This is a genomic window from Streptomyces sp. NPDC014727, assembly GCF_043083485.1.
GTDB lineage: Bacteria > Actinomycetota > Actinomycetes > Streptomycetales > Streptomycetaceae > Streptomyces.
In genome coordinates, this window is the sequence record NZ_JBIBYR010000035.1 from 1 (window position 1) to 56,675 (window position 56,675).

The 56,675-nt window shown below is 70.8% G+C and carries 46 protein-coding genes, 4 pseudogenes and 1 riboswitch; of the genes and pseudogenes, 22 read left to right on the forward strand and 28 right to left on the reverse strand.

Annotation, left to right across the window (positions count from 1 at the left end):
- Positions 1 to 188: 188 nt before the first annotated feature.
- The 8 genes from ACF1B9_RS33450 to ACF1B9_RS33485 all read left to right on the forward strand — a co-directional run bounded on the left by ACF1B9_RS33450 (position 189) and on the right by ACF1B9_RS33485 (position 17,556).
- Positions 189 to 3,056 carry a glycoside hydrolase family 2 TIM barrel-domain containing protein gene (locus tag ACF1B9_RS33450; RefSeq protein ID WP_391745264.1) on the forward strand — a complete coding sequence of 956 codons (2,868 nt, stop codon included), beginning with the start codon at positions 189 to 191 and terminating at the stop codon, positions 3,054 to 3,056.
- Positions 3,057 to 3,444: 388 nt separating this feature from the next.
- Positions 3,445 to 4,296: a fumarylacetoacetate hydrolase family protein gene (locus tag ACF1B9_RS33455; RefSeq protein WP_391745266.1), complete on the forward strand. Its 852-nt coding sequence runs from the start codon at positions 3,445 to 3,447 to the stop codon at positions 4,294 to 4,296.
- An 11-nt stretch (positions 4,297 to 4,307) separates the two neighbouring features.
- Positions 4,308 to 5,651 carry an L-fuconate dehydratase gene (locus ACF1B9_RS33460; protein WP_391745329.1) on the forward strand — a complete coding sequence of 448 codons (1,344 nt, stop codon included), beginning with the start codon at positions 4,308 to 4,310 and terminating at the stop codon, positions 5,649 to 5,651.
- The gene (locus tag ACF1B9_RS33465; protein ID WP_391745268.1) at positions 5,648 to 6,409 is read left to right on the forward strand and encodes an SDR family NAD(P)-dependent oxidoreductase; all 762 of its coding nucleotides are present in this window, start codon (positions 5,648 to 5,650) and stop codon (positions 6,407 to 6,409) included. Before ACF1B9_RS33460 ends, ACF1B9_RS33465 begins: the two co-directional genes overlap by 4 nt.
- Complete coding sequence (locus tag ACF1B9_RS33470; protein ID WP_391745269.1) at positions 6,406 to 7,404, forward strand: aldo/keto reductase; 999 nt, start codon at positions 6,406 to 6,408, stop codon at positions 7,402 to 7,404. The genes ACF1B9_RS33465 and ACF1B9_RS33470 overlap by 4 nt, the downstream gene beginning before the upstream one ends.
- Positions 7,404 to 7,727: a heterodisulfide reductase-related iron-sulfur binding cluster gene (locus ACF1B9_RS33475; protein ID WP_391745271.1), complete on the forward strand. Its 324-nt coding sequence runs from the start codon at positions 7,404 to 7,406 to the stop codon at positions 7,725 to 7,727. Before ACF1B9_RS33470 ends, ACF1B9_RS33475 begins: the two co-directional genes overlap by 1 nt.
- Positions 7,728 to 8,043: 316 nt before the next feature.
- Positions 8,044 to 8,840 (forward strand): IS5 family transposase gene (locus ACF1B9_RS33480; RefSeq protein ID WP_391745330.1). Its coding sequence is split into 2 segments (ribosomal slippage): positions 8,044 to 8,382 and positions 8,385 to 8,840, totalling 795 coding nucleotides; the frame shifts between segments, so codons are not numbered across the junction.
- 301 nt (positions 8,841 to 9,141) lie between these two features.
- On the forward strand, positions 9,142 to 17,556 hold the full coding sequence (locus ACF1B9_RS33485; RefSeq protein WP_391745272.1) for a type I polyketide synthase: 8,415 nt from the start codon (positions 9,142 to 9,144) through the stop codon (positions 17,554 to 17,556).
- A 240-nt stretch (positions 17,557 to 17,796) separates the two neighbouring features.
- Here the strand turns inward: ACF1B9_RS33485 and ACF1B9_RS33490 are convergent, their stop codons facing one another.
- Positions 17,797 to 19,200, reverse strand: coding sequence for a hypothetical protein (locus ACF1B9_RS33490; protein ID WP_391745274.1), 1,404 nt, complete (start codon positions 19,198 to 19,200; stop codon positions 17,797 to 17,799).
- A 162-nt stretch (positions 19,201 to 19,362) separates the two neighbouring features.
- On the opposite strand from ACF1B9_RS33490, the gene ACF1B9_RS33495 reads away from it, so the two are divergent.
- On the forward strand, positions 19,363 to 20,730 hold the full coding sequence (locus ACF1B9_RS33495) for a molybdopterin-dependent oxidoreductase (RefSeq protein WP_391745276.1): 1,368 nt from the start codon (positions 19,363 to 19,365) through the stop codon (positions 20,728 to 20,730).
- Positions 20,731 to 21,103: 373 nt separating this feature from the next.
- Here the strand turns inward: ACF1B9_RS33495 and ACF1B9_RS33500 are convergent, their stop codons facing one another.
- Genes ACF1B9_RS33500 through ACF1B9_RS33510 form a run of 3 tightly spaced genes read right to left on the reverse strand, consistent with a single transcriptional unit; the run spans position 21,104 to position 23,339 of the window.
- Positions 21,104 to 21,934, reverse strand: coding sequence for a class I SAM-dependent methyltransferase (locus ACF1B9_RS33500; protein WP_391745277.1), 831 nt, complete (start codon positions 21,932 to 21,934; stop codon positions 21,104 to 21,106).
- Complete coding sequence (locus ACF1B9_RS33505; protein ID WP_391745278.1) at positions 21,931 to 22,617, reverse strand: DUF2064 domain-containing protein; 687 nt, start codon at positions 22,615 to 22,617, stop codon at positions 21,931 to 21,933. Before ACF1B9_RS33505 ends, ACF1B9_RS33500 begins: the two co-directional genes overlap by 4 nt.
- On the reverse strand, positions 22,614 to 23,339 hold the full coding sequence (locus ACF1B9_RS33510; protein WP_391745280.1) for a glycosyltransferase family 2 protein: 726 nt from the start codon (positions 23,337 to 23,339) through the stop codon (positions 22,614 to 22,616). The genes ACF1B9_RS33505 and ACF1B9_RS33510 overlap by 4 nt, the downstream gene beginning before the upstream one ends.
- 342 nt (positions 23,340 to 23,681) lie before the next feature.
- On the opposite strand from ACF1B9_RS33510, the pseudogene ACF1B9_RS33515 reads away from it, so the two are divergent.
- Positions 23,682 to 23,885, forward strand: a pseudogene (locus tag ACF1B9_RS33515) (ATP-binding protein); the annotation flags it as partial.
- On the opposite strand, the gene ACF1B9_RS33520 reads toward ACF1B9_RS33515, so the two are convergent.
- From ACF1B9_RS33520 to ACF1B9_RS33545, 6 genes and pseudogenes are all read right to left on the reverse strand, one after another.
- On the reverse strand, positions 23,863 to 24,990 hold the full coding sequence (locus tag ACF1B9_RS33520) for an NAD-dependent epimerase/dehydratase family protein (protein WP_391745281.1): 1,128 nt from the start codon (positions 24,988 to 24,990) through the stop codon (positions 23,863 to 23,865). The pseudogene ACF1B9_RS33515 and the gene ACF1B9_RS33520 sit on opposite strands and share 23 nt — an antisense overlap.
- 121 nt (positions 24,991 to 25,111) lie before the next feature.
- Positions 25,112 to 25,690 carry a GNAT family N-acetyltransferase gene (locus ACF1B9_RS33525; RefSeq protein WP_391745282.1) on the reverse strand — a complete coding sequence of 193 codons (579 nt, stop codon included), beginning with the start codon at positions 25,688 to 25,690 and terminating at the stop codon, positions 25,112 to 25,114.
- A gap of 201 nt (positions 25,691 to 25,891) precedes the next feature.
- Positions 25,892 to 26,740 (reverse strand): SGNH/GDSL hydrolase family protein, encoded by an 849-nt coding sequence (locus tag ACF1B9_RS33530; RefSeq protein WP_391745283.1) that lies wholly within the window; start codon positions 26,738 to 26,740, stop codon positions 25,892 to 25,894.
- A 172-nt stretch (positions 26,741 to 26,912) separates the two neighbouring features.
- Complete coding sequence (locus ACF1B9_RS33535) at positions 26,913 to 27,533, reverse strand: LysE family translocator (RefSeq protein WP_391745331.1); 621 nt, start codon at positions 27,531 to 27,533, stop codon at positions 26,913 to 26,915.
- A 79-nt stretch (positions 27,534 to 27,612) separates the two neighbouring features.
- Positions 27,613 to 27,722 (reverse strand): annotated as a pseudogene (locus ACF1B9_RS33540) (IS5/IS1182 family transposase); the annotation flags it as partial.
- Positions 27,723 to 27,728: 6 nt separating this feature from the next.
- On the reverse strand, positions 27,729 to 28,172 hold the full coding sequence (locus ACF1B9_RS33545) for a winged helix-turn-helix transcriptional regulator (protein ID WP_391745284.1): 444 nt from the start codon (positions 28,170 to 28,172) through the stop codon (positions 27,729 to 27,731).
- 130 nt (positions 28,173 to 28,302) lie between these two features.
- On the opposite strand from ACF1B9_RS33545, the gene ACF1B9_RS33550 reads away from it, so the two are divergent.
- Positions 28,303 to 29,175, forward strand: a complete 873-nt coding sequence (locus tag ACF1B9_RS33550) for an aldo/keto reductase family oxidoreductase (RefSeq protein ID WP_391745286.1) — start codon at positions 28,303 to 28,305, stop codon at positions 29,173 to 29,175.
- Between the two features lie 141 nt (positions 29,176 to 29,316).
- Here the strand turns inward: ACF1B9_RS33550 and ACF1B9_RS33555 are convergent, their stop codons facing one another.
- The 4 genes from ACF1B9_RS33555 to ACF1B9_RS33570 all read right to left on the reverse strand — a co-directional run bounded on the left by ACF1B9_RS33555 (position 29,317) and on the right by ACF1B9_RS33570 (position 35,225).
- Entirely contained in the window at positions 29,317 to 30,336 is a 1,020-nt protein-coding gene (locus ACF1B9_RS33555) for a hemolysin family protein (RefSeq protein ID WP_391745287.1), read from the reverse strand.
- Positions 30,333 to 31,667: a hemolysin family protein gene (locus ACF1B9_RS33560; protein ID WP_391745288.1), complete on the reverse strand. Its 1,335-nt coding sequence runs from the start codon at positions 31,665 to 31,667 to the stop codon at positions 30,333 to 30,335. Before ACF1B9_RS33560 ends, ACF1B9_RS33555 begins: the two co-directional genes overlap by 4 nt.
- Positions 31,668 to 31,842: 175 nt before the next feature.
- Positions 31,843 to 32,268 (reverse strand): GNAT family N-acetyltransferase, encoded by a 426-nt coding sequence (locus ACF1B9_RS33565; RefSeq protein ID WP_391745290.1) that lies wholly within the window; start codon positions 32,266 to 32,268, stop codon positions 31,843 to 31,845.
- A gap of 272 nt (positions 32,269 to 32,540) precedes the next feature.
- Complete coding sequence (locus ACF1B9_RS33570; protein ID WP_391745292.1) at positions 32,541 to 35,225, reverse strand: SpoIIE family protein phosphatase; 2,685 nt, start codon at positions 35,223 to 35,225, stop codon at positions 32,541 to 32,543.
- 225 nt (positions 35,226 to 35,450) lie between these two features.
- Between ACF1B9_RS33570 and ACF1B9_RS33575 the strand changes: the two genes are divergently transcribed.
- Positions 35,451 to 35,678 (forward strand): hypothetical protein, encoded by a 228-nt coding sequence (locus ACF1B9_RS33575; RefSeq protein WP_030921856.1) that lies wholly within the window; start codon positions 35,451 to 35,453, stop codon positions 35,676 to 35,678.
- Entirely contained in the window at positions 35,675 to 36,046 is a 372-nt protein-coding gene (locus tag ACF1B9_RS33580; RefSeq protein ID WP_093551070.1) for a fic family toxin-antitoxin system, toxin component, read from the forward strand. Before ACF1B9_RS33575 ends, ACF1B9_RS33580 begins: the two co-directional genes overlap by 4 nt.
- Positions 36,047 to 36,168: 122 nt before the next feature.
- Here the strand turns inward: ACF1B9_RS33580 and ACF1B9_RS33585 are convergent, their stop codons facing one another.
- From ACF1B9_RS33585 to bioB, 4 genes are all read right to left on the reverse strand, one after another.
- Positions 36,169 to 36,846 carry a class I SAM-dependent methyltransferase gene (locus ACF1B9_RS33585; RefSeq protein ID WP_391745293.1) on the reverse strand — a complete coding sequence of 226 codons (678 nt, stop codon included), beginning with the start codon at positions 36,844 to 36,846 and terminating at the stop codon, positions 36,169 to 36,171.
- 94 nt (positions 36,847 to 36,940) lie between these two features.
- Positions 36,941 to 37,630, reverse strand: coding sequence for a dethiobiotin synthase (bioD, locus tag ACF1B9_RS33590; protein WP_391745294.1), 690 nt, complete (start codon positions 37,628 to 37,630; stop codon positions 36,941 to 36,943).
- Position 37,631: 1 nt separating this feature from the next.
- A complete protein-coding gene (locus tag ACF1B9_RS33595) occupies positions 37,632 to 38,936 on the reverse strand; it encodes an adenosylmethionine--8-amino-7-oxononanoate transaminase (RefSeq protein WP_391745295.1) in 1,305 nt (434 codons plus the stop codon).
- Positions 38,929 to 40,095 (reverse strand): biotin synthase BioB, encoded by a 1,167-nt coding sequence (gene bioB / locus ACF1B9_RS33600; protein ID WP_391745296.1) that lies wholly within the window; start codon positions 40,093 to 40,095, stop codon positions 38,929 to 38,931. Before bioB ends, ACF1B9_RS33595 begins: the two co-directional genes overlap by 8 nt.
- Positions 40,096 to 40,237: 142 nt before the next feature.
- Between bioB and ACF1B9_RS33605 the strand changes: the two genes are divergently transcribed.
- Entirely contained in the window at positions 40,238 to 41,386 is a 1,149-nt protein-coding gene (locus ACF1B9_RS33605; RefSeq protein ID WP_391745297.1) for an 8-amino-7-oxononanoate synthase, read from the forward strand.
- 166 nt (positions 41,387 to 41,552) lie between these two features.
- On the opposite strand, the gene ACF1B9_RS33610 is transcribed toward ACF1B9_RS33605, so the two are convergent.
- Positions 41,553 to 41,759, reverse strand: coding sequence for a DUF397 domain-containing protein (locus tag ACF1B9_RS33610; protein ID WP_391745298.1), 207 nt, complete (start codon positions 41,757 to 41,759; stop codon positions 41,553 to 41,555).
- A 25-nt stretch (positions 41,760 to 41,784) separates the two neighbouring features.
- Entirely contained in the window at positions 41,785 to 42,645 is an 861-nt protein-coding gene (locus tag ACF1B9_RS33615) for a helix-turn-helix domain-containing protein (protein ID WP_391745300.1), read from the reverse strand.
- A gap of 204 nt (positions 42,646 to 42,849) precedes the next feature.
- Between ACF1B9_RS33615 and ACF1B9_RS33620 the strand changes: the two genes are divergently transcribed.
- Positions 42,850 to 43,281: an ATP-binding protein gene (locus ACF1B9_RS33620; RefSeq protein WP_391745301.1), complete on the forward strand. Its 432-nt coding sequence runs from the start codon at positions 42,850 to 42,852 to the stop codon at positions 43,279 to 43,281.
- 139 nt (positions 43,282 to 43,420) lie between these two features.
- Here the strand turns inward: ACF1B9_RS33620 and ACF1B9_RS33625 are convergent, their stop codons facing one another.
- The 4 genes from ACF1B9_RS33625 to ACF1B9_RS33640 form a co-directional block, all read right to left on the reverse strand.
- On the reverse strand, positions 43,421 to 43,894 hold the full coding sequence (locus ACF1B9_RS33625) for a C40 family peptidase (protein WP_391745302.1): 474 nt from the start codon (positions 43,892 to 43,894) through the stop codon (positions 43,421 to 43,423).
- Positions 43,895 to 43,897: 3 nt separating this feature from the next.
- Positions 43,898 to 44,070: riboswitch (cyclic di-AMP (ydaO/yuaA leader) on the reverse strand.
- Positions 44,071 to 44,469: 399 nt separating this feature from the next.
- On the reverse strand, positions 44,470 to 44,778 hold the full coding sequence (locus tag ACF1B9_RS33630; RefSeq protein WP_391745303.1) for a hypothetical protein: 309 nt from the start codon (positions 44,776 to 44,778) through the stop codon (positions 44,470 to 44,472).
- 7 nt (positions 44,779 to 44,785) lie between these two features.
- Entirely contained in the window at positions 44,786 to 45,424 is a 639-nt protein-coding gene (locus ACF1B9_RS33635) for an ATP-dependent Clp protease proteolytic subunit (protein WP_391745305.1), read from the reverse strand.
- 182 nt (positions 45,425 to 45,606) lie between these two features.
- The gene (locus ACF1B9_RS33640; RefSeq protein WP_391745306.1) at positions 45,607 to 45,951 is read right to left on the reverse strand and encodes a hypothetical protein; all 345 of its coding nucleotides are present in this window, start codon (positions 45,949 to 45,951) and stop codon (positions 45,607 to 45,609) included.
- A 615-nt stretch (positions 45,952 to 46,566) separates the two neighbouring features.
- Between ACF1B9_RS33640 and ACF1B9_RS33645 the strand changes: the two are divergent.
- Positions 46,567 to 47,076 (forward strand): annotated as a pseudogene (locus tag ACF1B9_RS33645) (transposase family protein); the annotation flags it as partial.
- A 513-nt stretch (positions 47,077 to 47,589) separates the two neighbouring features.
- On the opposite strand, the gene ACF1B9_RS33650 reads toward ACF1B9_RS33645, so the two are convergent.
- Complete coding sequence (locus tag ACF1B9_RS33650; protein WP_391745307.1) at positions 47,590 to 48,090, reverse strand: Dps family protein; 501 nt, start codon at positions 48,088 to 48,090, stop codon at positions 47,590 to 47,592.
- 624 nt (positions 48,091 to 48,714) lie between these two features.
- Between ACF1B9_RS33650 and ACF1B9_RS33655 the strand changes: the two genes are divergently transcribed.
- The 5 genes from ACF1B9_RS33655 (at position 48,715) to ACF1B9_RS33675 (ending at position 52,455) form a co-directional block, all read left to right on the forward strand.
- A complete protein-coding gene (locus ACF1B9_RS33655; protein WP_391745308.1) occupies positions 48,715 to 50,172 on the forward strand; it encodes a dihydrolipoyl dehydrogenase family protein in 1,458 nt (485 codons plus the stop codon).
- A gap of 349 nt (positions 50,173 to 50,521) precedes the next feature.
- Positions 50,522 to 51,007: a hypothetical protein gene (locus tag ACF1B9_RS33660; RefSeq protein WP_391745309.1), complete on the forward strand. Its 486-nt coding sequence runs from the start codon at positions 50,522 to 50,524 to the stop codon at positions 51,005 to 51,007.
- Positions 51,008 to 51,119: 112 nt separating this feature from the next.
- Positions 51,120 to 51,320, forward strand: coding sequence for a hypothetical protein (locus ACF1B9_RS33665; protein WP_391745311.1), 201 nt, complete (start codon positions 51,120 to 51,122; stop codon positions 51,318 to 51,320).
- Between the two features lie 32 nt (positions 51,321 to 51,352).
- The gene (locus ACF1B9_RS33670; protein ID WP_391745312.1) at positions 51,353 to 51,862 is read left to right on the forward strand and encodes a GNAT family N-acetyltransferase; all 510 of its coding nucleotides are present in this window, start codon (positions 51,353 to 51,355) and stop codon (positions 51,860 to 51,862) included.
- 227 nt (positions 51,863 to 52,089) lie between these two features.
- Entirely contained in the window at positions 52,090 to 52,455 is a 366-nt protein-coding gene (locus ACF1B9_RS33675; protein WP_391745313.1) for a hypothetical protein, read from the forward strand.
- A gap of 346 nt (positions 52,456 to 52,801) precedes the next feature.
- Here ACF1B9_RS33675 and ACF1B9_RS33680 read toward each other — a convergent pair whose 3' ends face one another.
- The 3 genes and pseudogenes from ACF1B9_RS33680 to ACF1B9_RS33690 form a co-directional block, all read right to left on the reverse strand.
- Positions 52,802 to 53,749, reverse strand: a complete 948-nt coding sequence (locus ACF1B9_RS33680) for a DUF5996 family protein (RefSeq protein WP_391745315.1) — start codon at positions 53,747 to 53,749, stop codon at positions 52,802 to 52,804.
- A gap of 112 nt (positions 53,750 to 53,861) precedes the next feature.
- Positions 53,862 to 54,476 (reverse strand): annotated as a pseudogene (locus tag ACF1B9_RS33685) (3-hydroxybutyrate oligomer hydrolase family protein); the annotation flags it as partial.
- A 245-nt stretch (positions 54,477 to 54,721) separates the two neighbouring features.
- Positions 54,722 to 55,084: a UBP-type zinc finger domain-containing protein gene (locus ACF1B9_RS33690; protein ID WP_391745316.1), complete on the reverse strand. Its 363-nt coding sequence runs from the start codon at positions 55,082 to 55,084 to the stop codon at positions 54,722 to 54,724.
- 245 nt (positions 55,085 to 55,329) lie between these two features.
- Between ACF1B9_RS33690 and ACF1B9_RS33695 the strand changes: the two genes are divergently transcribed.
- Entirely contained in the window at positions 55,330 to 56,625 is a 1,296-nt protein-coding gene (locus tag ACF1B9_RS33695) for an FAD-dependent oxidoreductase (protein ID WP_391745318.1), read from the forward strand.
- Positions 56,626 to 56,675: the final 50 nt, after the last annotated feature.

Here is a 56,675-nt window from a genome sequence, read left to right on the forward strand (position 1 = left end):
CCCGACCCGGGCCCCCAGCCGGCCGCCCATGGGTTTGCGAGCGGGGCCCCACACCCCCCCCCCGCCCCCGCCCCCCCCCCCCCCCCCCCCCACCCCCCCCCGGGGGGGGGGGGGGCCCCCCCCCCCCCCACCCCAGGGCCCGCGAACGCGCGGAACCGAGACGGACCAAGGGCTGAGCCAGGAGAACGATGTCCCTTCGCACCACCGACAGCACGACGGCCTTCGACTACATCGAGGACCCCTCACCGGGCACCGGCGCACTCGCCCCGCGCGCGTGGTACGCGGCCTCCGACGCCCGGTCGCTGTCGCTCGACGGCACCTGGCGCTTCCGGCTCTCCGACAGCGCCGACGCCCACGACGACACCTTCGCCGAGCCCGCGTACGACGCATCGGACTGGGTCGGGATCACCGTCCCGGGGCACTGGGTCCTCCAGGGCCACGGGACGCCGGCCTATACGAACTCCCTCTACCCGTTCCCGGTCGACCCACCGCGGGTCCCGAGCGAGAACCCGACGGGCGACCACCTGAGGAGCTTCGACCTCCCGGCCGACTGGCCCGCCGACGGCGACGCCGTGCTGCGCTTCGACGGTGTGGAGTCGTGTGCCAGGGTGTGGCTGAACGGCACGGAGCTGGGCGACTTCAAGGGCTCCCGCATCGCCCACGAGTTCGTTGTGGGCCACCTGCTGAGGACCGGCCGGAACGTCGTCGCCGTCCGGGTCCATCAGTGGTCGGCGGGCTCGTACCTGGAGGACCAGGACCAGTGGTGGCTGCCGGGCATCTTCCGTGGCGTGACCCTGCTGCACCGTCCGGCCGACGGCGTGCGGGACTTCTTTGTGCACGCCTCGTACGACCATGTGACGGGTGACGGCACCCTCCGCGTCGACTCCGACGTCCCGGGTCGGGTCACCGTGCCCGAACTCGGCCTCGACATCGCCACGGGAAGCGCGGTCACGCTCCCCGTACTGCCCTGGACGGCGGAGACCCCCCGCCTGTACGACGGAGTCCTCGCCACCGCGGGCGAGCAGGTGCCGATCCGGATCGGATTCCGGACGGTGGAGCTCGCGGACGGCCTCATCAAGGTCAACGGCAGGCCGGTGCTCTTCAAGGGGGTCAACCGCCACGAGTGGCATCCGGAGCGGGGCCGTGCGCTGGACCCGGAGACGATGCTCCGGGACGTGCTGCTGATGAAGCGGCACAACGTCAACGCCGTGCGCACCTCCCATTACCCGCCTCACCCGGCCTTCCTGGACCTGTGCGACGAGTACGGCCTCTATGTCGTGGACGAGTGCGACCTGGAGACCCACGGCTTCGTCGAGCAGGGTTGGCGGGACAACCCCGTCGACGACGACCGATGGACCCCCGCCCTGCTCGACCGCGCCGCCCGGATGGTCGAACGGGACAAGAACCATCCGTCCGTACTGATCTGGTCCCTCGGCAACGAGTCCGGCACCGGCCGCGGCCTCACGGCGATGGCCGAGTGGATCCGCGACCGGGACCCCTCCCGTCTCCTGCACTACGAGGGCGACCCCGACTGCCGCGACACCGACATGTACTCGCGGATGTATGCCTTTCAGGACGAGGTCGAGAAGATCGGCCGCCGCGAGGACGGCGGAACCCGCAAGCGGCGCGAACTCCCCTTCATCCTCTGCGAGTACGCCCACGCCATGGGCAACGGGCCGGGCGGCCTCCGGGACTACCAGCGCCTGTTCGAGACGTACGGGCGACTCCAGGGCGGTTTCGTCTGGGAGTGGATCGACCACGGCATCCGCCACCCCGAGCTGGGATACGCCTACGGCGGCGACTTCGGCGAGGAGCTGCACGACGGGGCCTTCGTCTGCGACGGCCTGCTCTTCCCCGACCGCACCCCGTCGCCCGGTCTCGTCGAGTACGCCAAGGTGATCGAGCCGGTCGGCCTGGAGGTGCGTGCGGACGGTACGGCCCGGATCACCAACAAGCAGGACTTCGCCGACCTGTCCGCGCTGGCGTTCGCCTGGGAGTTCCACGCCGACGGAGAGCCGGTCGCCGCGGGGGACCTGCCGGTGCCCGCGCTCGCGGCGGGCGAGTCGGCCGAGGTGAAGCTGCCGGCGCCGCCCGCCGCCCGGGCCGGAGCGGAGACGGGCTGGACGGTCCGCGCGGCGCTCGCCGAGGACACTCCGTGGGCCGAACGGGGGCACGTCGTGGCCTGGGGGCAGGCTCAGGTCTCCCCGGGGGCCGTCGCCTCCGTGGTGCGGAGCGCCGCTCCGGCCACGGAGGGCAGGCTGATCACCCTGGGGCCGGCCGAGTTCGACGGCCGCACCGGCGCTCTGCGCCGTATCGGCCCGGTGGCGGTGACCGGCCTGCGCCTGGACGTGTGGCGGGCCACCACCGACAACGACGAGGGCGCCGCCTGGATGCCGGAGACGCTCCTGGGACAGGAGTGGCGAAAGCTCGGTCTGCACCGGATGCGGCACCGCCTGGACGGCGTCGAGGTGAGCGAGGACGCGCTGACCGTCCGCACCCGGGTGGCCCCGGCCGCCAGGGACGTGGGGCTGGCCGTCGCCTACCGGTGGACCTCCGACGGCACCCGGCTCGGGCTGACCGTCTCGGTCGAGCCCGAAGGCGAGTGGACCGTTCCCCTGCCCCGGCTGGGCGTCCGCTTCGGGCTCGACGCGGCCGACGCCGTGCGCTGGTTCGGCGGCGGCCCCGGCGAGGCCTATCCGGACAGCCGCGAGGCGTCCGCCGTCGGGCGCTGGCAGTCCACCGTGGACGGCCTCCAGACCCCCTACGTCCGCCCGCAGGAGAACGGCGCCCGGGCCGACGTCCGCTGGGTGGAGCTCGGCGAGCTCCGCGTCGAGGGCGACCCCGAGTTCTGGTTCACCGCCCGGCGCTGGACCACGGAGGAGCTCGACGCCGCCCGCCACCGCGCCGACCTCGTTCCGGGCGGGACGGTGTGGGTCAACCTCGACCACGGCCAACACGGCATCGGCTCGGCGTCCTGCGGCCCGGCCCCGCTGCCCCCGCACCGGCTCCAGGCCCGTCCGAGCGAGTTCACCTTCGTCTTCTCGCCTGCCGGCTGAGGGTCCTCCCTTACACGGGGACCCGCACCTTCCCAACCCCGCCGTGCCTCCCCACAGTCGGGGGCGCGGCGGCCATTTACAGGTGTGTCCGGGCACGCGACGGGCCTCCGATCGCGAATCATCGGATGACTTGAGCGCGTGGATGGGTGCGCGCTCCCGGCGGGTGGGGGAGAGGTGGGCGTAACCATGTCTCAGATGCCCGTTAATCCATCCTCTCGGGACGGTTTGAAGGGCCCGGCGACGGATTTGATGGGCATGCCCTTCAGTGAGAAACATCGGATGTCTTATTGCGGTGGAGTGGCTCTCACTCGTATGGTCGAGCCACCGCCGATTCATCGGATGTGTTGACCCCAGGGGTGCGCCCCCGCGCGATGACAGGAGACGGGACATGAAGCTGATCCGCATCGGAGACCCCGGACGGGAGATTCCGGCGGTGCTCCTCCAGGACGGGACCGCGCTGGACCTGCGGCCCCTGACCGCGGACATCGACGGGGACTTCCTCGCCGGTGGCCCGGGCGGCCGGATCGACGAGGCCCGCGCGGCCGGCGCACTGCCCGTGCTCGACATCGCCGGACTGCGGGTTGGCGCCCCTGTGGCCCGGCCCGGCAAGGTGGTCTGCGTCGGCCTCAACTACCGTGACCACGCCGAGGAGACCGGTGCGGCCGTCCCCCCGCGGCCCGTCGTCTTCATGAAGGACCCCTCCACCGTGGTCGGCCCGTACGACGAGGTGCTGATCCCGCGCGGCTCGGCCAAGACGGACTGGGAGGTCGAGCTCGCGGTCGTCATCGGCCGCGAGGCCCGTTATCTGACCGGCCCGGAGGAAGCCTCCGGCCACATCGCCGGATACGCGATCAGCAACGACGTGTCCGAGCGGGAGTTCCAGCTGGAGTTCTCCGCCCAGTGGGACCTCGGCAAGTCCTGCGAGACGTTCAACCCTCTCGGCCCCTGGCTCGTCACCCCCGACGAGGCGGGCGACCCGCAGACCCTCGGGCTGCGCCTGGCCGTCAACGGCGAGACGCGTCAGCACGGCCACACCAAGAACATGATCTTCGACGTCGCGTACCTCGTCTGGTACCTGAGCCAGTACATGGTGCTGCGCCCCGGCGACGTCATCAACACCGGCACCCCGGCCGGCGTGGCCCTCGGCCTGCCCGGCACCCCCTATCTGTGCGCGGGCGACACCGTCGAGTTGTCCATCGACGGTCTCGGCACCCAGCGCCAGACGTTCATCAACGCGTGAAAGGCATCGAGTTGTCCGACACCACGGCGCGGATCACCGCCGTCGAGACCTACGACATCCGCTTTCCCACCTCACGGGAGCTCGACGGGTCCGACGCGATGAACCCGGACCCCGACTACTCCGCCGCCTACCTCGTCCTGCGCACCTCCGCGGCGGACGGTCACGAGGGCCACGGCTTCACCTTCACCATCGGCCGCGGCAACGACGTCCAGGTCGCCGCGATCGACGCCCTGGGCCCGTACGTCGTCGGACGGTCGGTCGAGGAGCTGTGCGCCGACCCCGGCGTCCTGTACCGCGACCTGACCGGTGACAGCCAGCTGCGCTGGCTCGGCCCTGAGAAGGGCGTGATGCACATGGCGATCGGCGCCGTCGTCAACGCGGTCTGGGACCTTGCCGCCAAGCGCGAGGGCAAGCCGCTGTGGCAGTTGCTCGCCGACGCCGAACCCGCATGGCTGGTCTCCCAGGTCGACTTCCGGTACCTCACGGACGCGCTTACTCCCGATGAGGCGCTGGAGCTGCTGGCCAAGGGCAGGCAGGGCGCCGCCGATCGCGCCGCCGACCTGCGGCGGCGAGGCTACCCCGCGTACACCACCTCACCAGGCTGGCTCGGCTACTCCGACGAGAAGCTGACCCGCCTCGCCCGGGAGGCCGTCGCGGACGGCTTCACCCAGATCAAGCTCAAGGTCGGGGCCGACCTCGACGACGACATCCGCCGCTGCCGCACCGCCCGTGCGGCGGTGGGACAGGACATCAGGGTGGCCGTCGACGCCAACCAGCGGTGGAATGTCGGCCAGGCGATCGAGTGGACGAACGCGCTTGCCGAGTTCGACCCGTACTGGATCGAGGAGCCCACCAGCCCCGACGACATCCTCGGCCACGCCGCCGTCCGGCGCGGCGTCCACCCCGTCAAGGTTGCCACCGGCGAGCACGTGCAGAACCGGATCGTCTTCAAGCAGCTGCTCCAGGCCGGCGCGATCGACTTCCTCCAGCTGGACTCCGCCCGCGTGGCCGGCGTCAACGAGAACCTCGCGATCCTGCTGCTCGCAGCCAAGTTCGGAGTGCCGGTCTGCCCGCACGCCGGCGGAGTGGGACTGTGTGAACTCGTTCAGCATCTGTCGATGTTCGACTATGTGGCCCTCTCCGGTACTACGGAAGACCGGGTCATCGAGTACGTCGACCACCTCCACCAGCACTTCCTCGACCCGGTCGTGATCGACCGAGGCCACTACCGGGCGCCCGCCGAGCCCGGCTTCTCCGCCACCATGAGGCAGTCGAGCCTCGACACCTACCGCTACCCCGACGGAGCCTTCTGGGCCGCCGACCCGGCAGCGTCGAACCCGGAGGCTCGTGCATGACCACCGAACTCCACGGCCTCACCGCCCTCGTCACCGGCGGCGCGTCCGGCATCGGCCTGGCCACCGCCACGCTGCTCGCCGAGCGGGGCGCGGACGTCGCCGTCCTCGACCTCGACCCGAGCACCGTGCTCGCTCCGCTGCGCGGCTTCACCGCCGACGTCTCCGACGACCACTCGATCCGCGCCGCGGTGCAGGCGGCCGCTGAAGCGCTCGGCTGCATCGACATCCTGGTCAACAACGCCGGCATCGGGGCCGCCGGTACCGTCGAGGACAACCCCGACGAGCAGTGGCACCGCGTCCTGGACGTCAACGTGCTCGGGATCGTCCGCACCACTCGCGCCGCCCTTCCGTACCTGCGCGCCTCGGACCACGCGGCGGTCGTCAACACCTGCTCCATCGCCGCCACCGCCGGACTGCCGCAGCGCGCGCTGTACTCGGCCAGCAAGGGCGCCGTGCTGTCCCTCACCCTCGCCATGGCCGCTGACCACGTCCGCGAGGGCATCCGGGTCAACTGCGTCATCCCCGGCACCGTCGACACCCCCTGGGTCGGCCGCCTGCTCGACGCCGCACCGGACCCGGCCGCCGAACGCGCCGCCCTCAACGCCCGCCAGCCCACCGGCCGTCTGGTCACCGCACAGGAGGTGGCCGCCGCCATCGTCTACATCGCCTCGCCGGCCGCCGCCTCGGTGACCGGTACCGCCCTCGCCGTCGACGGCGGCATGGCGGGCCTGCGCCTGCGACCGGAGCCCACGCCGTGACCCCACTGCTGAACCCGCTCGGCCGCAGCACCGTACGGATCGGCGAACTCGCTTTCGGCGCCGCCGGGATCGGAAATCTGTTCACGGCCGTGACCGACGCCGAGGCCGAGCAGGCCGTCCATGCCGCCTGGGAGGCGGGCGTACGCTACTTCGACACGGCCCCGCACTACGGCCTCGGCCTGTCCGAGCGGCGCCTTGGAGCAGCACTGAGCTCCCGGCCGCGGAGCGAGTACGTCGTCTCCACGAAGGTCGGCCGCACCCTGGTCCCGACCCCGAAGGCCACGGGAGACGACCTCGCGAACGGTTTCGCCGTGCCCGCCAGCCACCGTCGCCGCTGGGACTTCAGCGCCCACGGCGTGCGCCGGTCGATCGAGGACAGTCTGCAGCGGCTCGGCACGGACCGGATCGATGTCGTCTACCTCCACGACCCCGACGACCATGCCGTACAGGCCCTCGACCACGCCTACCCGGAGCTCGCGCGGATGCGGGACGAGGGGATCGTCGGCGCGATCGGCGTCGGCATGAACCAGGCCGAGCTGCTCGCCCGATTCGTCCGCGAGGCCGACATCGACGCAGTCCTCCTGGCCGGCCGCTACACGCTCCTCGACCAGGGCGGTCTCACTGAACTGCTGCCGCTCGCCGCCGAGCGTGGCGTCGGCGTCGTCATCGGGGGCGCGTTCAACTCCGGCTTGCTCGCCGACCCCCGGCCCGGGGCCACCTTCGACTACGCGGCGGCACCCCTCGACCTGCTCTCCCGGGCGCTGGACCTCAAAGCGGCGTGCGAGCGCCACGGGGTGCCGCTGCGTGCCGCCGCGCTCCGCTTCCCGTTCGGTCACCCGTCGGTCGCCAGCGTCCTCGTCGGCCTCCGCAGCGCTGCCGAGGCCCGCGATGCCGGCGCCATGCTCGCCCACCCGGTCCCGGACGCGCTCTGGTCGGAGCTCAAAGAACGCGGACTGCTCCCCGCCGACGTGCCGACCCCCAGGGTGGTCGACTGATGCGCGTCGCCCTGTTCCTCACCTGCTTCAACGGCACCCTCTTCCCCGGCACCGGCTGGGCCGTGGTCACCGTCCTCGAACGCCTCGGCCACACGGTGGACTTCCCCCTGGAGCAGACCTGCTGCGGGCAGATGCACTTCAACACCGGCTACCGCCCGGAAGCCGTCCCCCTGGTGGAGCGCTTCGCGCGGACCTTCGAGGCGTACGACGCGGGTGCTCACCCCGCAGCTCGTCGGCGTCGAGAACGCTGTCTTCCTCCCGTTCGCCTCCACCCTGTGCGGCGCCTGCTACGACGCCTGCCCTGTGAAGATCGGTATCCCTGAGGTGCCGGCCCACCTGCGGGCCGAAGTCGTCGAGCAGGGGCGCGCCGACTGGCGTCCCCCACCGCCGAGGCACTGGCGATGAAGGCCGCCGCCACTGTCCTCGACTCCCCAAGACTGCTCGGCGCCGCGCAGAAGGTGGCGAGCCTCGGCGGCCGTGCCCTCGGCCGGCGCGGACGCATCGGCCGACTGCCGGGCCCGATGCGCGGCTGGTCGGACATCCGTGTCCTCGCCGCCTGGGCGGGGCAGACGAACGCGGCCTTCACGAAGGCTAAGGCGTCATCTCATTTGGGGCGTTCGGTAGTCTGCGGTCGTGGGGATCGTTGAGCGGTTGGTGCCAGATGAGTTGTGGGAGCTGTTCGAACGGGTAGTGCCGCCTGCTCCGGCGCGGCCACAGGGTGGTGGCCGGCGGCGATACGGCGATCGGGAGGTGTTGGCAGCGATCATCTTCGTGGCCACTTCTGGCTGTACCTGGAAGCAATTGCCTCCGTCGTTCGGGCCTTCGGGGCCGACGGCCCACCGGCGCTTCAGCGAGTGGTCGAAGGCCCGGGTCTGGGCCAAGCTGCATCGCCTGGTGCTGGACGAGCTCGGCTCGCGCGGGCAACTGGACTGGTCGCGGTGCGCGATCGACTCGGTGAACATGCGGGCGATGAAGAGGTGGACCTGACAGGTCCGAATCCTGTAGATCGCGGCAAGTACGGGTCGAAGACCCACTTGATCACCGAGCGCACCGGTCTGCCGCTGTCCATTGGTATTTCGGGTGCAAACATGCACGACAGCCAGGGTCTTCAGCCGCTCGTGAGGGGCATACCATCAATCCGTTCCCGCAGGGGACCGCGGCGTCGCGAGCCCGGCAAGTTGCATGGCGACAAGGGCTACGACTACCGGCACCTGCGGCAATGGCTCCGCAGCCGGGGCATCACGCATCGCCTGGCCCGACGGGGCGTCGAGCCCTCCACTCACTTGGGCCGCCACCGCTGGGTTGTCGAGAGGTCCGTGGCATGGCTTGCCGGATGCCGCCGACTCCACCGCGGCTACGAGCGTAAGGCCGACCACTTCCTGGCCTTCACCAGCATTGCCTGCACCCTCATCTGCTACCGCAGACTCACCAAATGAGACCACTTCTTGGTGCGAGCAGTCGACGGAACAGATCATTGTTTGTCACCAAATTACTACGCCCTGGGTAGCGTCTTGCCGATCACGCGACGAGCCGGACGAGTGCGCCGGCCACCAGTGCTGCGGCCTGTTCTCGATCGTTTCGGCCCTGGCGAGCACGCATGTCACGTGCGGCTGTTCGATGGTGATGCCGCGGATCCGGCCGCCGCCTTCGCGGTCGGATCGGCCATCCCCGCCGGGAGGCAACCCGGGGAACCGTGCCGTCGTCCTCAACGACGGGTCGTCTCAGGGAGGTCATGCGTTGGGTACGCACGCCGACATCGTCAAACCACTGCCGGAACTCCTCGGGCAACACGCCCGGCACCTCGGGGACAAGGTCTGTTTCCAGGACCGGCTCAGGCGTGTGACCTACCGCGAGCTGGAACGGAGGACCGCACGGCTGGCCGGCCATCTGGCAGGACTCGGCCTGGCGCGCGGTGACCGGGTGGCCGTACTGCTCGGCAACCGGGTCGAGGCGGTCGAGAGCCTGCTCGCCGTCACCCGGGCGAGCGGCGTGGGCGTACCTCTGGACCCCGGGAACTCGGAGCAGGAGCTGGCCCGCTTGCTGGACGACAGCGGGGCACGGGTACTCATCACCGATGGCGCCTGCCTGACGCGGCGGCAAACGCTGACGCTCCGCCCCGGGCTGACCGTGGTGGTGGCCGAAGGCGGCGACGAGGACGAGGCCGTGTACTCGCCTTCGGGGGCGGACTTCGAGGAACCGGCGGACGAGGCCGACAGAGCCGGGAGCCGGTCCGCCGCGGTCGCGGGCCGCGTTCTGCGGTACGAGGAGTTGGCGGGTACGGCGCCGCGGACGCCGGCCCGGGACGATCTCACGCTGGACGAAGTGGCCTGGCTGCTCTACACCTCGGGCTCCTCCGGCACACCCAAGGGCGTCCTGTCCACCCAGCGCAACCGCCTCGCACCGATCGCGGCGGGGCTCGTGGGTGTCCTGGGCCTGTCCGAACGGGACCGCGTGCTGTGGCCGTTGCCCCTCCATCACGCGATGAGCCAGATCGTGTGCTTCCTCGGGGTGACCGCGGTGGGGGCGAGCGCGATGCTGCTGCCCCGGTTCTCGGTGGCGGGTGTGCTCGGCGAACTGCGGTGTGAGAACGCCTCGTTCACTCTGCTCGGCGGGGTCCCGACCACGTATTCGGCGCTGCTCGACGCGGTCCGGGGCGAGGAGAGCGGCCATGACAGCGGCGGGCTCGGCGCCCCCGCGCTGCGGGGCTGCGTCAGTGGTGGCGCCGCGGCGGGGCCCGGGTTCCGCGAGTCCTTCGAGGCGCTCTGTCGCGTTCCTTATCTGGAGCACTACGGCAGCACGGAGGCGGGCCCGGTGACCATGTCGGCGCCGGACGGGGCGACGGTGTCCGGGACGTGCGGCAGGGTGCTGCCCGGCACCCGGGTCCGGGTCGGCGGGGGCGCCGACGGCCGGGACACGGGCGAGGGCGAGTTGTGGGTCAATGGGCCCGGGGTCATGGCCGGTTACCACGGGAGGCCGGAGGCCACCGCGGAAGTACTGCGCGAGGGCTGGTTCCGCACGGGTGATCTGGCCAGCATCGATGGCTTCGGTGGACTGTCGATCATCGGCCGGGCCAGTGATCTGATCATTCGCGGCGGGGTGAACATCCACCCTTCGGAAGTGGAGGCGGTGCTGCGGCGGCTGCCGGGGGTGGCGGACGCCGCCGTGGCCGGACGGCCGCACCTCGTCTTCGGCGAGGTGCCGGTCGGCTATCTGGTCGCCGAGCCCGGTGGCGGCGGGTTGGACCGGGGGCGCCTCCTCGCCGCCTGTCGTGCGGAACTGTCCGGCTCCAAAGTGCCCGTCGAGCTGTTCGAGGTGGCGGACATTCCCCGTACCACCTCCGGGAAGATCCTGCGGCGGGATCTCGCCGGCCGGCCGGCGAGGGCGCTGGGCGCGGAGGCCGCTGGGAAGCCGTCAAGGGACCTGCTGGCCCTGGTGCAGGGCGAGGTGGCGGCCGTACTCGGCTCTACGGCTCAGGCAGTGGAGCCGAGCACGGCACTGCGGGACCTGGGCATGGACTCCCTGACGGCGACGGTGCTGCGGGAGCGGTTGTCGGCGGTGACCGGCCTGCCGCTCTCCGAGGCCGTCGCCTTCGACTTTCCCACGGCCGCCGCGCTCGCCGCCCACCTCGGGGAACAGCACGCCGCCGCGCCGGCCGGCGCCGGGTCCGTGCACCGGAGTGCGGCCCGGTCGGACGACGACCCTGTGGTGATCGTGGGGATGGCATGCCGCTATCCCGGAGACGTGACCTCTCCCGAGGACCTGTGGCGGCTGGTGGCCGACGGGAGGGACGCCATCGGTCCCTTCCCCACCGACCGGGGCTGGGACACCCGGTCACTGTACGACCCGGACCCCGGGCGGCCCGGACGGACGTATGTGCGCGAAGGCGGTTTCCTCTCCGCTGCGGACCGCTTCGACCCCGGCTTCTTCGGGATCTCCCCCCGCGAGGCGTTGGCCATGGACCCGCAGCACCGGCTGCTGCTCGAAGTGGCGTGGGAGGCCTTCGAGCACGCCGGTCTCGTCCCCGGCACCCTGCGCGGCTCGGCGACCGGGGTGTACGTCGGGCTGATGTACAGCGACTACGCCCGCCACCTGACAAGGACGCCCGAGCAGGTCGAGGGGTACCTCGGCCTCGGCAACGCCGGAAGCGTCGCCTCGGGGCGTATCGCCTACACCTTCGGTCTCGAAGGCCCGGCCATCACCGTGGACACGGCGTGTTCCTCTTCCCTGGTGGCCCTGCACCTGGCGGCCCAGGCGCTGCGCCGGGGTGACTGTGCCTTCGCGTTGGCCGGCGGCGCCACGGTGATGTCGGGGCCCTCGTCGTTCGTGGAGTTCAGTCGCCAGCGGGCGCTGGCTCCGGACGGCCGCTGCAAGGCGTTCGGCGCGTCCGCCGACGGCACCGGGTGGGCCGAGGGCGCCGGAATGCTGTTGCTGAGCCGGTTGTCCGAGGCGCGCCGCGCCGGGCTTCCGGTACTGGCCGTGGTGCGCGGCTCGGCGGTGAACCAGGACGGGGCGAGCAACGGGCTGACCGCACCGCACGGACCGGCGCAGCAGCGGGTGATCCGGCAGGCGCTCGTGGACGCGGGGCTGAATCCCGGGGACATCGACGCGGTGGAGGCGCACGGCACCGGCACCCGGCTGGGGGACGTCATCGAGGCGGAGGCCTTCTTCGCGACGTACGGGCGGCAGGCGCGGCAACGTCCCCTCCGGCTGGGCTCGGTGAAGTCGAACATCGGTCACACCCAGGCCGCCGCCGGAGTGGCCGGCGTGATCAAAATGGTGCAGGCGATGCGGCACGAGGTGCTGCCGCGTACGCTGCACGCCGACGAGCCGACCCTGCGTGTCGACTGGTCGACGGGCCGGATCGCGCTGCTGACCCGGGCGGTGGAGTGGCCTGCGACAGACCGTCGGCGCCGGGTGGGGGTGTCCTCGTTCGGCATCAGTGGCACCAACGCCCATGTGGTGCTCGAAGAGCCGCCGGGCGTCGGGCAGATCGCACCGCCGAATGCCGCGGCGGACGGCGGGGCCGCAAGCGGCCGCGTCGGGTCCGGGGCGGTGCTGGACAGTGCGGCACGTCCCGGACGGGCCGCGGTGGCCTTTCCGGTGTCGGCCAGGAATGTGCCGGGGCTGCGGGCCCAGGCGCGACGCCTGCACGACCATGTGGTCGCCGCCCCCGACGCGTCCCTGGTGGACATCGGGTACTCGCTCGCCACCACGCGTACCGCCTTCGAGCACCGGGCCGTGGTGGTGGCCCGGGACCGTGCCGAACTGCTCGGCTCCCTGCGGGCCGTGGCGGAGGACGACGGCCGGCCCGGCGTGCACACGGGCACGTCCCGCCACCACGGCCCGTCGGCCCTGCTGTTCACCGGCCAGGGCAGCCAGCGCGCCGGCATGGGCCGTGAACTGTACGAGTCGCGGGATCTGCATCCGGCCTTCGCCCGTTCGTTGGACGAGTCCTGCGCCCTGCTCGACGCGCTGCTGCCGGTGCCCCTGCGGGACGTCATGTTCGCCGGGCCCGGTACGCAGACGGGCGCGCTGCTGCACACGACCCGGTTCGCGCAGCCGGCGCTCTTCGCCCTGGAGACGGCCCTGTTCCGGCAGTTCGAGGCCTGGGGGGTGCGCCCCGGCCTGGTGGCCGGGCACTCGGTGGGCGAGGTGACGGCGGCACATGTCGCCGGGGTGTTGTCGCTCGCGGACGCCTGCACACTGGTGGCGGCCCGGGGCCGGCTGATGGACGCGCTGCCTCCGGGCGGCGCGATGGCGGCCGTGGCCGCCGGGGCGGACGAAGTGGCCGCCCACCTCGCCGAGACCGGGTGCGCGGTGGAGATCGCCGCGTTCAACGGACCCGCCTCGGTGGTCGTCTCCGGCGACGAGGCAGCGGTACGCGAGGCCGTCGCACACTTCCGCGAGCGGGGCCGTTCGGCGACGCCCCTGCGGGTCACCCATGCCTTCCACTCCGCCCGGATGGAGCCCATGCTGGCCGACTTCGCGGACGTGGTCCGGCGGCTGTCCTTCGCCGCGCCGAAGCTGCCCCTGATCAGCGCCGTGCAGGGCCGGGCGGCCACCGATGAGGAGCTGTGCACACCGGAGTTCTGGGTGGACCATGTCCGCCGTCCGGTCCGGTTCGCCGATTCGGTGGCCTACCTGGGTGAGCGAGGCGCGGCACACTACGTCGAACTGGGGCCGGACGGGGTGCTCACCGGCCTGGTACGAGATTGCCTCGCCTCGTCCGGACCGGCCCCGGCCGACCCGGACACGGGCGAAGCGGGCGGCGGCAAGCGGGGCCCGGCACCGCTGGTCCTGCCGACACTGCGCGGGACACGACCGGAAGCGGACGCCCTGCTGGACACGCTGGCCGCGCTGCACGCCCACGGCGTGCCGGTCGACTGGCGGGCCGTCCTCGCCGGGCGCGGCGGTCGGCGCGTCGCGCTGCCCACGTACGCCTTCCAGCGCCGCCGGTACTGGCTGGAGGCCGACCCGGGGCTTCCGCCGGTGTCCCCGGCGGCCGAGCCCACCCACCCGTTCCTGCGGTCGGACACCCGCACGGCCGACGACGACGGGGTGCTGCTGAGCGGGTTGCTCTCGGTGCGCGACCAGCCGTGGCTCGCCGACCACGTGGTGGGCGGGGAGGCCCTGCTGCCGGCGACCGCCTTCGTCGAAATGGCCCTGCACGCGGGCGAGTTGGCGTGCACGCCCGTCCTGGACGAGCTCGTCCTGACCGCGCCGCTGCACTTGCCCCCGGACGGTGCCGTCGACTTGCAGGTGAAGGTGAAGGTGGCGGGGGCGGACGACGCGGGACGGCGGGCCGTGCTCTTCCACTCCCGGCCGCACAATCCGGCGGGTGACGGGCCCTGGCTCCGGAATGCCGTCGGCACTCTCGCGCCGGCACTGGAGCCCGCGGAAGCGGGAGCGGCCGCCGCCAAGGCCGACGGCGCGTCCCGGCCGGCCGCCTCCTGGCCGCCGGAGGCGGCGGTGCCGCTGCACGACGGCGGTCCGGGGACCGGACCGTACGAGCGACTGGCCGCTGACGGGCTGGGTTACGGCCCCGCCTTCCGGGGCATGCGCACCGCCTGGAGGCACGGGGACGAGCTGTACGCCGATGTCGCGCTGCCCGAGGCGGCCCGGACCCCGCACCCGGAGGCGGACGGCCCCGGATTCCTCCTGCATCCCGCGCTGTTCGACGCGGCACTGCACGCCCGGGCCCTGGACAGCCTGGTCACGAACGATTCCAGGTCGGCGGATCCGGCGGGCGGTGGGTTGTCCCTGCCGTTCGCCTTCAGCGGAGTGCGCGTGCACGCCACCGGCGTCCAGCGTCTGCGGGTGCGGATGGCCCCCGGGCCCGACGGGCAGGCCGGGGTGGAACTGAGCGACGAGACGGGCTCCTTGGTGGCGACGGTCCGTTCGGTGACGCTCCGGCCTCTGCCACGTACCGGCTCGACGACGCCGGACGCGGTCACCGGTGCTCTCCACCGGACGGACTGGATACCGCTGACCGAGCCGCCCGTACCCGCGGCCATGCCCCGCTGGGGGGTTCTGGGCACGGCGGGCACACGGCTGGTGGACGCCCTCGCGCCCCCGGGTTCCGGCATCCCGGTGTACCCCGGCCCGGCGGCGTGCGACGCATCGTCGGCCGTCGTCGTGGCATGCCCGCCGCCGGACACGACCGGTGGCGGGCAGGACCGGGCCGCCGGGTTGCTGCGGACGGCGAGCTGGGCGCTGGGGCTCGTGCAGGAATGGCTCGCCGAAGCGCACCTGTCCCGCTCCCGTCTCGTCCTCGTGACGTCCGGTGCCGTCACCGCGGCCGACGACGGTCTCCCCGCGGAGGGCGCCGATCGCGACCCCGACGGCCCGTCCGGCGAAACGGCGTGCGTACCGTCGCACACACCGGTGTGGGGGCTGGTCCGCTCGGCCCTGCGGGAGAACCCCGGCCGCTTCGCCCTGATCGACGTGGACGAACACCCCGATTCCTGGAGTGCCCTGCCCGCCCTGCTGGCCGCCTCGGCGCCGGAGGCGGCCGTGCGCCGGGGGACGGTGTACGTACCGGAGCTGGTGCGACTGGCCGAGACGGCACCGAAGCCGCGCGAGCGGCGGCGACTCGACCCGGAGGGCACCGTCCTGGTCACAGGCGGCACCGGCTCCCTGGGCATGCTGGTGGCCCGGCACCTGGTCACCGCCCACGGCGTCCGCCACCTGCTGCTCGCCGGCCGGCGCGGGCCGGACGCCCCGGGGGCCCGGGAACTCGTCGCGGAGCTGCGTGCGGCGGGCGCCCAGGTGGCCCTGCACGCCTGTGACGTCGCGGACCGGACCGCGCTCGCCGCCCTGCTCGACACCGTACCGGCGGCCCACCCGCTGGCCGGCGTCGTGCACACCGCGGGGGTGCTGGACGACGGCGTCGTCGCGGCGCTCACCCCCGACCGCCTGAGGCGGGTGCTGCGCCCCAAGGCGGACGCCGCTCTCGCTCTGCACGAACTGACCCGGGGACACGACCTGGCCGTGTTCGCGCTGTTCTCCTCGGTGGCGGGTACCTTCGGCTCCGCCGGCCAGGCCAACTACGCCGCGGCCAACTGCGTGCTGGATGCCTTGGCGCGACACCGCGGGCGGCTCGGCCTGCCCGGGACATCGCTCGTCTGGGGCCCGTGGCAACAGGACGACGGGATGATGGCGCACCTCGGCGACGCGGACCTGCGGCGGATGGCCCGCTCCGGGTTCGGCCCGCTCGGACCGGAGGAAGGCCTGGCCCTCTTCGACGCCGCCGTGGCCGGGGACGAACCCGTGGTGGTGGCGGCCCGCCTCGCCCCGGCCGCTCTCCGCAGCGGCGAGCCGGCGGCGAACCGCCTCCGAACCTCCGCCGTCCCCGCTGCCGCCGTCGTCCCCGCTGCCGCCGTCGCCGACGGCGGGGACCGAACCGGTCGGGCCCTGGCGACCACTTCCCCCGGAGAGAGGGGCGGGGTGCTGCTCACACAGGTGCGGACCCTGGCGGCCCGCGTCCTGGGCCACGGGGAGGGGACGAGCGAGATCGACGAGGACACCCTGCTGGCGGACCTTGGGCTGGACTCCCTGGCCGCGGTCGATCTGCGCAATGAGCTCGCGGCGTGGACGGGGCTGGCACTGCCGTCCACGCTGCTGTTCGACTTCCCGACGCCGCGCGCGCTCGCCACCGAGCTGACGCGCCGGTATGCCGCCGAGGCGCCTCCAACGGGCCCCGCGTCCGACGGTCCGGCACGGCCCGAGGCCGCCGGCGCTCCGGGCTCCTCCGGCCGACCGGCGGACTACGGTGCGGGGGGCGGGGCGTGCGGTCCGTCGGACGCCCGGGTACAGGCCGCCGACGCACCGCACGCCGGGGGATCTCCGGACTCCCTGGGCGCGCTCTTTCGTGCCGCATGCGCCCAGGGACAGAGCTGGGACGGCATGGTGCTCCTGACCATCGCGGCGCGCCTCCGCCCGGTCTTCGACAGGAGCGGGGCGCCCGGTGCGACGCACGAACCCGTCGTGCTCGCGGCGGGCGGTGCGGGGGCCCGGCTGGTCTGCTCCCCTGCGCTCAGCGCGCTGTCCGGACCGCAGGAGTACGCGCGCCTCGGTGCTCGGCTGCGAGGGCTGCGGCCGGTTTCCGCAGTGCGTCACCCGGGGTTCGAGCCCGGAGAGGTTCTGCCCGCCACACTGGACGCTCTCATCACCGCCCAGGCAACCGCCGTCCGCGCAGCCGCGACCGAAGGCCCCCCGGTACTGCTGGGGCGGTCGGCCGGTGGCTGGGTGGCCCATGCCGTGGCCGAGCGTCTGGAGTCAGAGGGGGCCGCCCCGGCGGCCGTCGTCCTGGTGGACACCTATCCACCCGGTCACGGCGACCGGGGCCAGGTGCTCTCCGCGATGACGTCGGACATGCTGCGCCGGGCGGCGGAGTTCGCCTCTGCCAGTCCCGATCGGCTCACCGCCATGGCCGGGTACTTCGAGCTCTTCAGTGACTGGAAACCCGCGCCGCTCGCCTGTCCCACGCTGTACGTACGGGCCCGGGACCCACTTCCCGGCGCCGACCCCGCTCCGGACTGGATCCTGCCGCACGCCGAGGTCACCGTGCCAGGTGACCACTTCACCATGCTGGAGGAACACGCTCGTACCACCGCACTCGCCATCCACCAGTGGCTCGGCGGCCGGGCCTGAGGACGCCCTGGAAGCGTGGGTGCGGATGCGGGGGTGGACGGCGCCGTTCCGCGCCCCGCGCCCGCCCTCCTCGCGGTCAGTGCCGTCCCGGCCGCGGACAACGGCGGATCTGCGGCCGACTCCCCTCACCGGCACCACGGTGGGCTTGTTCTCGGCGGTGTTCCTGCCTCCGGTGGAGGCATTCCGTCGGCAGCCTGAACAGCGGGTTCGTGTACAGGGGAGGCGAGCACGTTCCCATGCTCACCAGCCGGTCCAGAGCAGGTGGTTGACGAGGAGGGGGAGGGCGGCTTGTGCGGTGAGCCAGCTGCGGTGGGTGTGCGGGGGAAGGAGCGCGGTGGCGGGGAGCAGCCAGAGGACGAAGGGTTGCCAGATGCGTTCTGTCTCGGCCTTGCTCATGCCGGAGAAGTCGGCGACGAGGAGCACGAGGAGGGCTGCGAGGGAGAGGAGGGCGAGTCGTTGGGGTGGAGTGGTGGTGTGGGTGCGCAGGGCGTGCAGGGCGGTCGGGGTTTTGGCCGTGGCGCGGCGGAGGCCGGCGAGGGTGGCGAGGCCGGAGGCGATGGTGGCGCAGGCGAGGTTGGCCCAGATCCAGTAGGAGTAGGGCCGGATGCCGCCTGCCCCTTGGTAATAGCGCGTGACGAGCAGGTGGTAGGCCTCCCACCAGTTGTAGCCCGCCACCGTGAAGACGAGGGGGACGAGGAGCGCGCCGAGCAGGAAGGGGGGCAGAGGGCGGGCGGTGCGCCGAAGTACGAGCACGGCGAGAAGGAGGACCGCGATGAGTGTCAGACCGTAACTGAGGTAGCAGGTCAGGCCGTAGAGGAGGCCGGAGGCGAGGGCGGCCGTTGCGGGGAGCCGGGTCGAGCGGGTCGCGGCCAGGGCGAGAAGGGCGATGGACCAGGCGGCGACCGCGGCGAAGTAGCCGTCCGCCGAGGCGCCCGTCCACACGGCCATCGGGGCGAGGATCAGGAAGGGGGCGGCCCGGCGGGCGAGGCGTTCCTCCGACAAGGCACGCACCGTGACCAGGGCCGCGACCGTCATGGAGCTGCCGAGCACGATGCACCAGACCCCGGCCCAGGCGCCGCCGCCGAGTCCGATGCGGTCCAGCACGACGAACGTGAGCGTGGCGCCGGGCGGATGGCCGGCGACATGGGTCGGCCAGTTGCCCGGGGGGCCGATGAGGATGTGGTCGTTGAAGCCGCGCAGGGCGGCGCCGATGTCGTCGAACCGGGCGACAGCCCGAAGGTATTCGTGTTTCGTGGTGAGCCGTTCGGCGATGCCCCGGTCCCAGCCGTCGATCAGTGCCAGGGAGAGGATCCAGGCAAGGGAGTTGGCCCAGGCGGTGGTGAGGAGACCGCGCCAGGGCAGCCGGTCGGCGAGGGACGGGCCATAGGCGACGACGGCTGCCGCGACGGCGAGCGCGGCGGGGGTGCCGGGGCCGAGGTGCGGGTCCCAGGACGCCAGCAGAGGCGGCCAGTGGACGAAGAGGGTGCCGTCCGTGTCCTCGATCCAGTGGCCGACGAACACCGCGACCGTGATCAATAGGACACCTGCGGCGGCGGCGATCAGATCGCGGCGACGACCGGTGCCGTCGATGGTGGTGCGCTGCCCGGCCCGGTGGTTGCCGGTGATGTGTTCCTCGGTCTTCACGCTGGCACGCTATGCAGGACGGGCCGGTTACCGGCGGTGCCACCGGGCCGCGTCATCAAACCGTCAGATCTTGGTCCGGTTGGCCGTAGCGGGGAGTGATGTCAGGGTTTCGTCAGGAGTCGCGGGCGGGCGGGCCCGTTGCCCCGGCTTTAGCTTCGGGACATGGGCGACAAGCGTCACAACAGAGCGTTCCGCTTCCCGTTCCGCTTCGGCCGGGCGGGGCGTGACCCGTCGGACGCGTCCGGTCCCGAGCCCGGCGCGACCGCCGGGCGGGCACCGGCGTTCCTCGAACGGTTCCAGGTCTCGGAGCGGCTGCCTTCCTCGCCCCGGTTCTGGCGCAGTCCGGTGCGCGGCGTCCGGTTCACGGCGGCCCTCGGTCTGGTCCTGCTCGTCGGGATGACGTTGCTGTTCGTGACGGGGCTGCTGTCGTACGCCGCGTACAACCCGGATCTGGCAGCGGTCAACGACAAGACACCGGACAAGGGGCTGCTGGGGTTCTATCTCTTCTCCTGGCCGACCGGCCCGCACTGGCTGTACCGGCTGACGCAGGGCCTGCACGTCACGGGCGGCATCATCCTCGTACCGGTTCTGCTGGCGAAGCTGTGGTCGGTGATCCCGACGCTCTTCGCGCTGCCGCCCGCCCGCTCGGTGGGGCACGCGCTGGAACGGCTGTCGCTGTTGCTGCTGGTCGGCGGCGCGTTGTTCGAGTTCATCACCGGCCTGCTCAACATTCAACTGGAGTACGTGTTTCCGGGTTCGTTCTACCCGTTGCACTTCTACGGGGCGTGGCTGTTCTTCGCCGGTTTCCTCACCCATGTCGCGCTGAAGCTGCCACGGACCGTACGGGTCCTGCGGAACAGGGAACCCGGAACGGAAGAACCGGACGAGCTGGCGTCACCGGACCCCGACGCGCCGACCATCTCCCGGCGCGGGGCCTTCGCCGTGGTGGGTGCCGGATCGCTGCTCCTGCTGGTCACCTCGCTGGGCCGGAGTTTCGACGTGCTGCGGCCCACCGCGCTCCTCACCCCGCGTGGGTTCGCCGACCCCGGGCCCGGACCCAACGGCTTCCAGATCAACAAGACGGCCGCGTCCGTCCAGGTCAACCCCGCCGACATGGGAGAACGGTGGCGGCTCACCGTCAGCGGCCCGGCCGGGGAACGCTCCTTCACCAGGGAACAGCTCCTCGCCATGACCCAGTACAGCTCGGCCCTGCCGATCGCGTGCGTGGAGGGCTGGTCGACCTCGGACCAGTGGTGGCGCGGGGTACGGCTGAGGGACCTGGCGGCGCTCGCCGGGTACCCGGATCGGCCGCCGGGGGTTCTCGTGGAGTCTGCGCAACGCAGCGGGCCGTTCGGTAAGGCGGCACTCCGTGACAACCAGGTGCGCGACCCGCGCTCGTTGCTGGCGCTGGAGGTCAACGGCGAGACGCTGTCGCTGGACCACGGCTATCCGGCACGGGTCATCGTTCCGGCCGCGCCCGGTGTGCTCAACACCAAATGGGTGAACCGGCTGACGTTCGGAGAACTGTGATGGGACGGAACCGGCGAACTGTGACGGCACGGAACGAGGCGCGGACGGGCGGCCCGAGGCCGAAGGAGGTCTTCAGACGCTGGTACGGGGAAGGGCCGCTGCATCTCATTCTGCTGGTCTTCACCTTCGCGCTCGCCGGGTATGCGGGCGTACGGCTGCTGGCGGGGGACACGTTCGCGATCGTGGTGTGGTTCATCGGCTCGGCGCTCGTGCACGATCTGGTGCTGCTGCCGGTGTACGCGACGGCGGACCGGGCTGCGCGCACGGTGCTGGGACCGCGCTCGGACCTGGTCAACTTCGTACGGGTGCCCGGCCTTCTCTCCGGGCTGCTGCTGCTGATGTGGTTTCCCCTGATCACCCGGCAGGTAACCCACTACAAGGTGGCGAGCGGGCTGTCCGTCGATGTCTTCCTGGGCAACTGGCTGCTGATCACGGCTGCGCTGTTCGCCGCGTCGGCGCTCTGGCTCACCGTCCGGACCCTCCGGCTGAGGCGCAGGGCGAGGAAGGCGCGGCCGTCCGCCGTCCACTGATCGCAGAGCTGCCAGCCCTGGGGCTGTGCGTACCGGAGCAGCGCGGGGGCGCCGATCCGGGCCCAGGGGAAGTGCACGTCCCCGGGGCCGGTCCGGTCCGGTGCACCGCCCGACTTCGGCGCGAGGTGTCCGTCGACCAGCCGTACTCGGACCCGTTCGTCGATGTCGAGCGGCGCGGTCTCCGCGATGAGCAGTCCGCCGGGGGCGAGCAGTTCCGCGGTGCGCATCAGCAGGGCGTGCGGGTCGCCGCCGATGCCGACGTTGCCGTCGATGAGCAGGACGGAGCCCCAACGGCCCTCGCCGGGCAGCGGGTCGAAGACGGAACGGCGCAGCGCCGGGCCACCGATCCGCAGCGTGTGCGCGACAGCCGCCTCGCTGACGTCGATGCCGAGCGCCCGATGACCCCGCCCGGCCAGTTCCGTGACGAGGCGCCCGGGGCCGCACCCGATGTCGAGGACCGGTCCTTCGCAGCGGCGCAGCGCCGACAGGTCGGTGCTGTCGGCGCCCGCGCACCAGCGTTCGACATCCAGGGGAAGCAGCCAGCCGTCGGTCCGGCGCAGGAAGAGCGGACCGTGGCCGTTGCGCAGGGCGTTGGCGTACGGGTCGGCGCTCCAGGGGGTGAGGTCCGGTGGCGCCGGCCTCCTCACCACGTGGTCTGCAGCCGTACCGCTCATCGGGTCACCGCCCCGGTCAGCCGGGCGAGGGTCGCGGCGAACCGCCCGTTCGGTGCGGCGGCGGCGACGTGTGCGGCGTCCGCCGCGCTGTCCACGTCCCGCAACGGGGGGAGGTCCCGCACGGTGAGGCCCGCCTCGACGAGCCGCCGCCGCTGGACTGCGCCGGTCTGCGGTACGGACATGGGTACACCCCGCAGGAGGCCCGGGTCGGGGACGGCCAGGCCGAGTGCCCAGAAGCCGCCGTCGTCGGCAGGACCGAACCAGGCGTCACAACCGTCCCAGGCGTCCGGTGCGAGTGCGGGCGCCAGATGCGCCGGGGCGATCTGAGGGGTGTCCATGCCGATGAGCAGCGCCGGCCCGGTACAGCAGGCGAAGGCCGCCGCGAGCCGCTCGTCGAGCGGCCCGGAGCTCTGCGCGACCACCTCGATGCCGTCAGGCAACCAGGGCCCGGGCCGCCCGTCGAGCACGAGAACACGCCGCCGGGCAGGGAGGGCCAGGAGGGTGCGCAGCGTGTCACCGAGCGCCGCCTCGGCGAGCTGCGCGGCCTCGGTGGGGGTGAAGGGCGGAGTGAGCCGGGTCTTGACCAGGCCGGGCAGCGGTTCCTTGGCGATCACGAGGAGAGCGGTGGGGCCGGAGAGCGCGCAGGGGCTGGGCGTGCCGCCGGGGTGGGCCGTTGTGCTCACCGGGATACCCCCGGCCGTGTCGTCCGGGCCGCGTTCTTTAGTGGTGGCCTGCTCAGGACCGCCCGCATGTCGCGTACCGCGTGCCACGTTCCCCGCCAGGTGCCGGTGACCTTGGACTTTCCGGTACGTGGCAGATACGGCACATCCGTCTCGGCGACCCGCAGCCCGGCATCCGAAGCGTGCACCACCATCTGCAGCGGATAGCCGCTGCGCCGGTCGGTGAGATCCAGCGCCAGCAGGTCCGCGCGTCGAGCGGCCCGCATCGGGCCGAGGTCCCGCAACCGCAGCCCCGTCCGCCGGTACAGCATCCGGGCCAGCGCCAGATTCCCCGCACGGGCGTGCAGCGGCCAGGCGCCACGGCCCTCGGGACGGCGCCGCCCCAGCAGCAGATCGGTCTCCCCATCGGCGATCCGCCTCACGAAACCGGGCAGCAGCCCGGGATCGAGGGAGCCGTCACAGTCGCAGAAGCACACGAAGTCGGCCTGGGCGGCGAGCAGCCCGGCATGGCACGCGGCGCCGAAGCCACGCCGCGGCTCGTGCACAACGGTTGCCCCGAGGGAACGGGCCAGGTCCGCCGAGCCGTCGGTGGAACCGTTGTCGACGACGATCGCACGCCATCCGGCTGGGATACCTGCCAGCACCCGGGGCAGTGCCGCCGCCTCGTCCAGACAGGGCAGAACCACATCGGCGCGGGGGGAGTCGGTGGGGGAGGTGTCTGTCACCTCGCTCACACTACGGAGCAGAACCCGGCATTTTGGCCTACAGGTTCTTACGAAAGACGGACGTCGACCCTTCGGGGGACCGCCGCCCGGCAGCAGGGTGCCAAGGTGGTCGTACGGAGAACATCCCGGCCACCCCGGATTCCGGCCCCGCCTCCGGTACCCGGCGCGGCCACGTACTCGTCGTGGACGACGACCGGCAGCGCCCGTATGACCGACATTCTTCTCATCGCGCTCCTCGCGTTTCTGGGCGCGGCGGCGGCCGGACTCCTTGGCGCACTGGCTCTGCGGCTCTTGCGGCACCGTTCGCTCGTCGTGTCGGTGACCGTCGTCGCGGCCGTCGCCGTGTGTGGGGGCATTCCCGAGGAGGATCTGCCGAGGGTCTTCGACATGGGCCGGCGCGGCAGCCATGCCCGTACGCCTCCGGCGGGCGCCGGGCTCGCACTGGCCATCGTGCGCGGCATCGTGGAGACGCGCGAGGGCCGAGCAGAGGTCCGTAACGTCACGGGCGGCTGCCGCTTCGAGGTCACGCTCCCGGCGGCAGGCTGAGTGCGTTCGGGGAGCGAGAGCCCGTTGCCGTCCTGTCCGAGCCTCCCGACGGACTCGGCGCGCCCCTCAACGCTGCGCCCGCGAACTCCTTCATCCCCTCCGCGAACCCCACCTCAGGCCGCCAGCCCAGCTCCTCGCGCAACCGCCGCGAGTCCGCCGTCACATGGCGTACGTCACCGAGGCGGTACTCACCGGTGATCTCCGGCGCCGGACCGCCGTGCGCCGAGGCCAGCGCCGCCGCCATCTCGCCGATCGTGTGCGGCTCACCGCTTCCCGTGTTGTACGCGGCGAAGCTCCCCGCTCCCCGTTGCCCCACAGCCTCCAGTGCCACCGCATTGGCGGCGGCCACATCATGCACATGGATGAAGTCGCGCCGCTGATCGCCGTCCTCGAACACCTGCGGCGCCTCGCCCCTGGCCAACGACGAACGGAAGAAGGAAGCGACGCCCGCGTACGGTGTGTCGCGCGGCATCCCGGGCCCGTACACGTTGTGGTAACGCAGCGCCACCGCCCGCCCGTCCGTCGCGCGGGCCCACGCGGCAGCCAGATGTTCCTGTGCGAGTTTCGTCGCGGCGTACACGTTGCGTGGGTCGGTCGGCGCGTCCTCGCCCACGAGCCCCGGCGCCAATCCGCTGCCGCAATCCGGGCATCGTGGTTCGAAGCGGCCCGACATCAGATCGTCCACAGCCCGCGGCCCCGGCCGTACCCGCCCGTGCCGCGGGCAGTCGTACCGGCCTTCGCCGTAGACGACCATCGATCCGGCGAGCACCAGGTCCTGCACCCCGGCCGCGGCCATTTCCGCCAGCAGCGCGGCCGTTCCCAGGTCGTTGCAGCCGACGTATTCAGGAGCGTCCGCGAAGTCCTTGCCCAGGCCCACCATTGCGGCCTGGTGACACACGGCGTCGATCCCTCGCAGTGCCACGGCCACGGCCGCCCGGTCCCTCACGTCGGCGACGATCAGGCCCTCCCTGCCGTGCCCGCCACTCCCGCCGTGGGCCGACTTCAGCAACGCGTCGAACACCACCACCTCGTGCCCCCGCGCCTTCAGGGTCTCGGCGATGTGTCTCCCGATGAATCCGGCTCCGCCGGTGAGCAGTACACGCATGACGCCACGTTAGGTTCCGGTATCCCCTCCGTACCGGCACCGCGCGGGCACCTCACCGGAGCGTAAGAACCACGAGGGCCGTCCGGCGACGCACCGCGGACCTGTTTTCGAGTGGCGGCCGTCAGTCCTCTTGGCGGAAGTCCAGCATGTAGAAGACCTTGTCGTAACGGCGTTGCCCGACGGCGACGAAGTCGCGAAGGCGGCCGTACTCGGCAAAGCCCAGCGAGCGGTAGAGCTGCAGGGCACCGGCGTTGTCGCCACGGGCGTCCAAGGTGAGAACCTCGACAGCAGCGGCCTGGGCATCCCCGATCAACGCAGTCGTCAGCGCCCGGCCGACGCCACGACCGTGGACGGCGTTGTCCACCGCGACCTTCTCCAGATCAGCGTGCGGTCTGTGGGTCGGCCGGGCGTACCGCAGCCAGTACCCCAGTCCGACAAGGCGCCGGTCCAGGTAGGCGACACGCAAGGCCGCGTCCCCCGCCCGCACCGCGCAGACAACCTGGTCGAGCAGCATCGCGACCTCGTCCGGGGAGGGCGGTTCCACCCATCCCAGAGCGGCGCCCCGACCGACCAGGTCAGCCAGAATCCGGTGTGCCGCCTCCGCGAACCCGGCCTCCAGCTCCGGATCGCCGGCCAGCTCCGAGGCGTTGAGGATGACGAACTCGGCCGCCGTCACGCCGTTGACCGTCTGCGAATTCATCAACCACTCCAATCAGGCCGGGGAATGCCCCAGATCGTGGGGGGCCATCGGCCCCGGCCGACATGTCGCCGACCCACGCTCCTGGGCTCTGTCCGGTCGTGAGGCGACGGACGACGAGGGAATCCCGGAGGAGGACACCAAGGCTGTCCGCTTCTGCCGGCGGTTTGCGCGGACCGGCGCCGCGGTCCTGCTTGCGGGTTGCTACGAGCGCGGCGGCGTGTCCACCCGGTGCCACGTCGCCACCGGGCCGGGGGCGCGGGAATCTTCGGGGGTGACCCAGAACGCCCTTCCCTGTTCGGCGCTGTACTGGGCGCCCGTTCGCCCGTCCCCGGACGAGCGGCCGGTCAGGCGGCGCCCGATCCACGGCATCAGGTGTTGGCGGGCGAAACGGAGGTCATCGACACGTCGTATCGCCCATTTCGGTGGGACCGAGGCGGGTAGGGGGGTCCACCAGTCGTTCTCGGGGGGCAGCCCGAGCGTCTGCCAGACCGCCTCCGCCACCCTCCGGTGCCCGTCGGCCGTCAGATGCAACCGGTCGACGTCCCACAGACGGGGATCACCCAGAGCCGGTGCCCCGTACAGATCGACGACCGAGGCTCCGTGCCGTGCCGCCAATTCGTCGACCAGGGAGAACAGCTCCTCCATTCGTGGGCGGAACCGTTCCATCACCGGCCCGTTGCGACCGGGGCTGCGCATCAGCACGAGCTTCCTGCACGACGGAGCGAGACGTTCGACGGCCTCTTCGAGCCGTCCGCGGACCATGCCCATGTCGCACTTCGGCCGCAGCGTGTCGTTGAGACCGCCGACAAGTGTGATGACATCCGCACCCATGGCGGCGGCCACATCGACCTGCTCGTCGACGATCTGGCCGATCAGCTTGCCGCGTACGGCGAGGTTCGCGTAACGGAAACCCGGCTTACGGAGCGCGAGCCGTCCGGCGAGGACATCGGCCCAGCCCCGGTACGAGCCGTCGGGCAGCAGGTCCGACATGCCCTCGGTGAACGAGTCGCCGACCGCGACAAGACTGGTGTACGAGGCATTCGATTCCATGGCGATGCGATCGTACCGTGGCACAATCCGACCCCCTGCGGACAGTCCCTGACGGTTCGGGAATGCTCCGCGCCGATCCGGGAGAGGCTTTGGACGGGGCGGTGCCGCAGGCTCCGGGGACGGGCGGGCGGTCCGTACGGAGCGAGGCAGCGCGCTGTGGGCCGAGGGCCACTCAGTCGCCGACGGCCAGCCGCAGACCGAAGCCCGCGATCACGGTTCCGGTGATCCGGTCCAGCAGCCTGCGGGCCTGCGGGCGTTGCAGCCAGCCCCGCAGGACCTGGGCGAAGGCGATCAGCAGTGCCGACCAGAGGAGACCGAGTGCGATGTGCACCCCGGTCAGCAGCAGGCCCGTGGCGAAGTGCGGAGCGCCCGCCGGGATGAACTGGGGCAGGACGGCGACGTAGAACACACCCATCTTCGGGTTGAGCAGATTGGTCAGGGCGCCCTGCCGCCATCCGGCAACGAGGCTGTCGGTCCCTTGAGGAGCCACGGCACGGGCTTCGGCCCCCTCTACCTCCTCCTTGGTGTGCCTGCCGCGCAGGGTCTCGACGATCATGCGTCCACCCATCCAGAGCAGATAGGCGGCTCCGGCGTAACGCAGCGCTTCGTACGCCATGTGCGAGGCCGTGAGCAGCGCCGTGACACCGAGCGAGGTGAGCGCACCCCAGGCGAGAGTGCCGCTCTGGATGCCGAGGACGACACCGAGCGCACGCTTGCGGCGACCGAGCGCCGAGGTGCGCAGTATGAGAGCGGTGTCGAGACCGGGAGTGAGGGTGAGGAGCCCTACGACCAGGGCGAAGGACGACCATAGTGCGGTGCTGATTGCAGCGGGAACAGTCTGCGTGTAAGAGGCCGGGCAGATGGACGGGTGGTCACGGGCGTCGATTGGGGCGGTGGTCCCAGCGGTGGGTGGTCCAGGCCGGCGGATCAGGCTACGAACGGTGATGATCGTGTCCGCGAGGTCGAAGAAGGCGTTGGCGACAGTGGTTCAGGCGCCGCGGGTGTCGTAGGTCTCGCGGTTGGCCAGCACGTCGTCCATGTGCACCTCGGCCCATGCCTTGAGGCCGCGCATCATCTCGTACAGCGACAGGCCGAGATCGGTCAGCTCGTAGGACACCGTGACCGGCACGGTCGGCACCACGGTGCGGGACACCAGGCCGTCGCGCTCCAGGGAGCGCAGCGTCTGGGTGAGCATCTTCTGGCTGACGCCGGCCAAGAGGCGCTGCAGCTCTGAGTAGCGCATCACCCGGGGCCCGCCGGCGCAGTCGGCGCCGGGCTGATGCGCGCTGTCGCTGCCGAGCGCGGCCAGGATCAGCGCGACCCACTTGTCCGAGATCCGGTCGAGCAGCTTGCGACTGGGGCAGGCCGCCACGAAGGCGTCGTACTCCACCTTGGCCTGTGCCCTTTGCTGAGCTGCCGTCATCGTCGCCATGGACCATCCCTCTCACCCGTGGGTGCCCTACGCACCTCGAAGTGCCTACTTCCCAATAAGAAGCTACGCACCAATAGTGGTGCAAGGCGCCGCTAGGCACCATCCCCTGGCTCCACACGAAAGGCACACCATGAGCACCCCCTCCGCCTCGCTTCCCGGCGGCCCCTGGACCCTGGGCGACCTGACCGTCACCCGGTTCGGCTACGGCGCCATGCAACTCGCCGGCCCCTGGGTCATGGGTCCGCCTGCCGACCGCGAGGGCGCACTCGCCGTTCTCCGCGAGGCCGTCGGCCTCGGCATCACCCACATCGACACCGCCGACGCCTACGGGCCGCACATCACCAACCAGCTGATCCGCGAAGCGCTGCACCCGTACTCCGACTCGCTGCACATCGTGACCAAGGTCGGCGCGACCCGCGACGAGGAGGGAGGCTGGCCCCCGGCACGCAAGCCTGAAGAGCTGCGCCGGGCCGTCACCGAGAACCTGGAGAACCTCGGCCTCGACACGCTGGACGTGGTCAACCTTCGGCTCGGCGACGCCCAGGGCCCCGTGCCCGGTTCGCTCGCGGAGGCGTTCGGGGCGCTCGTCGACCTCCAGCGGCAGGGCCTCATCCGGCACCTCGGCGTGAGCAACGCGACGGCGGAACAGGTCGCCGAGGCACGCTCGATCGCGCCGATCGTGTGCGTGCAGAACATGTACAACCTCGCCCACCGCCACGACGACGACCTGATCGACGAGCTCGCAGAGCAGGGCATCGCCTACGTGCCCTTCTTCCCCCTCGGCGGCTTCAGCCCGCTGCAGTCCTCGGCACTCACGGCCGTAGCCGCCCGGTTGGACGCGACGCCCATGTCGGTCGCCCTGGCCTGGCTGCTGCGGCGGTCGCCGAACATCCTGCTGATCCCCGGCACCTCATCGGTGGCACACCTGCGCGAGAACGCCGCCGGCGCGGGACTCCCGCTGTCCGACGACGATCTCGCCGAGCTCGATAAGATCGGCCGCTAACCCTACGGCGCTCACCAGCGGCTGGGGCCGGATCGACCGCGGGACGCGGTCGGATTCGCACCTGCCCCCTGGCGGCCCGTCGGTGGGCCCGCGGCCGGATCTGCACCGGGCTGCCCGCCACCCGCCGGCCCCGCCCTCCGATCAGCGCGCCTGTGACCGTCCGACCAGTTCGCGCAGCACGTCCTCCATCGTGACCATTCCGGCCAGCCTGCCGTCCTCGTCCACCACCGCCGCCAAATGCGTCCGGCTGCGCCGCAACGCGGTCAGCACGTCGTCCAGTGGAGTGGCGGCCCGCACCCGGGCGATGGGGCGCATCGCCGTTACGGGGAACGGCACGTCGCGCGGTGTGGCGTCCAGGGCGTCCTTCACATGGAGGTAGCCCAGGATGCGCGCCTCGCTGTCCATCACGGGAAAGCGCGAGAATCCGGTCTCGTGCGAGAGCTGTTCCAGTTGTTCCGGCGTCGTCCCGACCTTGGCGTACATCACCCGCTCCACCGGCATCACCACATCCCGCACGGGGCGACGGCCCAGCTCAAGGGCGTGGTGCAGCCGTTCGGCGGCGCGGTCGTCGACCAGTCCGGCGTCCCCGGCGTCCTTCACCAGCCGGGCCAGCTCGTCGTCGGAGAACGTGGCGGACACTTCGTCCTTCGTCTCGACCCGCAGGAGTTTCAGCAGTGCGTTGGCGAAGGCGTTGATGGCGAAGATCACCGGGCGCAGCGCCCTGGCGAGGGCGACCAGCGGCGGTCCGAGCAGCAGAGCGGCCCGTACGGTCCCGGCCAGGGCGATGTTCTTCGGCACCATCTCGCCGAGCAGCATGTGCAGATACGTCGCCACGGACAGCGCGATCACGAACGAGATCGGATGGATCAGTCCGTGCGGCACACCCACCGCGTCGAAGACCGGCTCCAGCAGATGCGCGATGGCCGGTTCGGCGACGATGCCGAGGACCAGCGTGCACGCCGTGATGCCCAGCTGCGCCGCCGCGAGCAGCGCCGACACGTGTTCGAGGCCCCAGATGACGCTCCGCGCCCGCCGGTTCCCCGTCTCGGCCTCGGGCTCGATCTGGCTGCGGCGCACGGAGATCAGAGCGAACTCCGCGCCGACGAAGAAGGCGTTGACGACCAGGGTCATCAGTCCGATGAAGAGCTGGACGGCGATCACCGTGCGCCCTCCGTCCGCTCGTCGCCGGGCAGCGGTGCATGCAGCAGGGCCCGCGCGGCCCGGCGTCCAGAGGCGTCCACCACATCGACCCGCCAGCCGTCCAGCTCGATCGAGTCACCCACGGCGGGGATGCGGCCGACCTCGGTGGCGACGAGCCCGGCGAGCGTTTCGTACGGTCCGTCCGGCACACGCAGTCCGATTCTCTTGAGCTGGTCGAGTCGGGCGGCGCCGTCGGCCGACCAGAGGGTCCGCCCGTCGGCGTCCTCGCCGGCCGGAGCCAGGTCCGGCGTCTCGTGCGGGTCGTGCTCGTCGCGCACCTCGCCGACCACCTCCTCGACGATGTCCTCCAGGGTCACGACACCGGCCGTACCGCCGTATTCGTCGATGACGACGGCCATGGTGAGCTTGCCGGACAGCCGGTCCAGGAGCCGGTCCACGGTGAGGGTCTCCGGTACGAGCAGGGGCTCGCGCAGCATCTCCGAGACGCGAGTACGGGGCCGCTGCTCGGCCGGGACGGCCAGCACGTCCTTGATGTGGGCCACGCCGACGACGGTGTCGAGGCCGCCGCGGTAGACGGGGAAGCGGGACAGACCGGTCGCGCGGGTGGCATTCGCGACGTCCTCCGCGGTCGCCTGCACCTCCAGCGCGGTGACCTGTACCCGTGGGGTCATGACGTTCTCAGCAGTCAGCTCCGACAGGTTGAGGGTGCGGACGAACAACTCGGCGGTGTCCGCCTCCAGCGCCCCCTCCTTCGCGGAGTGCCGGGCCAGCGCCACCAGCTCCTGGGGACTGCGGGCCGAGGCGAGTTCCTCGGCCGGTTCCATGCCCAAACGGCGCACGATCCGGTTCGCGGTGTTGTTGAGGTGACTGATGAACGGCCGGAAGACGGCGGTGAAGGCCCGCTGCGGGGTCGCCACGGCCTTCGCCACCGCGAGAGGGGAGGAGATCGCCCAGTTCTTCGGGACGAGCTCGCCGACGACCATCAGGAACACGGTGGACAGCGCCGTTCCCAGGACGAGGGCCACGGAGGACGCCACGCCGGGGGACAGGCCCACGGCCTCGACCGGACCGCGGATCAGTTTCGCGATCGACGGTTCGGAGAGCATGCCGACCACCAGGTTGGTGACGGTGATGCCGAGCTGTGCGCCGGAAAGCTGGAAGGTGAGGCTGCGTACGGCCTTCATGGCGCTTGCCGCGCCGCGCTCACCCCGCTCCACGGCCCGTTCGAGCTGACCGCGCTCGACGGTCGTCAGGGAGAACTCAGCCGCGACGAAGGCGCCGCAGGCGAGCGAGAGCAGTACCGCCACGAGCAGCAGAAGCACTTCGGTCATCGGTTCACCTCCGTCCCATGATCGGGCAGGGGCAGGAGGATCGCTCGGTGTCGGCGATGTCGACTACTGGGAGGCTCGCCCATGGGCGGACGCTCACACCTTTCGGAAGGATCGGTCAGGACTCCGTCCATCGTAAAGGATCGGCAAAGTCGGCCACTCTTCCGGATGGTCGACTTCAGTCCGTGAGCGGCTTCACCCAGCGCCGCCAGTGATCCTCGCGGTGGTAGCCGGCCGCGGCCCACGTGCGGTGGGCCCGGTCGTTGACCTCCAGGACCATGGCGTCGACCCGGCGTCCGCCCAGGGCGATGAACCGCTGTTCCGCCGCTGCCGTCAAGGCGGTGGCGATGCCTTGCCTCCGGCGGTCCGGATGTACGGCCAAGCGGTAGGCGGAGCATCGCCAGCCGTCGAAACCGGCTATGACGGTTCCCACGAGAAGACCGTCATGTTCTGCCAGGAGCAGGGCCTCGGGGTCTCTTGAAATGAGCCGGGCCATCCCGTCGTGGTCGTCGCTGATGCTCGTACCCTCTGCGGCTTCCCGCCAGAATCGCAGCACCGCATCGATATCAGCGAGGTCGGCGCAACGGATGTGAAGATCGCTCATGGTGCGAGCCAAGCAGAGCGCCGCCCCGTTCGGCGAACGATTTCCCCGCCGAGGAATTGCCGAGGAGCGGACAGAGGAGCGCTGCCCACGCTTCGGCCGGGAAGCTCCGTCGCCCTGGAAGTCGCGTCGGCCGCGGACCCGTCGATCCACAACCCCATGGGCTCGGAAATCCGTCGGCCTCGAACCACCTCGGCCAGGAACCCCCTCGGCCAGGAACCCCCTCGGCCAGGAACCCCATCGGTTCGGACCCTGTCACCCTCGGATCCCGGCCTTCAGAGCTCCGTGTCGAACATGTCCAACAACGCCGCGCCGTCCACGTCCTCCTCGGATCCGGGCAGCGACAGCTCGGCCCAGATGACCTTCCCCTGAGGCGTGTACCGGGTGCCCCAGCGCTCGGTCAGTTGTGCGACGAGGAACAGGCCGCGGCCGCCCTCGTCCGTCGCGGCGGCATAGCGCAGATGGGGTGAGGTGCTGCTGCCGTCGGCCACCTCGCAGGTCAGGCCGTGATCGTTCAGCAGCCGCATCGTGACCGGTGCGGAGCCATGGCGGATGGCGTTGGTGACCAGTTCACTGAGCACCAGCTCCATGGCGAACGAGAGCGCGGACAGACCCCAGTCGTCGAGCTTCTCGATAGCGGCGGCGCGCATCCCCGCCACAGCGGCGGGATCGAACGGTACGTCCCACTCGGCGACACAGTCGGGCGGGAGCGCCCGGGTACGGGCGATGAGCAGCGCCACGTCGTCCTTCGGCCGACCGGGCAGGAGCTCGTCGAGCACCGCCCGGCAGCTCTCCTCCGGTGAGCGGCCGGGATGGGATGCCAGGGCCCGGCGCAGCAGCTCGATCCCTTCGTCGATGTCCCGGGTGCGGTCCTCGATGAGCCCGTCGGTGTACAGGACGAGCTGCGTGCCTTCCTCCAGTTCCATCTCCGCGGTCTCGAACGGCATGCCACCCAGGCCCAGGGGCGGTCCGGCCGGGAGGTCGGGAAACGTCACGCCGCCGCCGTCGGGCCGGACCAGTGCGGGCGGGGGATGCCCGGCCCGAGCCATGGCGCAGTCGCGTGAGACGGGATCGTAGATCGCGTACAGGCAGGTGGCTCCCATCACCCCCGCGCCGACGGTCGTCTCCACGTCCTCCTGGTCGATGCGCCCGACCAGGTCGTCGAGGTGGCTGAGGATCTCGTCGGGCGTCAGATCGAGGGTGGAGAAGTTGTGCACGGCCGTCCGGAGCCGTCCCATGGTGGCGGCCGCGTGCAGGCCGTGACCGACGACGTCTCCGACGACCAGCGCCACCCGGCTGCCCGGGAGGGGGATCACATCGAACCAGTCGCCGCTGACCCCGGAGACCGCGGGCAGGTAACGATGGGCGACCTCAAGGGCACTCTGCTCGGGCAGTTCCCTGGGGAGCAGGCTGCGCTGCAGCGCCACGGCCATGGCGTGCTCCCGGGTGTAGCGACGGGCGTTGTCGATGCTGACCGACGCCCGGGCGACCAGTTCCTCGGCCAGGGACAGGTCGTCCGCGTCGAAGGGCTGGGGCTTTTCCGAGCGCCAGAAGTCGACCACACCAAGGATGACGCCGCGTGCCCGCAGCGGCACGGCGATGAGCGAATGGATTCCGTAGTCGACGATCGACCGTGTCCGCTCCAGGTCCTGGGCGAGCCAGTCGGGTGCGGCGCACAGTTCGGGCACCAGCTGCGACCGGCCCTTCCTCAGGGCCCGTGCCTGCGGCGTCGAGGGGAGGAAGTCGTGCAGCCGGCCACGTTCATAGAGGGGATGGTCGTCCCGGATGCCGTGCACGGCGGCGCGGCGCAGGTCCGTGTTCGTATGGGCCGGCTCGTCGCCGCGCAGGACCGGGTCGGCCAGATCGACGGTGACGAAGTCGGCGAGACGGGGGACCGCGACCTGCGCCAGTTCCTCGGCCGTGCCCACCACGTCGAGGGTCGTACCGATGCCGAGCCCGGCGTCGTACAGCAGCCTCAGCCGCTGGCGGGCGCTCTCCGCCCTGCCCGACAGCGCCCGCAGCTCCGTGGAGTCGCGCAAGGTCGCGACGGTCCCTTCGCGGGCGCCGTGACGTTCCGTGGGGCGCTGGCTCACCGCGAGCAAGCGGTCTCCCGCAAGATGCACTTCGTCCGTGGCGGCTCGGCCCGAGGCGAGCAGTTCGACCGTGCCGGGATCGAGGCCGGGCAGGTCCGAGACGTGCCGTCCCTCGGCGTCGCGCGGCAGATTCAGCAGCCGTCTCGCCTCGTCGTTGGCCAGCAGAAGCCGACCGTCGGCGCCGACGATGAGTACGCCTTCGCGCACGGCGTGCAGCACCGCGTCATGATGCTCGTACATGCGGGTCATCTCGGCGGGGCCCAGGCGGTGGGTCTGTCGCCGCAGGCGCTTGGCCACCAGCGCGGTTCCGCCCGTGGCGAAGGCGAGCGCGGCCGCTCCGGTGCCGAGGATGATCGGAAGCTGCCGGGCCACCACACCGGTCACGTGGTTGACCTTCAGGCCCGCGGCCACCACGGCCACGACCTTGTCACCGCGATCGAAGACGGGGACGAGGGCCTGCACCTCGTGGCCCAACGGGCCATTGACGCTCTCGGTGTACACACGGCCGGCCAGCGGCGGCCCGATGGTGCCGACGAACTTCTTCCCGATCTCGTCCGGCCGGGGATGTGTGTAGCGGATCCCCTTCGTGTTCGTCACCACGATGAAGTCGACGTCAGCGGCCTTCCGTGCGGCCTCGGTGTGCGGCTGGAGCACCTTGGAGGGATCGGGCGACCTCAGCGCGGCCAGAATGCCGGGTGAGTGTGCGAACGTCTGCGCGACAGCAAGCGAACGATTTCTCGCCTCGGCGTTGTTGTCGTGCCGTGACTGGAGTACGAGCGCCAGCACTGCGGCCGCCACGAGGAACGCCACCACGACCACCTGGAGGGCGAAGACCTGCCCAGCGAGGCTCCAGGGGCGCCTGTCCATGAGTGACCGAACCGGTGCGTTCCGGAATCGGCCGAAACGTATGGCCACATTGACCTTTGTAACACCGCACGGTCGTCGGCGCGTGAGGTGAGGACGGTGGAGGACCTTTGGACGGGAGCGCATGGCTGCCAGAAGGGGCGCACTCGGAGCGTCCCGGCGACCGGTGTACTGGGCACCATGCTGCTCCCCTTGCCGGTGCTAGTGAACCGGCGCTAGCGTGTTGCCGTGCCCAAGACTCAGCTGAACGTGAGAGTGGACGAGGCGACCGCCGAGGCCGCGCGACAGCGCGCGCTGCAGAGGGGGATGAGCGTGAACCGCTACATAGAGGAGCTCGTGAAGCAGGACGCGGGCGAGGTCGGACACACCTTTGTCGAGGCCGCGGCCGACTTCATGAAGCAGTACGAGTCGGTCTTCGCCGAGGAGTTCGGCCCGGAGCGCAAAGGGACGCGTTGAACCTCCAGATCGACCTTTCCTGGCTGCTCATGGTGGCCGAGCACAAGACACCCGGCGATCCGCAGGTCGTCGACTGGGGGGCGCTCGTGGCCGCGGTGGCCCGCCATGAGGCCGAGATCTTCGGCAGCCCCGTCTACAGCGACCCGCACTCCAGGGCCGCCGCCCTGCTGCAGTTGCTGCTCCACGTCCCCGCGCTCGAACACTCCAACGCGATGTTCTCCTCCGCTGTCGCCTACGGCTATCTCGTCGCCTCCGGGCTGAAGGTCATCACCTCGCCGGAGCAGGTGCGCGATCTGGCCAGGTTGGTGAAGGAGGGCAAGGCGGACGTCCGGGCCATCGCCGACGAACTGCGTCAGTGGAGCCTGTGACGGCTCCGTAGGCACTGGCGGGTGGACGCGCCAGTGGAGCCTTTGACGGCTCCGTACGCACTGGCGGGCGGACGCGTCAGTGGAGTCTGTGACGGCTCCGTACGGCCTGGCGGCCGGACGCCTCAGTCCACCGCGGTCGGCCGCCGCGCCACGCCCAGCACACAGGCGGATGTGGGCAGCCGGACTCCCCAGTCCGGCATCCTGACCCGACGGTAGGCCTCCACCACGAATCCGGCCCTCTCGATGGCGGCCAGGGTGTCGCGCGCCGTGTGACACCCGCCGGTCACCAGCGGCCACACCGTGTGGTCCAGTGCATGCTGGACGGCTGCCATGGCCCGGTCATCGGCCCGCACATGCTCGAAGAAGCGCAACTCACCGCCCGGTCGCAACACCCGCACGATCTCCGCGAGCGAACGCTCCACGTTCCGAACGGTGCACAGCACCAGTGAGGCGACCGCCCCGTCGAACGCCTCGCTCTTCACCGGCAGGGACTCCGCCGTGCCCGGCACCACATCCACCGGAACTCCGGCGCGCAGCGCCGACCGCACCGCCAACTGCCGCAGGACGCGCTCGGGTTCGACGGCCACCACCTCCGACACCGCGGGCGGGTAGTGCGCGAAGTTCAGGCCGTTGCCCGCACCTATTTCGACGACCCGGCCGGACAGGCCTGCCAACAGCTCCGAGCGCACCGCGGCCAGCCCCGCCCTCGTCTCCGCGGCCACGCTCATCCGGGCGTAGAACCGGGCGAAGACGGGGTGGTGCACCGTGTCCTCCGGGATCTTCGTGTCACGCAGACGCATGACGGACCTCCTCCACGCGGCGCCCGGCCGCACGGCGCTCGACCAGAAAGGTACGACTACTTCGATTCTCCCCCGTCCCACGCGCCTCAGCCGCTCATCCGGCGGGTCGATTCCCTCCCAGCTGCGCGGTCAGCCAACTCCCCGCCCGGGAACGGAAGTCGGCGGGTGCCAGCGCGCCCGCACCGGCCGGCACCACACCCAGCAGCGGGGCGTCCGCCACTACCGGGAGATCCTCCAGATTGCACCGCGCCGCGAGGTCCGGCTCGGCGGGCATACTGCCCACCACCACGCCGAGGCACTCCAGCCCCCGCGCCCGCAGGGCCTCCGCGGTCAGCGCGGTGGTATTGAGCGTGCCCAGTCCGGCCGGCGTCACCACCACGACCGGCGCGGCCAGCAGCCGGGCCGCATCGGCAAGGGTCGCGCCCTCCTCGTCGAACCGTACGAGCAGTCCGCCCGCACCCTCGATCAGCACCAGATCATGTTCGGCAGCCAGCTTCCCGGCCGCCTCGGCGATCTCGTACGGCCGTACCGGTGGGAGTCCGGCCCTGCGGGCGGCCGTGACCGGGGCCAACGGATCGGGGAACCGGGCCAGTTCGACCGCGGTCACGTGGCCGCCCGCCAGCCGTACCACTTCGGCCGCGTCCCCCGGCTCGCCGGGCGCCAGCCCCGTCTGCGCGGGCTTGAGCACCGCGACGGCGCGATCCCGGCACGCCGCTGCCACGGCCGCGGTCACGACCGTCTTGCCGATCTCCGTGCCCGTACCCGTCACTACCAGAACCGTCATCTCAGCCCTCCCGCGCAGCCGCGCACACGGCGCGGCAGATCCGCGCCACGTCGTCATCACCGGTCACATAGGGCGGCATCGTGTAGATGAGGTCGCGGAACGGCCGCAGCCACACGCCCTCCCGTACCGCGGCCCGGGTGGCGGTCTCCATGTCCACCTCGTGATCGAGCTGTACGACACCGATGGCGCCCAGCACCCTTACATCCCGGACCCCGGGCAGAGCCGCCGCCGAGGCGAGACCCTCCCGCAGCCCCGTACCGATCCGCCGGACCTCCCGCTCCCAGTCCTGGCCGAGCAGTAGGTCGATGGAGGCACACGCGACCGAGGCGGCGAGCGGGTTGGCCATGAACGTCGGTCCATGGGCCAGCACCGGCACCTCGCCGCTGGAGATGCCCTCCGCCACCCGGGACGTGCACAGGGTCGCCGCCATCGTCAGATAGCCGCCGGTCAGCGCCTTGCCCACGCACATGACATCGGGAGAGACCCCCGCGTGACCGGCGGCGAACAGCTTCCCCGTACGGCCGAAGCCCGTGGCGATCTCGTCGAACACCAGCAGCACGTCGTGCGCGTCGCACGCCTCGCGCAGCACTCGCAGATAGGCGGGGGAGTGGAACCGCATCCCGCCCGCGCCCTGCACCACCGGCTCCACGATCACCGCGGCCAGCCGGTCGGCGTGCTCCGCGATCAGCTCCCGCAGGTGGCGTACGTACGCGGCATCCGGCTCCGTGTCGTAACCGGCCGGCGGCTCGTCCGCGAAGACCTGCCGCGGCAGCACTCCCGACCACAGCCCGTGCATGCCGCCCTCGGGGTCGCACACCGACATCGGCTGCCAGGTGTCCCCGTGATAGCCGCCGCGCCACGTCAGCAGCCGTTGCTTCTCGGGCCGGCCGGCCGATCGCCAGTACTGCAGACACATCTTCACCGCGACCTCGACCGACACGGAGCCGGAGTCGGCCAGGAAGACATGCCGCAGCGGCTCCGGGGTGATCTCGACCAGCCGGGTGGCCAGCCGTACGGCGGGCTCATGGGTGAGCCCGCCGAACATCACATGGCTCATCCGGTCCAGCTGACCGCGTGCCGCCTCGTTGAGCACCGGGTGGTTGTAGCCGTGCACCGCGGACCACCAGGACGACATGCCGTCGACCAGTTCGTCCTGCCCGTGGGCCGGTTCGGCGAGCCGGAGCCGAACCCCGGACGCCGACTCCACGACCAGCGGCTCCTGACGTCCGGGCATCGGGCCGTACGGATGCCAGACATGGGCCCGGTCCAGGGACCGCAGCTCGGCCGGGGAGAGCAGCTCAGGCATTGGGGGCGAACTCCGTTCCCGCTCCGCGCCGACGGACCGCCACCAGATCCGTGCGTGCGGCCGGGACCTCACCGGTCTCGGCAACGGCCTTCCCGGGCCCGTCGCCGCAGGGCGCGCACCCGCCGTCGTGCGCACCACAGCCACCACCCGGCTGCGCGCGGTGCGCGGGCAGGGTCGTCGTCCCCGCTCCCTCCACGTCGAAACCGGCGTCCGCGATCATGTCCAGATCCGCCTGCCCCGCCTGCCCCTCACTGGTGAGGTAGTCGCCCAGGAAGATGGAGTTGACCAGGTGCAGGGCGAGCGGCTGCATCGAACGCAGATGCACCTCGCGCCCGCCCGCGAGCCGTACCTCCACATCAGGACAGACGAATCTGACCATCGCCAGAATGCGCAGACACCGCTGCGGGGTGAGGTTCCATTCCTTGGCCAGCGGGGTCCCCTCGAACGGGATCAGGAAGTTCACCGGCACCGAGTCCGGGTCCAGCTCGCGCAGCGAGAAGACGACATCGACCAGATCGGCGTCGCTCTCACCCATCCCGGCGATCAGCCCGGAGCACGCCGAGAGCCCGGCGGCCTGCGCCTGCTGCACGGTCTCCACCCGGTCCGCATAGGTGTGGGTGGTGGTGATGTCGCCGTACGTGCCCTCGGACGTGTTGAGGTTGTGGTTGTAGGCGTCCGCGCCCGCCGAACGCAACCGCTCGGCCTGTCCGTCGGAGAGCAGACCGAGGCAGGCGCACACCTCGACGCCCTCGTGTCGATCCTTGATCGCCTCGATGGTCTCCGACACCCGGTCGACATCACGGTCCGTAGGACCACGACCGCTCGCCACCAGACACACCCGCTTGGCGCCACCCGCCACCCCGGCCGCGGCGGCCTTCGAGGCCTCGTCCGGTTTCAGCCAGGTGTACTTGAGGATCTCGGCCTTCGAGCCCAGCCGCTGCGAGCAGTACGAGCAGTCCTCGGGGCAGAGCCCGGACTTGAGATTGACCAGATAGTTCAGTTTCACCCGTTGCCCGAACCACTGGCGGCGCACCTTTCCGGCCGCGGCCACCACTTCGAGCAGATCGTCGTCCGAGGTCGCCAGCACGGCGAGAGCTTCTTCACGGGTCGGCAGTTCGCGCCGCAGTCCCTTGTCCACCAGCGTGTTCAGGAGGTCCATGGCGTTGATCCTGGCCTACGGCACGGCCCGCGGCCAAGGAGGAACCGGACAACAGCGCGCGTCGAGGGTGTGTGTATTGCCACATCATGACCGGCTGCGCCCCCGGTTAGCCTCTGTGAGCTGCCTACAAAAGGGACCGCTCATGCCCTTCGACCCGTTCGACTGGATCGACGACGAGGCGCGCCGCCGTGTGGACGCCGGACTCGTCCGCGCGCTCCGCCCCCGGCCCGCCGAACCGGAGCTCCTGGATCTCGCGAGCAACGACTATCTGGGGTTGACCCGGCACCCCGAGGTCACCGCCGCCGCGGCGGAGGCCGCGCACCGGTGGGGTGCGGGCGCGACCGGATCGCGGCTCGTGACCGGCTCCACCGCGCTGCATGCCGAGTTCGAGGATCAACTGGCCGATTTCTGTGGCTTCGAGGCGGCGCTGGTGCTGTCCTCGGGCTACGCGGCCAATCTCGCCGCCCTCACCGCGCTCACCGGCCGTGGTTCGCTGATCGTCTCAGACGCCGGCAACCACGCCTCGATCGTGGACGGTTGCCGGCTCTCCCGGGCCGAGACCGCCGTCGTGCCGCACGCCGATCCTGATGCCGTGCGCAAGACTCTGCGGGCACACGCGGGGCGCGCGCTGGTGGTCACCGACTCGGTCTTCTCGGTCGACGGCGACGCCGCGCCACTGCCCGAACTGGCCGATGCCTGCCGGGCGGAGGGCGCCGCACTGCTCGTCGACGACGCGCACGGCCTCGGTGTGCTGGGGGAGGGCGGTCGGGGTGCGCTCGCCGCCGCCGGTCTTGCCGGCGGCGAGGGAGTCGTCACCACACTCACCCTCTCCAAGTCCCTGGGCAGTCAGGGCGGAGCGGTACTCGGTCCGGCCACGGTCATCGACCACCTGGTCAACACGGCCCGTACGTTCATCTTCGACACGGGCCTGGCACCGGCCGCCACCGGCGCCGCCCTGGGCAGCCTGCGGCTGCTCGGTCGCGAGCCGGAGCGCGCCGCCAGGGCCCGGGCCGTGGCCGCCGCGCTGTACGAGGGGCTGACGGCGGCCGGACTGACCGCCGCACGCCCCGACGCGGCCGTGGTCTCGGTGCGGGCACCCTCGGCGGAGGCGGCTGTGCGCTGGGCGGCCGACTGCCGCACCGCGGGCATCGCGGTGGGTTGCTTCCGGCCGCCTTCGGTGCCGGACGGCGTCTCCCGGCTGCGGCTGACGGCGCGGGCGGACCTGACCGACGAACAGATCGCCACGGCTGTGGCGGTCGTGCGGCGAACCGCCCCCGCCGGCCGGCCCTGACGGCCGATCGACCGTTTCCGCCGACCGACCTCCTCCGTGGACGGTCCTGCCTGTCAGCCGGACGAATGCGGGGGCGGACTTCCCCTCGGAACCTCCCCCCTCGGAACCTCCCGCCATCGGCCGGCCGATCCTGTGGGCGGACCGCCTCTGTGGGCGGTCGTACCCGTCAGCCGGCCGAACGCCGGTTCAGGCCGGAGACGAAGGTGGTCCAGGCCGCCGCGGAGAACCGCAGTGGTGGCCTGGACACGTCCTTGGAGTCCCGCACGGCCAGCCGCCCGTGACCGAACGGAGCGGCCTCCACGCAGTTGTTCATGCCCGTGCTGCGGCTGCTGCGCCGCCACCGTAACTCGTGCTTTGTGAGGCAATCCGACATGACGCCCCTCTCGGGTAGTCCGGGGTCACTGACCGTCGCGGTCGATCGCGGCGATGAGGTCCAACGAGTGCTGCGGCGACAGCGCATGTGCCTGCATGGTGCGGAAGGCCGAGCTGTACGCCTCAAGGTCTTCTTTCCGCTCCAGGTAGAGGCTACTCGTCAAATGGTCGAGAACGACCACATCCAGATCAGAAGTGTTCGGAAATGAGAAGATAACGAAAGGCCCGGTGAGGCCGGTGTAGCCGCCGACCGAGAACGGCAGTAACTGGAGTTCCACATGAGGTAGTTGAGCCACCCGAGCCAGATGGCGCAGCTGGTTCCTCATCACCATGCGCCCGCCGACCTCGCGCCGCAGCACCGCCTCGTCGAGCACCGCGCTCAGCCGCAGCGGCGGATCGGTCCGCAGCACCCCCTGGCGGGCGAGCCGCACCTCCACCAGGGAGTCCAACTGGCCGGCGGGTAAACCGTCCAGCGAAGCCCGGGTCACTGCGCGTGCGTAGTCCGCCGTCTGCAGAAGTCCCGGCATCACCGAGGTCTCCAGGGTCCGCGCGGTCCGCGCCTGCGACTCCAGACTGATGAAGTCGCGGTACTGCGGAGGAATCAGACCGCGATAGGCATGCCACCACCCGGTGCCGCCACCGCCGGCCGAGCCCGCCAGCGCCTCCAGCAGCGTCCGGAGGCGGGTGTCGTCCACGCCGTACGCGTCCATCAGTCCGGCCACATCGGCCGGGCGCACCCCACTGACACCGGTCTCGATCCGGCTCACCTTGGACTGGTGCCAGCCGAGCATCCGCGCGGCGTCCCGACTGGTCAGTCCCGACGCGTGGCGCAGACTCCGGAGCTCCTCCCCGAGCTTGCGGCGTCGTACCGCAGGGCCGTACTGCATGCGCGGCCTCCCTCCCTCTCGTGCCGAGCGGACAGTGTGGCGCCCGCATCCGGTTTTGCGGGGCAGGGTTCACCGCATCGAGCGACAGATATATGCATATCTTGGTGGATCGCCGTCGGGGAGGGCAGCATCGATGGCAATCTGGCGCGAAGCGCAACCGGGACCGATCCCGCGTCGGTCCGGGTGGGAAAGGGACGGCTCGCCATGGCAGACCATCAAGTAGCAAGCCTCACTCTGCCGAGCGATCCGGCCTCGGTTTCGGCGGCCCGGAAACATGTGGTCCGAGTGCTCACCGAATGGGGCCTGACCGCCGACACCGAGTTCGCCGACAGTATCCGCCTCATCGTCTCGGAGCTCGCGACCAACGCCGTCCAGCACACCTTCGGGCAGTCGCCCACCTTCACCGTGGAACTGAGACTGGATCAGGAGGAACAGCTGTATCTGGGGGTGACGGACAGCCACCCGCGCTGGCCCCGTAGGCTGCCTGCCGCCGTTCAGCAGGACAACGGGCGCGGCATGGTGATCATCCGCTGTCTGGCCAAGGAGTGCGGCGGCCGGCTCACCGTCACCCCCACCGCCGATGGCGGCAAGACGGTCTGGATCGCGCTTCCCTGGAGCATCCCCGTGCAGGGCTGACCGAGGGCGGGAGCGACGCAGGGCGCGCCGCGTCGGGCCGGGTGACCGCCCCCGCACCGGTGACGAGCGGGTCAGCGGCACGGGACGGTGCTCCGCCGGCGGATCGAGTCCGGAGGGCGGCCAGGATCCGCCGGGCGGGTCAGCCGACCCGCCCGTAGTAGACCCTCTTCGTCCAGATCTTCTCCAGCCGGACCACCGCGCCGGTCCTCGGCGAGTGCCAGATCTTGCCGTGGCCGGCGTAGATCCCCACGTGGTAGACGCTGCGACCGTAATGGAAGAAGACCAGGTCGCCGCGTTTCCTGTGCGAGGCCGAGACATGGCGGGTCTTGTTGTACTGCTGCTGGGCAGTGCGGGGGAGCTTCTTGCCCACCTTCTTGAACGAATAGACCGTCAGCCCCGAACAGTCGAAGCGGTTGGGGCCTGTGGCCCCCCACCGGTACGGCGCCCCCTTCTTCGACGCGGCGATGTTCAGCGCCTTCATCGAGGGAGTCGCTGCCTGGGCCTCCGGCGTGGCGCCCGGGGCGAGCATGGTGCCGCCGACGGCGGCCAGAGTCAGAACCGAGGCCGTACCGGCCCGGACGAGCAGAGACGGGACATGAACCTGCGCAGTCATGCGCAACCCTTCGTCAGCCGCCTGTGAAGGATGACCTGTCGGGTTCGGGCTGGCGAAGTTGCCCGGCCGCGCTCGGCGGCTTCACCCCGAGGGTCGACCGATGATCCGGTCGACCCGTTGTGCTCGGGTCCTCCACTCCTGCCGATCCACTTCTGTCGACCAGGCATCCGGACGGCGGCAGGACTCGGCGTCCGCCCGGACCGCCCCGTCGCGGTGGCGGGGGCTTGTCGTCTCAGGGATCTTGACTCACCGATAGCCGGATTTCCGAGTGGAAACAGCGATTTGTGAGGCTCCTCACGACTGACCCGTTCGGGTGGAGGTGACGAATTCGGTGGCGGGGTCGCCCATCGGGACCCGTCCCGTACCAGCAGTGGAATCATTGATTCCGATCACTGGTCATCTGAAAAGCGCAAGTTGAGATATCCCGCGCGAGGGGGGCTTCCTACGCCGAACGAGCGAGGAATTTCGATGTGCCCACCGGGCGTGTCGTATACGGGAGTTGGCCGAATCCCGGCTGCCGACGGGGCCGGGGGAGCCGGCCGGGCCCCGGCGGCAGCGGGGCCGGTGGAGGCTGATCAACTCGGCGGAGCGGGGGGTAGGGTGACGCGCCCTGCCCGCCGCTCCCCGTCCAGTACGCGCAGGGCTCGCGCCAGGGTTCCCGTGTGGATCTGCGCCTCGCCGCGTTCATGCATCGACGCGAGGGCATCCCGCAGCGCGCCCGCCCGGGACACCAGTGCCTGCGCGGCGCGCAGCGCGCCATAGGTGTCGCTGCCGCGGGCCGGATTGATCCGGCCCAACTGGTCGAGGACTTCGAGGTAGCGGTCGACGAACTCCCCCTCCGCGCGGGTCAGTGCGGGCAGTTGTGGCAAGTGTGGCGGCGGCACCGGGCGTTCACCTCGTGCCGTGCGGGGGAAGTGATGACTTCCGGTTCTGCGTGAGGTGGTCCACCAGGCCGTACGCTTTGGCGCCCGGTGCGTCGAGAATGAGGTCGCGCTCGATGTCGGTGGCGATCTGCTCGGCGCTGCGGCCGGTATGGCGGGCCAGCAGTGTGATGAGCATCTCGCGGATGCGTTCCAGTTCCCAGGCCTCGATCTCCAGGTCGGAAGGCCGGCCCTGCACCGGCTCGCTGAGCGCGGGTTGCTGTACGACGACCCGGGCTCCCGGCAGTGCGTGCCGTCGGCCCGGAGCGCCCGCGGCGAGCAGTACCGAGGCGCAGGAACCGGCCTGGCCGAGGCAGAAGGTCTCCACGTCGCAGGTGAGGTACTCCATCGTGTCGTAGATCGCGGACATGGCTCCGAACGAGCCTCCGCGGGAGTTGATGTAGAGCGAGACAGGTCGGTCCGGAGCGTCATGTTCCAGATACATGAACTGGGCGATCAGGTCGTTGGCCGCGGTGTCGTCGACCGGGGTGCCCAGGAACACGATCCGCTCGGCGAGCAGCTTGGAGTACGGGTCGAAGGTGCGGGTTCCGCTGGTCGTGCGCTCGGTGAACTCGGGCAGTACGTAGCGGGCGCTGGGACGGAACGGCATGGGTGATACCTCTCCTCCGGGTCTGTGCGGGGCCTGCGTGGGTTTCTCTGTGAAAAATGTACAGGACGTACAGATCGTTATGATGGCGGCGTGATCCTGGTGATCCACTAAAAGTCCCAGGTCAGAAGCCGTTTTGACTGTTCGCTGAGAGCGGATATCGCAATCTCTAGACGTCTTGATCATCAGGCTGCTTCGCCCTCACTGAAACCGAGTGGAGAAGCGAGGTGGTCCGAGGCGACGCGAAGATCCTCGCGGCTCGGGTGGACGTACACCCGCTTGGTGAAGGTGGCGTTGGCATGCCCGGCCCATGCGGCGAGGGCGACGTCCGGCACGCCGTTGACGGCAAGAAACGTGAGGCACGAGTGGCGCGCGTCGTAGAGCCGGACCTTCCGCAGCTCCAGCTTCCGCTGCAGGGAGTACGCGGCCTCACGCAGGTGGCAAGTCATGAGCGGGTTGGCCGAGGGGTTGGGCCGTCGAGGGGTGAAGTCCTGTGCCGGCTTGGCCGCCACGCCTGCGGGCGTCGACAAGTAGCCAGGCGACCACGGACTCGACGTGTTCCTCCGTCAGTTCCTCCAGGTCCTCGGCCGCGATTCCTCCTGCCCGGGAGGGCTTCTGCCTGGTCAGGCCCGCACGGCCATGCTCCCGTCATAGATCAGTGAGAGAGCGTGTGAGGCGACGAAGCCCTGCCAGCGTGTTCCGGCCAGGCTTCGCCGCGCAATGGGCTACGGCTGTGGTCGCGCGCGGGTTACCAACCAGAGGTGACCGAGCCGCCGCCCGTGCCGCGATCCTGGGCGCCTGCGAGCCCATCGTGGCTTGGTTTGAGACGTCTGGCCGCACACCGGCAGCCTCGCGGCTTCTCCTCGCAAAGTCAGTCCACCGGCGGCGAACGAAGTACTCAAGGAGGCCCTGCACCGTGATCTGACCGCAGACGGTGGCAGGTGCGGCGCTTCTGCTGCGGTGAGGGTGATTTGGACAGCAGACCACCTCGACACGCTGCGACTCCTGCAGGGGGAGATCATCGGTCCTGTGCGGGAGGCCGCCGCTTTCGGCAGGACGCGGGCAAGTCGGAATCGGCGTCCATGACGCGGTTCCCAGCGGGTGTTGTGCGACCGTCCGCGCCCATCTTTTCACGCGGAAAGCCCCGCGAGGGTGCGGACGCGGTGCGCAGGGGTCGGCCGTGGAGCCTGTCGCTGGAGGACCGGGCGCTGCTGGTCGCGGCCTACTGGCGCACGAACCTGACCATGCGTCAACTGGCCCCGCTGTTCGGGGTTTCCAAGTCGGCGGCGGACCGGATCATCGATCACCTTGGGCCGATGCTCGCCCTCCAGCCCCGCAAGCGGTTCGCGAAGGACACCGTGCTGATCGTGGACGGCACCCTGGTACCCACCCGGGATCACGCTGTCGCCGAGCAGTCGAAGAACTACCGGTACTCGACCAATCACCAGGTAGTCATCGACGCCGACACCCGCCTCGTCGTGGTGGTCGGCCGGCCCCTGCCCGGCAACCGCAACGACTGCAAGGCATGGGAGGAGTCCGGCGCGAAGGCCGCCGTCGGCACGACCATGACGATCGCCGACGGCGGCTATCCGGGCACCGGGCTCGTGATGCCGCATCGGCGCCGCAAGGGCGAGGAGTTGCCCGACTGGAAGCAGGTGCTGGTCCTGCACGGCACCGAGGACACCAGGCCCTCCCGATCGAGGCGTGCGGCCCGCGCTCGGCCGAGCTCATCCCCTCAAGCGAGTACAGCATCGAGGGTGACGGCCACGGCCTGTGCTGGACACACGCCGAAGAGGTCAACGCCGAGCTGCTCAGGTTCTTCGCCGAGTAGCCGACCCGACGTCACAGGGTCACTCGGAATCGGAAACATGGCGACGGCGCCGATTCTCCCGGTCCCGTGTCGGCGGCGGGCGGTGCGGAGAGGGAAGACCGTGATCTGTTCGGCCATATACAGAGGAACTGGACCCTGGAGCGCCGCGGTGCCGATGTCCGCGTGCGCGCGGCGTCCAAGTCGGTGAGCTCTCCGTGTGCCTGGCTCGCAGGATGCGACGGTGCTGGTCCGCGTCGGCAAAGCCCTGCTCTGGCTCGACCGCACACCCGCGGTCGAGCAGGACCGGATGCTGACGCCCCGTACCTCCCGGGCCCGCTTCCAGGGGCGTGGAATGGTGTCAGAGGGATCGGTTTTCCGCGCTGACCATCCAGGCGTGCTTCTCCAGGGAGTCGATGATCGTGTGCAGCAGGTCGGCCGTGGCGGGATCCTCGCTGTCGATCTGGTCGTGGTGGGTGCGCACCGTGTCGACGGTGGCGCGCAGGCGCGCAGTGACGAGATCGACAACAGCACTCACACTCAGCTCTCCTTCCGGGAATGCGGGGAGAGTGGTGCTCGCAGCCACAGTGTCGGAGCGGCCGTCCGGCAAGGTCCCGAGAGCGCGCATGCGTTCGGCGACGACATCGGCCGACTCCCGTGCGTCGTCGACGATTTGGTCGAGTTGCAGGTGCAGGTCCCGGAAGTTGTGGCCGACCACGTTCCAATGGGCCTGCTTCCCCTGGAGGTGCAGTTCGACGAGATCCACCACGATCTGTTGCAACGCTCGGGTCAACTGCGGCGAGGCCGTGAATCCGGCGGCAGCGCTCTCCGAACGTCGGGAACCCCCAGAGGAAGCATTCATGACGCGTCTCCTTGTGCAAGTACCGCACAGCAGCCCCCTGGGACAGGAGGCCGTCTTCCTACGCGATCAAGCCTACGTAGGTCCCTCTCCGCCGCCACTGCTCCTGATCCGCTTGGGCGGCCATGCGGGAGCTCCGCCCTCGCCCGCTCGTTCGCGCCGGAGTTCACGACTCATGACCGGGATCGACAGGGGGTGGTTCCGCAGGAGGGGAGTACGGCAACCCAGTGGCCGACGCCGTGGACACATGGCACAGCGACGGAGAAGGGGCGGAACGGTGATCTCCCAGCGGACCGGCCTGCCGGACACCGCGGCTGGTGGTAGGCGGCTGGGGGCGCCGGCAGGCCGTTCAGGTCAGACGGCTGTGCGGTCGCCGTCCACGGGCAATACGGCACCGTGGACGAAGCTCGCCGCGTCGCTGTGTCGGGGTGCCGTGGCGGGCGTCGCGAGCCGGTGAACCTTTCCGGTCACAGCACTGGGGCCGGACGGTGTGTGTGCGGCCACATGCGGCGCACGGATGGCCGCTGTCGGTGGCTCCTACGGCCAAGGTATGACGTCGTGCGCGCACCGCGCGGTTATATGTGCCGGGGTGTGGTTTTGTCAGCCCCGATCGGACGCGAGGGAGCAATGAGCGAAGCACGCGAGAACCAGGAAGACGGTGCTTACGACGTGGTCGTGCTGGGGGCGGGCCCGGTCGGCCAGAACGTTGCCGACCGCGCCCGCGCCGCCGGCCTCACCGTGGCTGTCGTGGAGCGTGAGCTGGTCGGCGGCGAATGCTCCTACTGGGCTTGCGTCCCCAGCAAGGCCCTGCTGCGGCCGGTCATCGCGGTCGCCGACGCCCGCCGGGTGGACGGTGCCCGGCAGGCCGTCACCGGCAGGCTCGACACCGACCGAGTCTTCGCCCGCCGTGACCACTACGTGACCGACTGGGACGACAGCGGACAGGCCGAGTGGGTGAAGTCCATCGGTGCCAGTCTCTTCCGCGGCCACGGCCGCATCGACGGCCCGCGGCGCACCACGGTCACCAGGGACGACGGTGCACGCTTCACCCTCACCGCCCGGCACGCGGTGGCCATCGCCACCGGCAGCCGACCGCTGCTGCCCGACATTCCGGGCCTCCGGGAGGCCCGGCCCTGGACGAACCGGCAGGGCACCGACTCCACTACCGTGCCCGCCCGGCTCGCCATCGTCGGAGGCGGCGGGGTCGGCGTCGAGATGGCAACCCTCTGGCAGGGCCTGGGCTCCCAAGTCATCCTGCTTGCCCGCCGCGGTCTGATCCCCCGCATGGAACCCTTCGCGGGCGAGCTCGTCGCACGCAGCCTCACCGAGGCGGGTGTGGATGTGCGGATCGGCACCCAGGTCACCGCCCTGCGCCGCCCGGACCCAACCGGCCCCGTCACCCTCACCCTCGACGACGGCAGCGAACTCCAGACCGACGAGGTCATGGTCGCCACCGGACGGACCCCCGGCACCGACGACCTCGGCCTGGAGTCGGTCGGTCTCACCCCTGGCACGTGGCTGGAGGTGGACACCACGTGCCTGGTCCGCGGGGTCGACGGCGCATGGCTGTACGCGGTCGGCGACGTCAACCACCGCGCTCTGCTCACCCACCAGGGCAAGTACCAGGCGCGGACCGCCGGCGACGCCATCGGCGCCCGCGCCGCGGGCCTGCCCCTGGACGACGGCCCGTGGGGAGACCACGCCACCACCGCCGATCAGTGCGCCGTGCCCCAGGTCTTCTTCACCGACCCCGAGGCGGCCGCCGTAGGCCTGACCGCCGAACAGGCGGCCCGGGCCGGCCACCGCATCAAGGTCGTCGACCTCGACTTCGACGCCGCCCAGGGCGCCGATCTCTACGCCGACAACTACCAGGGCCACGCGCGGATGGTGGTCGACCTCGACCGGGAAGTGCTGCTCGGGGTGACGTTCGTCGGACCGGGAATCAGCGAACTCCTGCACTCGGCGACTGTCGCGGTGGCCGGCGAGGTCCCGCTCAAACGGCTCAGGCACGCCATCGCCTGCTTCCCGACCGTCAGTGAGATCTGGCTCTTCCTTCTCGCTGCCTACCACCGCGACCGCACCTGAGCGGACGTGCGGGGTCCGTCTCAGAGCGCGGGCGCCGAGGGGCATGGTTGCCGCTCCGGGTAGGCCGAAGGAGGGAGGGACGAGCGTGGCTGCTCACGCCAAGCGGCAGCGGCCCCCTGGAGACGTGCGACTACTCGTGCGTGGCCTCAGGCCGCTATCGAGCCCCGGCTCGGGTGGACGGGGCGCGACGCCCGGCACGGCACCCCGCCGGCTGCACGCTCCTGGCCCGTGTCCGCGCTGCACCCTCCAGCAGCGGCTCCACGAGCTCCTGACTGACACAGGCGCCATACCCACGAAACTGCAGGCCCTCCACGACGCCCTGGCCAGCACCGAACGCGCCGGCACCGCGATGCGCTGGCTCTCCAAGGGCATCGCCTCCACTGTCCCGTCCGATCTCGCCCGGCAACATCTGCGGGCGGCCGTCTATCTCTTGAACTGGCTGGAGGACCACAGCGTGACCCTTGCAATCTGCCGACAGACCGATATCGAACGCTGGATGACCAGCGACGACGCCCGTCTTCGCCGGGAGGCAGGCCACTTCGTGCGGTGCGCGCTCTCCCAGAAGAGCGCCCGCGATCTCACCTTCCCGGCCGAGCGATGGAACGGTCCCTCCGGGTCGATGGACGAGGAGGCCCGCCGGGCCGGCGCCCGCCGCCTGCTGCATGACAACACCCTCAAGTCCGAAGTCCGCCTCGTCGGGCTGCTGTTGCTTCTTTATGCCCAGTGCCCGCAGCGATCTCCCGGCTCACCGTCGACCACATCGAGGAGACGGACGGAGCGGTCCGCATCCGCCTTGGGCGCCGCCCCAGTGGACCTGCCAGCAACCCGTCGCTGAACTGGCCCTCCAGCAGGTCGAGGTTCGCCGCAGCCATGCCGTCCTCCTCCGCACAGACTCGCCCTGGCTCTTCCCCGGAGTCCAGCCTGGCCGCCCGATCAGTGCTTGGCCCATGGGCGAACGGCTCCGCGAACTCGACATCCGACTCGCGGAGGCCCGCTCGACCGCGCTGTTCCAGCTCGCCACCGAACGGCCCGCCGCGGTCCTCGCCCGCAGTCTCGGCATCGACATCACCGTCGCCGTCAAGTGGCAGCGGGCCGCCGCCGGGGACTGGGCCGCATACGCGGCCGAGGTCAGCCGCCGTCAGCCATGATGTCAATTTCCAAAGCGAAAGGAGCAACACAGATGCTGCTACGTGATGTTGAGTACGGCGACATCGACGCCTACATCCGGATGCGATGCGACCCGGCCATGATGACCGAGCTGGGCGGCCCGTTGCCTCGCGAGGGTATGGAGGCGAAGGTCCAACGCGATGTTCAACGAGCAGAGGCAGGAACGGACTGGACCAAGTTGATCGTGCCCGATGAGACCGAGCCGGAAGTGGTCGCGGGAACCGTGACCTTGTGGCCCCATGGCGTCGGCGCCGAGCGCATCTCCGAGATCGGCTGGATGGTGCTGCCAGAGTTCCAAGGACAGGGACTCGGCAAGCAGGGCGTCCGGATGCTGCTTGAGCTGGCCCGCAACGACGGCCGGTGGGGGCTCATACACGCCTTCCCCGCGACAGCGAACGCCCCGTCAAACGGCATCTGCCGTGCACTCGGTTTCAGGTTCCTGGACGAGGAAGACGTGCCCTTCGCCGGTCGAGTCCTGCGAACCAACCACTGGGCCATCGATCCTCGCACCGATCCGGTCTGACACCGGTCTGCAGCACGCTGGGGACCGAGGGGGAGTCTCAGGGCAGGGGCATTCAGACGGTTCCAATACCCGACTCGATCCGGGAGCCTGGAAGGTGTAGGCGAACAAGTACTCGTACTCAGTGAGTACCCGGGCGGTGGTGTCGAAGCGGAAGTTATCGAACCACGGGGACGAGGTGGCTGAGGCAGCACGGGGGGTGCCCGACGCAGCCCGTCCGACCGGATGCGTTGCTGCTTCTCCATGGTGAGGTGCTGGCAGGTCTCGGCGACGTGCCCGACTCCCCGCCCGATGGCCGTAAAAGACAGGGAACACTGGACCTCCTCGGTGATCTGGGAGACGTCCTCTTCGCTGACTTGGCCGCCGCCAACTGGCCCATCACTCACACCCTGCTCCTGGTCGTGGACGTCTACACCGTCCTGTTCGTCCTGGGCCTGCACGCCGCCTCCGTCACCCGGCCGCACGTCCTCGCCGATGGAACCCTGCGCGTCCGGCATTGCGGATGGCGGACGCTGTCTCAGCCGATCTGGCGCGGCGCCGCTGTTTCGAAATGGAATCTTGGGCGCTCATTCCCGGCTCGACAGCGGCGCGCGTAGGTCTACGCGGCATCGGATCGCCGTGGCGATGGCCAATGCGATGCCGGAGACCGAGGCTTTCACCTCGGCCCTGAACCAGCTCCTTCAGACGGAAGGTGGGCCCTGCACCCGTGGATTGCCATCCTTGACCGAGTGCGGCGCGAATTCCCGACTCGACGATGGACGGCACGACTGGGAAGGCCGACGTGGCCGCCAAGAGCACTGCGCCCCTCTGACCGACCCGTTGGACCACGAAGTCGGACCGGCCTCATGCGCACGCACGGCAGCAGCGGACGCCACCGCATACCCGCCACCGGTACGCCGCCCCCTCGAGCGGGGAGGTTACGAGCCGTCCCCGCGCGCCTGCCTACCTATGTCCGCTCCAGCGGGCCGGATCCGCCTCCAGCGCCGCCCGGTCCCATTCGCCCCGTGTGGCGGCGGCCTCGTAGGTGCTGTGCAGGAAGCCCAGCAGCGTCCGATCGGGTTCGGGGGCGGTGCGTACCGCCTCGTACGGCAACAGGAACTGGCCGTTCTCTCGGCTGTAGAACGCCTCGGAGGGGGTGACAGAGCTCTCGGCGAATCCGTCGGGTTCAGGGTAGGCATAGGAGTAGAAAGCCCCCTCGTCACCGCCGCCGGGCCAGAAACCGCAACTGCTCAGCTCGCGTGAGTAGCCCTCCTCCATGACCCAGTCACCGCAGTTCGGCGCGCCGCCGGGGTGGCGTGGGGCGCCGCGTCCGGAGAACCGGGTGCATGCCAGGTCCATGGCACCCCAGAAGAAGTGAACCGGACTGACCTTGCCTCCGAAATAGCTGCGGAACTCGTTCAGCACCCGGTTGGCCTGGAGAAGCTGGCGCCAGAACAGGTGCGCGGCATGCGGGTCGTACGTGTGGTGGGAGAAGTCCTCCGCGAACGGGACCGCCCGCTCGACCTCGTTCGGATGCCCCTGGATCGTGGTGGGGACGCCCGTGTCCTCCAGGGCCCGCAGGACACGGGCGTGGAAGTGCGCCACCGGCATGGACTTCAAGGCGATGCGCCGGGCGCCGCCGTCACTGGTGCGCAGACGCAGCACGTGGTCGACGAAGTCGAACTCGATATCGAAGGCGCCCGCACCGTGGGGAACGGCCGAGGTGGTCAATCCCCGTGGGCTGACGTAGAGCGTCACCTGCCACCAGTGATTGAGCAGCGGAGCGTGTGCCAGCCGGACCTTCCCGACGATCTGCGTCCACATATGCAGCGTGTCGCGCGTCTCGGTCCACTCGGCAACCCGCAACCGCGGCCACATCCCGGCTCCCCGGTGGGTTTCCGTCGTCACCATGGTTCCTCCGGAGCTTCGAATGTCCCCTGAAGACCGCGGCCACCGTGAGGGCCCGGGTCCGCCCACGGTAGCCACTTGCCCCATCGTCGTCCGGTCCGGCGGCGTCGGCCATCTGAGCGACAGCCGATACCGCGCTGCAGTTCAGCGCGCAGGAACTGCCCACATCACCGCTCGCGGGCCTGCGGATCGCACGGTCCGCGGGTGGGGCCGTGCGGTACTCCACCCGAGCCGTGAGGGCCGTGAACGCCGAGCGGTAGCAGGGCAGGATCGGATGCAGCTTGTCCGGACAGGTGTCGTAGAGGCCGTCGGTGTGGGTGCCGTTCTCGACGGTGTAATAGCGGTGCAGTCGGCCGCGGCCCTGGTCATCGACCATCCGCTTGTACATATCCGAGTCGGTGGTGATAGGCAGCAACGACTCCAGATCACCATGCAACGTGATCACGGGCTTGCCGATCCGCCCGGTCAGCGCGACCTTCGCCACGGCGCGGTGGACGGAGGCGGGGCGGGAGGCGTAGTCGTACGCGGCGTCGGAGGGGCAGGCAGCGAAGATCTCCTCGGTCGTCCAGTCAGCCGAAGCCCCCGGGCACTTGTGGTCGTACGACGGGTCGAACTCCTCACGGAAGATCTTCTGGGGCAGTCCCCAGTAGGCCGCTTGGTGGTACGGCCACAGAAACTGGTACCCGTCCGCGAAGCCGGTCGCGAGGAGATCGTTGTCATCCGCCGTTCCACCGGCCGGGCAGCCAGATCACGAACTGGGCGTCGTGCCACCAGCCGTGGGTGGCATAGGAGCGCGAGTCGTCGGGGAAATACCCGACTGGTGTTGTGGGGCGCTCCAGCCGACGATGTCGTCGAGGAGATCCTCGACGACATCGTGCCGCCTCTGTTGCGAGCCAGGCGAGACGCGCCGGACAGGCTCTGGCGTCGGGCGCAGAGCAGCTCAGCTTCCATGGGCATCAGCGGCTAACCGGTGGATCAGTGGAGGTGTCGTTGCCAGTCCCCCGGTACGCGCCCTTGCGGTCCCGGGACGGACTGGGTGGTGGGGTGGTTGGCGGGCGGGGCCAGGCCGGGGCCGGTGTAGAACTGCTCGGTTTCGACGTTCCACAACCAGTCCTCATCGGGTTCGAAGCTGGCGAGGAACGGGTGTCCTTCCTGGCGTGCGTGACGGGTGGCGTGCTGGGCCGGGGAGGAGTCGCAGCAGCCGATGTGGCCGCAGGCGGCACAGCGGCGCAGGTGGAACCACCAGCCGGGGGCGTCACCGGCCAGACACTCGACGCAGCCGTCTCCACTTGGGGGCACCGAGGGGTCGATGCCGGGAATGCCGCGGTTCTCGGACATGACTCATCTCCTTCGCAGTGCGCACCTCCATCGTTGCTCCTTTCAACCGGCACCGCACATGATGTGCCTCTCTTCGTATGACCGGTGGTGCTGCGGGTCCGGGCGGGTAGCAGCCGTCCGGGCACTTATGAACTCGGTCGCTTCGCGGGGGCGCGGTGGGACACTGAAGAGGTCCTGGCAGCGGATTCGGCCTGGTGCCGGCCAAGAGAGGCAAAGGTCGGTTCCACGGGAGCGGTGGTGGGCTGATGAGTACGAGCAGCGGCATCGGGATACCGGCCGAGCCCGGCGCGGACACCACAGATCCCTATCGGCGGATGGCGCAGACTTTCCCGCAGCTCACCGACGAGCAGGTGGCCCGCACCCGCAGCTTCGGACAGGTCGAGGACCTCCGCGGCGGAACCGCGCTGTTCCGGCGCGGGGACCGGAGCACGGACTTCTTCCTCGTCCTGGAAGGCAACATCGAGATCTACCACGAGGCCCCGGACGGCACATGCCAGGTCATCACGGTGCACGGACCCCACCAGTTCACCGGCGAGCTGGACCTGTTCAACGACCGCAAGACCCTGGTCAACGGCCGGATGGGCGAGGACGGACAAGTGGTGCGCCTGCACCACCCGCAGTTCCGTCGCCTGCTGGCCGCGGAACCAGACATCTGCGAGACCGTGATGCGCGCCCTCATCCTGCGCCGCCTCGGCCTGATCCAGCACGGTCAGGCCACCGTGCTGGTCGCCGGCCCGCCCACCACCGCCGACACCCTGCGGGTGCTGCGTTTCCTCGAGAGCAACGGCTACCCGGTCGCCGCCATCGACCCTGCCGGCGGCCCAGCCGCCCGCGAGCTGCTGAGCCGCTACGGCCTTGACGGCCGCAGGACCTGGCCGGTGGTGGTCTACCGGCCGGACCGGTTCCTGGAGAACCCCACCAACCGGGAACTGGCACAACACCTTGGACTCGCCGAGGAACTGGACCCGACCGCGGTGTACGACCTTGCCATTGTCGGCGCCGGCCCGGCCGGACTGGCTGCCGCGGTCTACGCCGCCTCCGAAGGACTGCACACCGTGGTACTGGAGGCAGAGGCGCCGGGCGGCCAGGCCGGCACCTCCTCCATGATCGAGAACTATCTGGGGTTCCCCATCGGGGTGAGCGGCCAGGCACTGGCCGGGCGCGCCCAGGTCCAAGCGCAGAAGTTCGGCGCCCGCATCGTGCTGCCCCGCCTGGTGGTGGGGCTGGACTGCGGCCGACGGCCCTACACGATCACGCTGGAGGACGGCGACCGCTTGCGGGCCAGGACGGTCGTCGTGGCCACCGGCGCGCGCTACCGACGACTGGACCTGTCTGGCCTGGCCCGGTTCGAGGGCAACGGCATCCACTACGCCGCCACCCTCATGGAGGCCGGCCTGTGCGGACTGGAGACCAGTCTGCCCGGCGTCTTCGCAGTCGGCGACGTTCGAGCCGGGTCCGTCAAACGCGTCGCCTCCGCCGTCGGCGAAGGTTCCGTCGTCATCTCGGCCGTCCACCATTTCCTCACTGCTGACAGCTCGTAAGGAGTAGGTCGCTGGCCACTGAGCCGAAATCCGGCGAGGCCTCGACCTCG

What these genes read in the sequence shown, in the direction of transcription:
- ACF1B9_RS33560 (WP_391745288.1), bottom strand. Translation starts at nt 31,667, where the DNA reads ATGACCGAAGTGCTTCTGCTGCTCGTGGCGGTACTGCTCTCGCTCGCC.
- ACF1B9_RS33660 (WP_391745309.1), top strand. Translation starts at nt 50,522, where the DNA reads ATGCGCTGGCTCTCCAAGGGCATCGCCTCCACTGTCCCGTCCGATCTC.
- ACF1B9_RS33665 (WP_391745311.1), top strand. Translation starts at nt 51,120, where the DNA reads ATGGGCGAACGGCTCCGCGAACTCGACATCCGACTCGCGGAGGCCCGC.
- ACF1B9_RS33545 (WP_391745284.1), bottom strand. Translation starts at nt 28,172, where the DNA reads ATGGCGACGATGACGGCAGCTCAGCAAAGGGCACAGGCCAAGGTGGAG.
- ACF1B9_RS33530 (WP_391745283.1), bottom strand. Translation starts at nt 26,740, where the DNA reads ATGGAATCGAATGCCTCGTACACCAGTCTTGTCGCGGTCGGCGACTCG.
- ACF1B9_RS33525 (WP_391745282.1), bottom strand. Translation starts at nt 25,690, where the DNA reads ATGAATTCGCAGACGGTCAACGGCGTGACGGCGGCCGAGTTCGTCATC.
- ACF1B9_RS33695 (WP_391745318.1), top strand. Translation starts at nt 55,330, where the DNA reads ATGAGTACGAGCAGCGGCATCGGGATACCGGCCGAGCCCGGCGCGGAC.
- ACF1B9_RS33520 (WP_391745281.1), bottom strand. Translation starts at nt 24,990, where the DNA reads ATGCGTGTACTGCTCACCGGCGGAGCCGGATTCATCGGGAGACACATC.
- ACF1B9_RS33475 (WP_391745271.1), top strand. Translation starts at nt 7,404, where the DNA reads ATGCGCGTCGCCCTGTTCCTCACCTGCTTCAACGGCACCCTCTTCCCC.
- bioD (WP_391745294.1), bottom strand. Translation starts at nt 37,630, where the DNA reads ATGACGGTTCTGGTAGTGACGGGTACGGGCACGGAGATCGGCAAGACG.
- ACF1B9_RS33585 (WP_391745293.1), bottom strand. Translation starts at nt 36,846, where the DNA reads ATGCGTCTGCGTGACACGAAGATCCCGGAGGACACGGTGCACCACCCC.
- ACF1B9_RS33610 (WP_391745298.1), bottom strand. Translation starts at nt 41,759, where the DNA reads ATGTCGGATTGCCTCACAAAGCACGAGTTACGGTGGCGGCGCAGCAGC.
- ACF1B9_RS33620 (WP_391745301.1), top strand. Translation starts at nt 42,850, where the DNA reads ATGGCAGACCATCAAGTAGCAAGCCTCACTCTGCCGAGCGATCCGGCC.
- ACF1B9_RS33565 (WP_391745290.1), bottom strand. Translation starts at nt 32,268, where the DNA reads ATGAGCGATCTTCACATCCGTTGCGCCGACCTCGCTGATATCGATGCG.
- ACF1B9_RS33625 (WP_391745302.1), bottom strand. Translation starts at nt 43,894, where the DNA reads ATGACTGCGCAGGTTCATGTCCCGTCTCTGCTCGTCCGGGCCGGTACG.
- ACF1B9_RS33650 (WP_391745307.1), bottom strand. Translation starts at nt 48,090, where the DNA reads ATGAATGCTTCCTCTGGGGGTTCCCGACGTTCGGAGAGCGCTGCCGCC.
- ACF1B9_RS33615 (WP_391745300.1), bottom strand. Translation starts at nt 42,645, where the DNA reads ATGCAGTACGGCCCTGCGGTACGACGCCGCAAGCTCGGGGAGGAGCTC.
- ACF1B9_RS33455 (WP_391745266.1), top strand. Translation starts at nt 3,445, where the DNA reads ATGAAGCTGATCCGCATCGGAGACCCCGGACGGGAGATTCCGGCGGTG.
- ACF1B9_RS33680 (WP_391745315.1), bottom strand. Translation starts at nt 53,749, where the DNA reads ATGGTGACGACGGAAACCCACCGGGGAGCCGGGATGTGGCCGCGGTTG.
- ACF1B9_RS33595 (WP_391745295.1), bottom strand. Translation starts at nt 38,936, where the DNA reads ATGCCTGAGCTGCTCTCCCCGGCCGAGCTGCGGTCCCTGGACCGGGCC.
- ACF1B9_RS33570 (WP_391745292.1), bottom strand. Translation starts at nt 35,225, where the DNA reads ATGGACAGGCGCCCCTGGAGCCTCGCTGGGCAGGTCTTCGCCCTCCAG.
- ACF1B9_RS33635 (WP_391745305.1), bottom strand. Translation starts at nt 45,424, where the DNA reads ATGCCGTTCCGTCCCAGCGCCCGCTACGTACTGCCCGAGTTCACCGAG.
- bioB (WP_391745296.1), bottom strand. Translation starts at nt 40,095, where the DNA reads ATGGACCTCCTGAACACGCTGGTGGACAAGGGACTGCGGCGCGAACTG.
- ACF1B9_RS33655 (WP_391745308.1), top strand. Translation starts at nt 48,715, where the DNA reads ATGAGCGAAGCACGCGAGAACCAGGAAGACGGTGCTTACGACGTGGTC.
- ACF1B9_RS33550 (WP_391745286.1), top strand. Translation starts at nt 28,303, where the DNA reads ATGAGCACCCCCTCCGCCTCGCTTCCCGGCGGCCCCTGGACCCTGGGC.
- ACF1B9_RS33465 (WP_391745268.1), top strand. Translation starts at nt 5,648, where the DNA reads ATGACCACCGAACTCCACGGCCTCACCGCCCTCGTCACCGGCGGCGCG.
- ACF1B9_RS33495 (WP_391745276.1), top strand. Translation starts at nt 19,363, where the DNA reads ATGGGCGACAAGCGTCACAACAGAGCGTTCCGCTTCCCGTTCCGCTTC.
- ACF1B9_RS33670 (WP_391745312.1), top strand. Translation starts at nt 51,353, where the DNA reads ATGCTGCTACGTGATGTTGAGTACGGCGACATCGACGCCTACATCCGG.
- ACF1B9_RS33450 (WP_391745264.1), top strand. Translation starts at nt 189, where the DNA reads ATGTCCCTTCGCACCACCGACAGCACGACGGCCTTCGACTACATCGAG.
- ACF1B9_RS33690 (WP_391745316.1), bottom strand. Translation starts at nt 55,084, where the DNA reads ATGTCCGAGAACCGCGGCATTCCCGGCATCGACCCCTCGGTGCCCCCA.
- ACF1B9_RS33605 (WP_391745297.1), top strand. Translation starts at nt 40,238, where the DNA reads ATGCCCTTCGACCCGTTCGACTGGATCGACGACGAGGCGCGCCGCCGT.
- ACF1B9_RS33500 (WP_391745277.1), bottom strand. Translation starts at nt 21,934, where the DNA reads ATGAGCGGTACGGCTGCAGACCACGTGGTGAGGAGGCCGGCGCCACCG.